Here is a 55,656-nt window from a genome sequence, read left to right on the forward strand (position 1 = left end):
GTCGTGACCAACTGGAAGCAGGCCCTGGGCCAGCTCGCGATCGCCTACCCCGACCGCATCAACCCCTACCTGTAAGCGAAATCAACAACAAGGGATCGATCACTTACACAGAAATCTTGACAAGCTCTGGCCCTGCTCAGTCAGTTCCTTGCGCATCCGCAGGACCAACTCGACGGTCGCGGCCGCGGTGGCGTTCGGCGAGGAATGCGGACGTCGCGACCGGGGCTCGAACGCGGCTTCGCCCTCCACCTTGTAGCGGGCCACCAGCCGGCTTATCCAGCCCTGGGAGACGTTGTAGGTGCGGGCGACCTCGCTTTGTGAGGCCCCAGCGAGCACGGCGGTGATGACAAGGCGGCGTTTCGACACCGATCAGGGTCGAACCACGCACCGCCCCGTCAGGTCCGCCATGCCGATGACCCGACACATCCCATTCCGATGTCGCGAGACACCCCATTCCGATGTCCTGCGCCAGGACACTACCCGGGGAGCTCACCGCGGCTACCATCCAGGCGTGCGCCTTCCCACGGGTCTCCGTCACGGCCGCCGATGACGAAGCTGGTGATGGGGGCCAGCGGCTTCCTCGGATCGCACGTGACCAGGAAGTTGGTGGGACGCGGCGACGATGTTCGCGTGTGGATCCGGCAGTCGAGCTCGACCGTGGCGTTCGACGACCTCGACGTCGAGCGGAGGTACGGCGACCTCGGCGACCGTGAGGCGCTCCGGGAGGCGATGCGGGACGTCGAGGCTGTCTTCTACTGCATCGTCGACACCCGGGCATGGCTGCGCGACCCGACGCCGCTCTTCGCGACCAACGTCGAGGCGTTGGGAGGGGTGCTCGACGTCGCGGTCGAGGTCGGCGTCCGGAGGTTCGTCTTCTGCAGCACCGTCGGCACGATCGGGATCGCCGAGCACGGCCTCGCCGACGAGGACCTGCCGCACAACTGGCGGCATCTCGGCGGGCCCTACATCGAGTCGCGGCTCCAGGCCGAGGACCTCGTGCTGGCCTACCACCGCGACCGCGGGCTGCCGGCGGTCGTTCTCAACGTGGGCACCACCTACGGGCCTCGGGACCACGGACCGACCCCGCACGGCAAGCTCGTCCGGGCAGCCGCGCAGGGCACGATGCCGGCGTACGTGCGGGGCACGGCGATGGAGGTCGTCGGGGTCGAGGACGCGGCGGAGGCATTCCTCCTTGCCGAGACGCGGGGTCGGGTCGGCGAGCGCTACATCGTCTCCGAGTCCCACCTGCCCATCAAGGACCTCTTCGACATCGCGGCCGACGAGGGTGGCGTGCGGCCACCTCGGATCGGCATCCCGCTGCCGGTGATGCGGGTGATCGGCGCGGTCGGCGGCGCCGTCTCCCGGTTGCGCGGGACCGACTCAGTCGTCACGTCCACCAGCGTGCGGCTGATGCACCTGCAATCGGCACTCGACCACACCAAGGCCACCCGCGAGCTCGGCTGGCGGCCCGAGCCGACGGAGGCAGCGATCCGCGCGGGCGTGCGGTGGTTCCTCACCGAGCCTCGCCGTACGACGACCTAGTCACTCGCGCCTTGTTCGTTTCGTGGACGGCAACCTGTGGAGGCCTTACGGTGAGCTGGCCACTCGGGAGAAGTGTTTGCTCGTCCTGCTCCAGGGGTGCTCATGTCTCACCGATTCCTCCGGGTCGTCCTCGGCCTCACCCTGGCCGTCCTGCTGCTCGGCGCGGGAGCCGTCCCAGCCGGCGCCGCCGCAGGAGTCGGTGCCGTCGCGAACCAGTCGCTCGACGACCCGCCGGTCGACTCCGACGGTGACGGAATCCCCGACGACACGGACCAGTGTCCGGGCGAGCCGGGCTCGCCCGCCTACATCGGCTGCCCGGTGCCGGATTCCGACGGTGACGGTCTCACCGACGACATCGACGCGTGCCCGGACCTGCCGGGTCCCTACGACGGCTGTCCGTTGCCCGACCTGGACGGCGACGGCGTGTACGACGACGGCAGCGACCTGTGCCCCAACGAGTACGGCGTGCCGGAGTACGGCGGCTGCCCGGCCCCGGACAGCGACGGGGACGGGATCACGGACGACGTGGACTCCTGCCCCGGTGAGTACGGCGTGCCGGAGTACAACGGATGTCCCTACACCGACCCCGTCGACTCCGACGGTGACGGCATCGCCGACGACGTGGACCAGTGTCCGTTCGAGCCGGGTGTCCCGGAGAACTACGGGTGCCCCTATCTCGGGCCGATCGACTCCGACGGCGACGGCGTCTACGACGACACCGACCAGTGCCCGAACGAGCCGGGCTCGCCGGACTACAACGGCTGCCCGGTGCCGGACTCCGACGGCGACGGCCTGACCGACGACGTCGGCCAGTGCGACGACACCCCGCCAGGCACGCCGATCGACGGCAACGGCTGCTCGCTGCAGGAGGTGACGGCAACGGCGCCCACCTTCACCGACCGCTGCGGCAAGGGCCAGGACACCGTCCTGGTGCCGACGAGCACCGGCGTGGTCTACCGCCTCGGCGGGAACGTCGTCGCGGCGGGCACCTTTCGCGTCAGGGGCACCGTGACGGTCGTCGCCGAGGCCGCGGACGGCTACGTCCTGTCCGGTGGCACCGAGTGGACCTCGGTGATGACGAACAAGGTCTGCCCCCATGGCCGGGTGAAGGTGCACAGCCCCGCCCGCGGCACGCTGCGGATCGTGAACCGCGAAGACGTCGCGATGACGATCCGGCTCGGGTCCAACGTCCGGAGGCTCGACCCGGGTGAAGCACGCACCTTCCTGAGGCGCAGCGGCACCACGATCGAGTGGGGTGCCCGGTGGAAGAGCCCGCTGCTCACGGCCCGATCGGGCTCGGTGCAGGTGCTCTGACGAACGACGCGGGCAGTCCAGCAGCTCGCGCGTCCGACTACCCCCCGAGGATCTCCCGCACCTCGGGGGAGGCGTAGAACGGCTCGAGCGCCGCGCGGACGACCTTCTCGAGCTCGCCGGACTCGTGGGCGGCGGCGATCAGCTGTGGTGCGAGGGCGGTGGCGTGGGCGATCGCGTCGTCCCGGGTGACGCCGAGGTCGTCCAGCAGGACCCCGATCGGGTGGTCGCCGTACACCCCGAGGAAGCGGTCGACGAGCCGGTCGGCCAGGGCCAGCACGGGCTCGCTCGCCACGACCTGGATCGCGACGTCCTGGGCGAGACCGGCGACCCGTACGGCGTCGTCGCGGCTGCCGAGGCCACCCGCGCTGATCGGCTGGTCGGCGTAGAGGTCGAAGATCTCGATCAGAGCAGCCCGGGCGGCCGGATCCCGCAGCGTGTCGACGAGGACCTTGTTGAGGCGGCGCATCGCGAAGACCGCGCCCTTGCCGGCGGTGCCGCCGACGAGCGCTCCGAGCTGCTTGTCGGCCGCGCCCATGGCCAGGCCGGCCGCGCCGGCGCCCAGCGAGACCAGCGACCCCATGCCGGGGATCTTCTCCGCCACCGCGCGGTTGGTCTGGAGCACGTCCTGCACGATCCGGCTGAGGAATCGCGAGGCGAGGGTGGCCACCTCGGGGCTGCGGGTGAGGTCGTCGAGGGTCGCCTCCAGCAGCTCGGTGTTGCTCAGCAGCTCGTCGACGATCCGCTCGACCTGGGTCCGGTCGATCACCTCGCCCAGCGAGAACGGCCGGTCGGGCCCGTCGTGGATCGTCTCGGCGACCACCTCGGCGAGGGTGCTGGCGGCTGCGCTCGGCGGCAGCTGGCGGGCGAGCTGATGGATCAGCGCCTTCAGCTCTTCGGCGGCGACGGCAGAGCCGAGCTGGGTGCGCGACGCGGCGCCGAGGATGCGGTCGACGTGGTCGGGGATGATCTCGGTGAGCTCGGGTCCGGTCAGCCTCCGGATCGTCCACCCGACCTGGGCGTCGAGGAGGCGGCGGGCGAGGTCGTCGGCGGTCACCGCCGCAGACTACGGGCTCCGGCGAGCCGTAGGCTCGGGGCCATGGCTGATCAACTGACTGTCATCGTCCTCGCCGCCGGTGGCGGCACCCGGATGAAGTCCAAGACGATGAAGGTGCTGCACCGCATCGGCGGGCGCAGCATGATCGGCCACGTCCTCGGCGCCGTCGGTGTCCTCGAGCCGACCCGGGTCTGCGCCGTCATCGGCCACCAGCGCGACCAGGTCGGCCCGCACATCCTCGAGTGCCTGCCGGAGGCCGTGCTCGCGGTCCAGGAGGAGCAGCTGGGCACCGCTCACGCCGTCCGCGTCGCGCTGGAGGCCCTCGCCGAGCAGCAGGCCGCCCCGGAGGGCGGCACCGTCCTGATCGCGTACGGCGACACGCCCCTCCTCGAGGGCGGCACGTTGCGGTGGTTCGCCGCCGAGCACGAGGCGGCTCAGGCGGCGGTCAGCATCCTCTCCGGCGTCGTCGAGGCCCCGCAGGGCTACGGCCGGATCGTCCGCGACGCCGACGGTGACGTGCTCGCGATCGTCGAGGAGAAGGAAGCGAGCGACGAGCAGCGCGCCATCAAGGAGATCAACTCCGGCATCCTCGCCTTCGACTCAGGCTTCCTCCTGGACGCGATCGGTCGGGTCGGCAACGACAACGCCAAGGGTGAGTACTACCTGACCGACACCGTCCAGCTCGCCCGCGACGCCGGCCTGACCGTGACCGCCTTCCCCGTCGACGACGTGTGGCAGACCGAGGGCGCCAACGATCGCGCCCAGCTCGCGGACCTCGGCCGCGAGCTCAACCGCCGGATCGTCACCCGGTGGATGAGGGACGGCGTCACCGTCATGGACCCCGCGACGACCTGGATCGACGCCGACGTGGTGCTCGCCGAGGACGTGACGATCCTCCCAGGCACCCAGCTGCTGGGCACGACCGTCGTCGCCGAGGACGCCGTGATCGGGCCGGACACCACGCTGGAGGACTGCGAGATCGGCGCGGGCGCGCGCGTCGTACGGACCCATGGCCAGCTCGCCGTGATCGGCGACGGTGCCACCGTCGGCCCGTTCTCCTACCTCCGCCCCGGCACGAAGCTCGGTGCCCACGGCAAGATCGGGGCGTTCGTGGAGACCAAGAACGCCCAGATCGGCGACGGCGCGAAGGTGCCGCACCTGTCGTACGTCGGCGACGCGGAGATCGGCGAGGGCACCAACATCGGCGCCGGCACGATCTTCGCCAACTATGACGGGGTCAACAAGCACCGCACGAAGGTCGGGAAGCACGCCCGTACGTCGTCCAACAACACCTTCGTCGCCCCGGTCACCATCGGCGACGGTGCCGCGACCGGCGCCGGCACCGTCGTCCGCAAGGACGTCCCGCCCGGCGCGCTCGCGGTCAGCGCCGGGCAGCAGCGGAACCTGCCGGGCTGGGCGCAGACCAAGCGCGCCGGGACGCCACAGGCGGACGCCGCTGCCGCGGCAAGCCCAGCCGGGAAGGACCCTGACGACGCCTAGCGTCGGCGGCGGGGGTGGGAGCCGTCTCATGAACAGTCCGAAAACACGCGGCGACTTGGGGCTGGCCGTCGGTAAGGGGCAGAATCAGGATTGCTCCACGCCGGCCGACCACAGGAGTCTTGCGTGACTGGAATCCAGCGGACCACCGAGAAGAACCTGATGGTCTTCAGTGGTCGGGCCCACCCGGAGCTCTCCGAGGAGGTCGCCGAGATCCTCGGGATCTCGCTGGTGCCGACCCAGGCCTACGAGTTCGCCAACGGCGAGATCTACGTCCGCTTCGAGGAGAGCGTCCGCGGCTGCGACGCCTTCGTGATCCAGAGCCACACGGCTCCGATCAACGAGTGGATCATGGAGCACCTGATCATGGTCGACGCGCTCAAGCGCGCGTCCGCCAAGCGGATCACCGTCGTCATGCCGTTCTGGGGCTACAGCCGTCAGGACAAGAAGCACCGCGGCAGGGAGCCGATCTCGGCCCGGCTGATCGCCGACATGTTCAAGACCGCTGGCGCCGACCGGATCATCACCGTCGACCTGCACGCCGACCAGCTCCAGGGCTTCTTCAACGGCCCGGTCGACCACCTGATGGCGCTGCCGATCCTCGCCGACTACATCAAGTCGAAGTACGGCGGCCAGCCGCTCGCGATGGTCTCCCCGGACGCCGGCCGGATCAAGGTCGCCGAGCGCTGGTCCGCCCGGCTCGGCGGGGTCCCGCTGGCGTTCATCCACAAGACCCGGCGTGCCGACCGGCCCAACGAGACCGTCGCCAACCGGGTGGTCGGTGACGTCAAGGGCCGGATCTGCGTCCTGACCGACGACATGATCGACACCGGCGGCACGATCGTGCAGGCGGCCGAGGCGCTCGCCGCCGAGGGGGCCGCAGGCGTCGTCATCGCCGCCACCCACGCGATCCTCTCCGATCCCGCCGTCGACCGGCTCAAGAACTGCAGCGCGGTCGAGATCGTCGTCACCAACACGCTCCCGGTCGGCCCGGAGAAGCAGTTCGACAAGCTGACGACGCTGTCGATCGCCCCGATGGTCGCTCGCGCGATCCGCGAGGTGTTCGAGGACGGCTCCGTCACGAGCATGTTCGACGGGCACGCGTAGAGCACAAATGAGCGGCGCCGCGCGTCGCTGATCGCCTAGCCTCGGGCGGGTGACCGCCGTCGAGGCTCGGGACCTCCGCCGTACCTTCCGAACGCGCACGGGTGTCCTTCGCCGTACGGCGACCGAGGTCGAAGCCGTTCGCGGCGTCAGCTTCGACATCCAGCGGGGCGAGCTGTTCGGCCTGCTCGGCCCCAACGGCGCCGGCAAGACGACGACGATCAAGATGCTGATCACGCTGCTGCTGCCGACGTCCGGGACGGCGCGGGTGCTCGGCCACGACGTCGTGGCCGACGTGCGCGAGGTCCGGCGCCGGATCGGCTACGTCTTCGGCGGGGACCGGGGCCTCTACGAGCGGCTCTCGGCGCTCGACAACCTCCGCTACTTCTCCGAGCTCTACGGGGTACCGCCGCGCGAGCAGAAGGCGCGGATCGGCGAGCTGCTCGAGATGGTCGGGCTGACCGGTCGCGAGCGGGAGCGGGTCGAGGGCTTCTCCCGCGGCATGCGGCAGCGGCTCCACATCGCGCGCGGGCTGCTGCACGACCCCGAGGTGCTCTTCCTCGACGAGCCGTCGATCGGCATCGACCCGGTCGGCGCCCGCGAGCTGCGCGCGACGATCGCGTCGCTGATCGACGTGGGCAAGACGGTGCTGCTCACCACCCACTACATGTTCGAGGCCGACGAGCTCTGCGACCGGATCGCGGTGATCCGCGCCGGCGAGATCGTCGCCGAGGGCACGCCCGGCGACCTCAAGCGACTCGTGACCGTGGGGAGCGTCGTGGAGATCGAGACGTACGGCGTCGGGGAGGCCGCCGTCGCCGACCTCGGTGCGATCACCGGCGTCCAGTCCGTCGCCGTCGAGGAACGCGGGCAGATGCAGGTCCTGATCCTGCACTGCGCCCGGGACGCCGAGGTCACCCAGGCTGCGCTGTCGCGGCTCGACGGCGTCCGCGTCGGGCGGGTCGGGACCCGCGAGCCGACGCTCGAGGACGCATACGTCGAGCTGGTGAGCCGGACGTGAAGCAGCTGCTGCGGCAGCAGCTCGTCTGCTACCGGCTCCAGCTGAAGGTCATCACGACGTCGTGGTTCGACGGTGCGCTGGCCGTGTTCTTCCCGCTCATGTTCGCCACCGCGACCCTGCTGATCTACGGGGTCCGGGACGACCCGGAGGCGATGCAGTTCGCCGGGCTGGGCGCGGCGATCATGGGGATGTGGACCTGCCAGGGCGTGATCGCCTCGTCGCTGCTGACCCGTGAGCGCTGGGCCGGGACCCTGGAGCTGGTCGTCGCCGCTCCGACGTCGATGGGCCGGGTGCTCGTCCCGACGACCCTGGCCCTGTCGACCATCGGCCTCTACACCGTGGTCGCCACGATCCTCTGGGAGCGCTGGGTCTTCGGCCTCGAGCTCCGGATCGAGAGCTGGCCGCTGTTCGTGACGAGCGTCCTCGCCTCCGCGCTCACCCTCGCCCAGTTCGGCTTCTTCCTCGCCGTCACCGCCGTGCGGTACCGCGCGTCGTGGTCGCTCGGCGCCGCGCTGGAGTACCCGGGCTGGCTGCTGTGCGGCTTCGTCATCCCGGTCGCCACGCTGCCGGACTGGCTGCACCCGCTGTCGTGGTCGATCCCGACTACCTGGGCGATGGAGGCGGTGCGCGAGTCGGCCGGCGGCGGGAGTCCGTGGCGCGATCTGCTGGTGTGCCTGGTCCTCGGGTCGGCGTACGCCGTGCTCGCCTCGTTCCTCGGCCGGCAGCTGGTCGACTCCGCCCGCCGGCACGCGACCCTGGCGCTGACGTGAGGCACCGCCGATGACGACGCTGCGGATCCTGCTCGTGGGTGGGCTGATGAGCTATCGGGCGATGTTCAACTGGCTCAGCCCGTGGATCCTCATCCCGTCGATGATCGTGTCGCCCATCTGCCAGATCCTGCTGTTCGCCTACATCGGGCGCAGTGCGGGCGTCGGCAACGACGAGTTCTACGTGATGGGCAACGCCCTCAACTACGCGGCGATCCCGTGCCTGTTCGCGATGAGCGCCACCATCGAGGGGGAGCGCGAGGGCCGCACCCTCAGTGTGGTGCTGACGACCCCCGCCGCCCGGATCCCGCTGTTCCTGGGCCGCGCGCTCCCGGTGATCGTCAACGGCTGGGCGGTCGCGATGGTGGGTGTCGTCTTCGGGCTCCTCGTGCTCGACGTGCACATCCCGGGCAGCTCCTGGCCCGCCCTGCTGCTCGTCATCACCGTCGCCTCGGCGTCCTGCACGGGGCTCGGGCTGGCGATGGGAGCGGTCGCGCTGCGGGTCCGCGAGGGGGCGGTCCTCGGCAACGTGCTCTTCTGCCTGCTGCTGGTGTTCTCGGGGGTGAGCGTCGCGGTCGACGACCTCCCGGGGTGGATGGCCGCCGTCTCGCCGTGGTTCCCGCTGACGCACGCGATCGAGGCTGCGCGGGAGGTCGCGGACGGTGCGGCGCTGGCCGACGTGATCGGACTGGTCGTCCGGGAGATCGGCGTGGGCGCGCTCTACGCCGCCGCCGGGCTGCTGCTGCTCCGCTGGCTGGAGGACCAGAGCCGGCGGCACGCCACCCTCGAGCGGGTCTGACGACTACTTCAGCTCCACCAATCCCTCCCCGGTGAGGAGGGAGCGGTCGGGCTGCCGGCCGGAGGACAGCATCAGCAGCTCCTGGATCGGACCCTCGATGGTCGGTCCGCGGCCGCGGGTCCAGTCGACGTCCGTCGCCACCATCCGGACCGAGCGCAGCAGGCGCCGGGTGCCCATGAGGAACGACAGCCGTCGTACCCGGTCGGCGGCTATGGCGGCTGCCTCCGGCGGCATGGCTCGGGTCAGGCCGAGTGGCCGGACGATGTCCTGATGGTGGAGGAGTGCGTCGATGAGCGGCTCGACCGAAGTCGTGGTCGGGACGTGGTGAGTGCTGGCGGCGTACCTCTCGTAGTCCGCGAGGATGCTCTCGCGGGTCTCCTGCGCGGAGAGGCGCTTCACCTCGCGGAAGATGATGGTGTTGTAGCCGCGCCCGAGGTTGCGGACCGACATGGCGGCGATCTCGCCCCAGCCGATCTGCGGCGTCGAGATGACATGGGCCGCGACGTCGTGCACCGTCCAGCCGGCGCAGAGCGTGTCGTGGGACCAGTCCTCCTCAGGGAGCGCGGCGAGCGTCGCGGCGAGGGCGGCGCGCTCGGCGTGGATGTGCCGCCAGACCTCTGCCTTGTCCATCGCGGCGCCTCCGGAGCGGGTGTCGAATCAGTCAGGATGACTGACTGATATAGTCAGTTCTGCTGACCAATCTGTCAAGGGGGAGTCGATGGCCGACCTCAACTCGGCGCTGCTCATGTTCATCAGCGCGCGGAGCGCGGAGACCCGGATCCACGAGGCGGTCAGCGCTGCCGGGTACGACGACCTCAGCCCGGCCATGGGTCGGATCGCGGCGCAGATCGCCGAGGAGGGGAGCCGGGTGACCGAGCTCGCCGACCGAGCGCGGATCACCAAGCAGAGCGCGAGCGTTCTGGTCGACCAGCTCGAGCGGGCGGGCTACGTGGCGCGCGTCCCGGATCCGGCGGACGCCCGCGCGAAGCGCGTCACGCTGGCCCCGCGCGGCCGCGAGGTCCAGCAGGTCGCCCGCCGGGTGGAGCGCGCGATCGAGCGCGACTGGACCCGTCATCTCGGCGCCGAGCGGATGCGCGTCCTCCGCGAGACGCTCACGGACCTCCGGGCGATCACCGATCCCTACGCCGACTGAGATCCCCCGTGGATTTCGTCCTCCGTCCTGCGACCGGGTAATCTCGTCCGGTTGCCTCGGCGAAGGAGCACACCCGCTTCTGTGACTCCGTGATCGACTGGGCCGGTTCGTCTCGTACGACGCCGCGCGCCCACCGGTCACCGGGTGAGGGAAGCGTGGCGTTCTTCGTCTCCGGGGTCCCCGACCACCACCACGAGGAGAATCCCGAATGAGCGAGAAGATCACCGCCGAGCTGCGCACCGAGTTCGGCAAGGGCGCGGCCCGTCGCATCCGTCGCGAGGACAAGGTTCCTGCGGTCGTCTACGGCCACGGCAACGACACGATCCACCTGACCCTGCCGGGCCACGAGACGATGATGGCGATCAAGCACGGCGGCGCCAACGCGCTGATCGAGCTCGAGATCGAGGGCAAGACCCAGCTCGCCCTGACCAAGCAGGTCCAGATCGACCCGGTCCGCCGGCTGCTCGAGCACGTCGACCTCGTCGCGGTGCGCCGCGGCGAGAAGGTCACCGTGGACGTTCCCGTCCTCATCGTCGGCGACGCCGCCTCGGAGACCCTGGTCGTCACCGAGAACACGACCGTCCAGGTCGAGGCCGAGGCCACGCACATCCCCGAGTCCTTCGAGGTCGACATCACCGACGCCGAGGCCGGCACCCAGTTCCTGGCCGGCTCGCTGACGCTGCCGTCGGGCACCACGCTGCTGACCGACCCCGAGACCCTCGTGGTCAACGTGACCGCCGCGCAGACCGCCGAGGCGCTCGAGGCCGAGCTGGAGGAGGCCGAGGCCGAGGCCGGCATCGAGCGCGACGAGGCCGAGGTCCCCGAGGAGGCTGCCGACGAGGCGCCCGCCGAGGGTGGCGACGAGGAGTGACCGTCACTCGGCTCAGGTGGTTCCTGGGCCGACTGATCTCCCCGGCACGCAGTGTCGTGGCGGGGAGCATCCACTCCTTCGACAGGGGTACGACGACCGGCGCCGATGCCGGGGAGGACACGATGAGCGACCGCGCCGAGGGGGCCGACGGGCCCGGTGTGTGGTTGGTTGTCGGCCTGGGCAACCCCGGTCCGTCGTACTCCGGGCACCGGCACAACATCGGCTACCTCGTGGCCGAGGAGCTCGCGAGCCGGATGGGGAGCGGGTTCCGCGCCCACAAGTCCGGCCGTGCGGACGTGGTCGAGGGCCGGCTGGGCGCGCCCGGCACGCCTGGCCCGCGGGTCGTGATCGCCAAGGCGCGGTGCTACATGAACGAGTCCGGTGGCGCGATCAAGGCGCTGACGACGTTCTACAAGGTCCCGCCGACCCGGGTGATCGCGATCCACGACGAGCTCGACATCCCGTTCGGGACGATGCGCATCAAGCTCGGCGGCGGCGACAACGGCCACAACGGGCTCAAGTCGCTGCGCTCGTCGTTCGGCACCGGTGACTTCAACCGGGTCCGTGTCGGCATCGGTCGCCCGCCGGGTCGGCAGGAGGTCGCCGACTTCGTGCTGTCGAACTACTCGGCGACCGAGCGCAAGGAGATCCCGTTCCAGGTCGACGCCGCGGCCGACGCGGTCGAGACGCTGATCGCGGAGGGTCTCGAGCGGACCCAACAGAAGTTCAACTCCTGAGCGCCACTACCCTGACCGCGTGACTTTCGACGCTGGTACCCCCGCTCCTGAGGTCGTCGCCGACGACCACCTGCTCGCCGCCTGGCTGGCCGAGGCCGCCGGTCGCCGCCTGCTCGAGGTGCGGGCCGAGGGCCTGGAGGGCAAGGAGCTCAAGGACGCCGGCGACCGTGCCGCGCACGAGCTGTTGATGGGCCTGCTGGCGACGTACCGACCTGAGGACGCGGTCCTGTCCGAGGAGGCACTCGAGACGGCCGACGACAAGGACGCCAGGCTCCGCGCGGAGAAGGTCTGGATCGTCGACCCGCTCGACGGCACCCGGGAGTACAGCGAGGTGCCCCGCGACGACTGGGCCGTGCACGTGGCGCTCTGGGAGGGCGGCACCCTCACGGCCGGAGCCGTCGCGCAGCCGGTCATCGGCGAGACGTTCAACACCGGCACCCCTCCCGTGGTGCCGGCGCGGACGTCGGTCAAGCCGCGGATCGCGGTCAGCCGCAGCCGCCCGCCTGCCTTCGTCTCGGCGCTGGCGGAGAAGCTCGACGCCGAGCTGGTGCCCATGGGTTCGGCCGGCGTGAAGATGATGTCCGTCGTGCGCGACGTGGCCGACGCCTACGTGCACGCCGGCGGCCAGTACGAGTGGGACTCCGCGGCGCCGGTCGCTGTCGCGCGGGCGGCGGGTCTGTTCACCAGCCGGGTCGACGGCAGTGAGCTCGTCTACAACCAGCCCGACGTCTACCTCCCCGACGTGATCGTCTGCCGGCCGGAGCTGGCCGACGACATCCTCGCGTTCATCGCCGAGCACGGCACCGACTGACCGGCTGAGCGCCTGAGCCCAGGCGGCCGCCACAACGGCGGCAACTAGGCCGAACGGATGGTTTGCGCGCCTCGTCATGCCCATCGGGGCCCGCCTACCCCTAGCCTGACCGGCATGAAGCGCCTCATCGCGTCGGCGTTCGCCTTCGCCCTCATGGTGGGCATCCTCTGCATCCCCGCCCTGTTCTACGACGTCGACTTCGAGTCGACCGACACGCTCAGCGAGACGACCACGATCACGTCGTACAAGGCCGACTTCACGGTCGACGAGGACGGCGGCCTCGACGTCGTCGAGACGCTCACGGTCTCCTTCCCGACGTCGGACAAGCACGGCATCTTCCGGTTCTTCGACCGCCAGGACCCGTCCGACCCGGACCTCCGCCACGTCGTCGAGGACTTCGAGGTCACGGCCGACGGCGAGGAGACCGACGTCGAGCACACGGTCGAGAAAGGCCGCTACGACAACTACCGGATCGGCGATGCCGACACGACCCTGTCGGTCGGGGAGCACGTCTACGTCTTGACGTACCACCTCGACCACGCCCTGACACCGGGCGGGAAGTACGTCGACACGGACACGCAGCTCTACTGGAACCTCATCCCGTCGGGATGGGCGCAGGACATCGAACGGTCCGAGCTGAGGGTGCACCTCCCGGAGCCGGCCGAGGAGGTCACCTGCTGGATCGGGCTGGGTGAGGTCGAGGACGGCGCGAGGGAGTGCGACGTCGAGGGCGTCGGCAGCAACGACCTGACGATCCGGACCAACCGGTTGAGCTCGCACACGCCGGTGTCCCTGGTCGCCGGCCAGGACCTGCCCACGCCGGAGCAGGCGACGCTGCCCTGGACGCCGCGGTTCGACAACGTGTTCGGCACCAGCATCCCGGTGCTCGGTGTCGTCATCGGGATCGCTGTGCTGCTGGGCGGGCTGGGGCTGTTCCTGAGCTGGCTGGCCTTCGAGCGGGAGCCGCGGTTCCCGCTGATGTACGGCCCGCCGGACGGCGTCGGACCTGCCCAGGCCCAGTTCATCCTGAAGGAGGGCGTCGACCGGCGCGCGTTCGTCGCCAGCCTCATGCACGCGGCCGAGCACGGCGCCATCGACCTCCAACGCGGTGCCGACCAGAGCTGGACGATGACGGACAAGGCCGGTGCCCAGGGCTGGGCGGGCCTCGACCCGGTCACCACGAGCGTGGCCGGGCTGCTGCCGGGGCCTGGCACCCAGTTCGTGGCGCGCCGCAGCGACGTCCTGGGGGGCCAGGCGCTGCAGAGCCAGGTCGCCTCCTTCACCAGCGGCACCAAGATCTGGGCGACCAGCAACGGCTTCCTCACCCGGGCGGGCATCGGCGGACTCGGTGGACTGCTGGTCCTGGGCGGTTTCGCCGCGGTCGTCGCGCTGACCTTCTGGCGCCCGTTCAACATGTCGATGGTGGCGCTGCCGATCGCGGCCTTCGCGGCGGGAGCCGTCTCGCTGCTGCAGCCGGGCTCGGCGACGAAGCGGACGCCGACCGGCCGTGAGCTGTGGTCCCGGGTCGGCGGCTTCAAGCGGGTGCTGTCGACCCCGTCGAGCAAGGACCGGTTCGACTTCTCCGGCCGCCAGGAGCTCTACACCGCCTACCTGCCGTACGCCGTCGCGTTCGACTGCGCGAAGGAGTGGGCGGAGAAGTACCACGTCGAGACCGGGCAGGAGCCGCCGACGCCGTCGTACTTCTACGGCTACGGGGCCGGGGTCGGCGCCGGCTACCACGTCGACTCCATGGTCGGCGACTTCGACAGCACGCTCAGCAGCGCCATCTCGTCGTACGAAGCAACCCAGAGCTCGTCGTCCAGCGGCGGTGGCGGCGGGGGCGGAGGCGGAGGCGGCGGTGGGGGTGGTGGCGGCTCCTGGTGAGCCCCGCGCCTGGTCCCGGCCGCGCGAGGCTCGCGCTGGCGCCGTACCTCACCTAGATTTCCAGCAACTCCGAGAGAGGGTTCCTACCCCATGATCTACGTCATCATCGCCGTCGTCGTCCTCGTCCTGCTCGTGCTGTTCTTCGTCGTCGGCTTCAACAAGCTGCGCAAGCTCGACGTCGGCGCCGAGGAGGCATTGGGCGGCATCGACGTCCAGCTCACCCGGCGGTCGGACCTGATCCCCAACCTCGTGCAGACGGTCAAGGGGTACGCCGCGCACGAGTCGGGCGTCTTCGAGGAGGTCACCCAGGCCCGGGCCGGCGTCGCAGCCGCGGCCGCCGGCGACGACGTACCGGCGAAGGCTGCGGCCGACGCCGCCCTCCAGCAGGCGCTGGTCAAGGTCAACGCGGTCGCCGAGGCCTACCCGGACCTGAAGGCCGACGCGAACTTCCGCGACCTGCAGGACCAGCTCGCGAAGACCGAGGACCAGATCGCGTTCGCGCGCCAGTACTACAACGACGCGACCGCGCAGCTCAACGAGTCGGTGCGCACGATCCCGTGGATGTTCTTCTCCGGCGTCGCGGGCGTCAAGGAGCGGGAGTTCTACGACGCCCCGGCCGAGCACACCGCCGCGCCGGGCGTGGAGTTCTGACGCTCGTCGCAGGACGCCAAGCAGCCGCAATCACTGACCGCGTCAACTGCGACACGCTCGGGCAATTAGGTCAGAAGACGTTCAAGGGCCGGAACTGGACCGAGATCCTCGGCCCGGCCGACGCCACCTTCGGCACGGCGTGCTCCCAGGTGCGCTGGCAGCTGCCGCCCATCACCAGCAGGTCGCCGTGTCCGAGCTCGAAGGAGATCGACTCCGCGCCGTCACCCCGCTCGCGCGGCCGCAGTGCCAGCCGGCGCGGGTCGCCGACCGAGACGATCGCGACCATGGTGTCGGTCGTGGCGCCGCGACCGATCGTGTCGCCGTGCCAGGCGACGCTGTCGCGACCGTCGCGGTAGTAGCAGCAGCCGGCGGTGCGGAACGGCTCGCCGAGCTCGGGCAGGTAGCGGGTCGTCAGCGCCTCGCGCGCCGCAGTGAGCACCGGGTGGGGGAGGTCCTCGCCGATCATGTAGGTGTAGACGAGGCGCGGTACGTCGACCATCCGGTCGTACATCCGGCGCCGCTCGGCCCGCCACGGCACCTGCTCGACCAGCGTGGTGAACACGTCGTCAGGGTCGGTCAGCCACCCGCGGGCGACGTCCACCCAGGCGCCGGCGCCGAGGTCGTGGCGCTCGAGGCCGTCGAGACCGAGCCCCGCAGCCGGCTCGCTGGCGAAGAGGGTGCTCTGGAAGTCCACCTCCCCGAGGCTACCCCAACGTTCGAACAGATGTGCGATCTGTACGGCGCGTCGCCTGCGGGCAGGGGGCAGTTTCGTTGTTCTCGGGACGTGCGTCCGGCCCGGGCCTAACCTTCGAATGTGGAGACAGTCGACCGGGGGACGGCTGACCGTCGCGCACTCAAGCACGTGGCGATTCGGGAGTACGTGCGGGACCTGGTCTCCGGGTGCGCAGCCGGTACGGCCGCCCCATCAGAGCGTGACCTCGTCGAGCGCTTCGGCGTGGCACGAATGACCGTCCGGCAGGCGCTGGACGCGCTCGTCGCCGAGGGCGTCCTGCAGCGCTTCCCTGGCCGCGGGACGTTCGTGGCGCCACCGCGTCGTCAGCCGAGCCGGATCGCGAGCTTCACCGAGGACATGGCCGGCCGGGGCACCGTCGCCGAGAGTCGCACGATCCTCGCCGAGCGGGTCAAGGCCCCCGCCGGCGTCGCCCGCGCGCTCGGCCTCACGCCTCGCGAGCCGGTGCTGCGCTGGCGCCGGCTGCGGCTCGCCGACGGCAGCCCGGTCTGCCTGTCGGACGCCTACCTGAGCGCGTCGCTCCTCCCGGGCCTGCTCGACGGCGCCGACCTGCCGGCCAGCCTGTACGACGAGCTGAGCTCCCGCGGCCGACGCCCCACCTGGGCGGAGGACTCGTTGTCGGCCGGCGTCGCCACGCCCGAGGAGGCGGCGTTGCTCGAGTGCCAGGAAGGCTCGGTCGTCATCCGGCTCACCCGGCGCGCCCTGTGGGAGGACCGGCCGATCGAGATCTCGCGCAGCGTCTACCGCGCCGACCAGCACACGATCTCCTTCCAGCTCGGCAGCTGACCACCCCCCTGGTTCAGCTGCCGCTGGAAGGCTCCAGCCGGCCGAGCTCGGCGACGACGGTGCCGGACTCGTCGCAGACCCACGCCGGGTCGGGGCCGCCGAGGTCCGGTTCGATGTGCAGCGCGTGCAGCGGTGCCTCCCCGCACCGCTCGCACAGCGGCCACAGGCCCGTGGGCCCGTTGCGTCCGTGCTCGTCGATCAGCGCGTCCTGCACGTCCTGCGCGATCAACCCGGCGATGTAGGCCGCGCCCTCCGGCCACTGCTCCACCCACCACCGGCGCTGCGAGCAGGCCTCGTCCAGCACGGAGACGGTGCCGGCGTTGGCGACGCCGCGGGCAGTGAGGTCGGCCAGCACCGACGCTCGGGCATCGAAGATCACGCGGTCGTCCACAGGCTCATTGTGCTGCGGTTTGGCAAACCCTCCGGTCCGGGCACCGAACCCGCCGAGCCGCCGTGCCATCGAAGGGGTCGCGGCGTCGTACGGAAGGAGCTGCCATGACCGACCATCCGCGCACCGCCGACGACACGGAAGCCGACAGCACGGCCGGGGCCGTCGTCGACGACCTGCTCGACGACGGCGACATCGACATCACGTCGTGGACCGACCTCGACGGGTTGCCGGACCACATCGACGTGCTCGCCACACAGGCGCACGAGATCTTCGAGCACGCGCGCACCTGGGTGTGCCAGCGCAGCGGCTTCGAGCCGAGCCCGGTCTGCCTGCTGGCACCGATGGCCGACCTGATGGACGTCTTCGCTGCGGGCTTCTCCGAGGTGGAGCGGTTCGCCGTCGGTGACTGGGCGTCGATCCGCGAGGCAGTGGTCGCCACCACCGCCGACCTGAAGGCGATCGACCAGCTGGTCGCCGACTGGCTGCCGGTGGTGGCCTGAGATGGGCACGTCCTTCCTCGAGGAGGTCACCGGCCGCACCGGCCTGCTCGATGCGACCCCGCTCGACCTGACGGCCCCGGAGCTCGGCGGGCACACCCGCAGGCACGACGCGGAGTTCGAGGCGCTCGACGGCACGCTCTGCCGGATCCGGGACACGATCAACCTCGGGATCGACGCCCTCAACCAGGCCGGACTCGGCCTGCGGAAGCTCCCCGACGGCAGCCTCGAGGAGCTGCTCGTGATGCCGCTGACCGGCGACTACCGGCGGATCAGGCAGAACGCGCTCGCCACCTCGCAGCTCCGCGACGCCCTGCGCATCTACTCCGAGAACGCAGTGCTCCTCTCGGTCGCCGCCGAGCCCCGGTGGGGAGGGCAGGCGGCCGCGTCGTTCCTGCTGCGGGTCAACGGTCACGCGCTCGCGGCGCGCGGCCTCGGGGTGCTCGTCGCCGAGGCCGCGCCGCTCTTCGAGACCGTGGCCGACTGGAGCGAGCGGCTCGCGATCGAGGTCGAGGAGCTGGTGATGGAGCTCGTCGAGCGAGGGGAGAGAGTGGTCCGGAAGCTGCTGTCCCGGGTGTCCGGCCCGGCCGGCTGGGCGATGTGGGCGGCCGAGCTCGCGGTCAAGGGCCTCGACGCCGTGACCGACATCGTCGAGGACATCCAACGGCTCCTCTGGATCATCGACCGGCTGCTGGAGCTGAAGGGCGAGGTGACCGACTGGGTCGAGGAGCAGCGCGAACGGCTCTCGATCCTGCTCGACCTCGTCGACCTGGCCCGTCGGGAGCTGCCCGGCGGCGGCTCGTGGTGAGGCCGTGCGGGCCGTCGCTACGCTCGCCGGATGATCCTGATCGACCCGCCGAACGTCTCGGGCCATGGCCGGATGTGGTCGCACGTGGCGAGCGACGCGTCGTACGACGAGCTCCACGCCTTCGCCCGGCTGGCCGGGATCCCGGAGCGTGGCTTCGACCGGGACCACTACGACGTCCCGGCCGAGAGGTACGACGACGTGGTCGCCCTCGGTGCCCACCCGGTCACGTCGCGGGAGCTCGTCGGGCGCCTCCGCGAGGCCGGGCTGCGACGGCGGAAGCCGGCCTCACGCCGCCAGGACTGAGAGCTCCCGCTCGACGTTGCGCCGTGCCGGCTCCTCCCACTCCGACAGCCCGTGGGCGGTGTGGAACAGGCGTGGCTTGGCGACCAGGTCGCGCAGCACGTCGGCGCGGCCGGCGGTGAACACCGCGTCGCTGAGGTGGCTGTACTCGGCCCGCACCGCCGCGGCGTACTCGTCGTAGCGGGAGCGCGGTGCCGCCAGGATGCCGAGGTCGGCATCGGACAGCGCGCAGCCGTTCGCGTCGCCGTCGTCGGGGCGGTGCGACTCCGTCAGCCGCACCAACCGCGCGACCTCGGCCACGGTCGCGGCGTCGAGGAGATCCGGCAGCGCCTCCTCGGCCCAGGCGGCCGAGCGCTCCTCGGCGTCGCGCTCACCGTCGTAGATCGCGTCGTGGAACCACGCGGCGAGCAGCACCGGCGTCCGGTCGTACGTCGCGCCGGCGGTCGCGAGCTCGTCCAGGCGTGCGAGCACCTCGGCCAGGTGCCGCACGTCGTGGTAGCCGCGGGCCGGGTCGGCGTACGCCGCGAGCAGGGCGTCGCGCAGGTCGAGCGCGTCGGCGAGGGGCCACGGCAACGCGGTCTGGTCGGTAGGTCTGCCGTCCATCGTCCCTGATTGTGACCCATGCCGCCGCCGAAAGGGAGGGGTCGGAGAGGATGGACCTGTGACACCAGACGAGGCACACCAGGAACTGCTGAGACTGCGGACGAGCATCGACAACCTCGACGCCGCGCTCGTGCACCTGCTCGCCGAGCGGTTCAAGTGCACCGAGCAGGTCGGGCGGCTCAAGGCGCATGCCGGGATGCCGCCCGCCGACCCCGAGCGCGAGGCGGTGCAGATCGCCCGGCTGCGGGCGCTGTCGGAGACCTCGGGCCTCGATCCGATGTTCGCGGAGAAGTTCCTCAACGTGATCATCGCCGAGGTGATCCAGAACCATCGGCAGTTCCTCGACGAGTGACGGGTCCGTGATGGCCCAGCCCGATGCCGACCCGGCACGTGAAGCGCCGGTCCCAGTGCCGGGGGTGCAGGAATCACCGGTCCACCGGTGATTCCTGCACTTGTCGGCCAATGCAACGCCCGATAAGTGCCAGTTCTGCCTGGGTGAGGTGACGGACGAGGCCGATGTGACCGGCCGTCCGCGTGATGGGGAGCAGGAGCGGCGGGGACGTCGCTACCCGGACGCCCACGACGTCGCCCTCGACGTGGGGACGGGCGTCGTCGTGCGGCTGTACCCGGTGGGCGGCGAGCGCGACGCTCCCTGGATCGAGGTCGACATCCTCGAGGTCGACACCGACCTCGACGCGCAGTTCGGCTGATGCGGGAGCCGCCTCAGATCGCCGTACCGAGCGCGTCGGCGTCCACGATCCGGTAGGCGTAGCCCTGCTCGGCGAGGAACCGCTGCCGGTTCTGGGCGAACTCGGCGTCGACGGTGTCGCGCGAGACCAGGGTGTAGAACCGAGCGACCTTGCGCTCGCCGTCGGGGCCCGGCTCCCCGGGACGGAGCAGGCGGCCGAGCCGCTGCGCCTCCTCCTGGCGGGAGCCGAACGACCCCGACACCTGGATCGCGACCTCGGCCGAGGGCAGGTCGATCGAGAAGTTCGCGACCTTGGAGACGACGAGCAGGTCGATCTCGCCGTGGCGGAAGGCCTCGTAGAGCCGCTGGCGCTCGCGCACCGTCGTGGCGCCGGTGATCACCGGCGCGTCGAGGGTGGTGCCGAGCTCCTCGAGCTGGTCGAGGTACTGACCGATCACAAGCGTCGGCTGTCCTCGATGGCGGGTGACCAGCTCGCGGGTGACGGCGACCTTCTCGCGGGTGCACGACGCCAGCCGGTAGCGCTCCTCGGGCTCGGCAGTCGCGTAGGCCAGCCGTACGGCGTCCGGCAGCGTCACCCGCACCTCGACGCAGTCGGCCGGCGCGATCCAGCCCTGCGCCTCGATGTCCTTCCAGGGCGCGTCGTAGCGCTTGGGCCCGATCAGGGAGAACACGTCACCCTCCCGGCCGTCCTCGCGCACCAGGGTGGCGGTCAGCCCGATCCGGTGCCGGGCCTGCAGGTCTGCGGTCATCCGGAAGATCGGCGCGGGCAGCAGGTGCACCTCGTCGTAGACGATGAGCCCCCAGTCGCGGGCGTCGAAGAGCTCCAGGTGCGGATAGACGCCCTTCCGGCGGGTCGTCATCACCTGGTACGTCGCGATCGTGACCGGCCGGATCTCCTTGACGGCGCCGGAGTACTCACCGATCTCGTCGGCCGTGAGGGACGTCCGTCGTACCAGCTCGTCCTTCCACTGCCGCGCGCTCACCGTGTTGGTGACCAGGATCAGCGTCGTCGCCTGGGCCTGCGCCATCGCGGCCGCGCCGACGATGGTCTTGCCGGCGCCGCAGGGGAGTACGACGACGCCGGACCCGCCGTGCCAGAACGACTCGGCCGCCTCCTCCTGGTAGGCGCGCAGCTCCCACCCGTCCGGTGTGAGGGCGATCGCGTGCGCCTCCCCGTCGACGTAGCCCGCGAAGTCCTCCGCCGGCCAGCCCAGCTTGAGCAGCGCCTGCTTGAGGTTGCCGCGCTCGGACGGGTGCACGGCGACCGTGTCGTCGTCGATCCGGTCGCCGAGCATGCCGGCGATCTTCTTGGCGCGCAGCACCTCCTCGAGGACCGGGCGGTCGGTGCTCGCCAGCACCAGCCCGTGCACGGGGTGCTTCTCCAGCCGGAGCCGGCCGTAGCGGGCCATCGTCTCCGCCACGTCGACCAGCAGGTTGTGGGGGACCGCGTAGCGGCTGTAGGTGAGCAGCGTGTCGACCACCTGCTCCGCGTCGTGTCCGGCCGCCCGCGCGTTCCACAGCCCCAGGGGCGTGAGCCGGTAGGTGTGGATGTGCTCCGGGCTCCGCTCCAGCTCCGCGAACGGCGCGATCGCCCTCCGGCACTCGGCTGCCTGCTCGTGATCGACCTCCAGCAGCAGCGACTTGTCCGACTGCACGATGAGAGGTCCGTTGGTCACTTGCCGAGTTTACGGGGGTGGCGGTGCTGCACCCCAGTCACCGGACGGGCGTCACCCGCTGGATCCGGTGCACAGCGAACGTCCGTACGTCGTCCGCGGTGTGGTCGTGCGCGGTGAGCTGGCCGCCCTCGACCGAGATCGGGTCGATCACCCGCTCGCCGACCACCCCCTGGTTGTCGGTGAAGCCGATGACGACCGACGCGCGGCGCTCGATCGCGTCCCGGAGCGCGGAGAGGGCGCCGGCCGGTGACACGGCCGCGGCCGGTCGGACCCGGGCCGCGGCGTCGCCGGCACGCAGCGAGCGGACCGCGGCCGCGACCTGCACCGCGTGGCGGGCATCGTGGTGCGCGGGTCCGCGTGCCCTCGGTGTGCGCGCCCGGACCTCGTCGGGGCGGCCGACCCGCACGGTGCCGTCGGGACCTTCCACGACCGGCGCCGCCCCGAGGTCGCGCAGCCGGATGAGGAGCAGGTCGACGGGCGTGGTGCTCACGACGACGGTCGGCGCGATCCGGCGCAGCCCCAGGGTCGCGGCCTTGGGGTGGTGGAGCAGGGCGGCCAGCGCGGCTTCGTCGTCGGACCGGATGAACGACTCGGCGGCACCCACCCGCACCTGACCGAACGTCCGCACCGCGTCGTCGACGAGGTACGTCAACGGCTGCGGGACCGGCGTGCGTGAGGCCGATGCCAGGAAGGCGTGGACCTCGGCGGCGGTCCAACCGGCATCGAGCGCGCGTCGTACCGAACGGGCCGTGAAGCGGTAGACCGTCGCCGCGCCCCGGGACTCGACGTCGGCCAGCAGCTGCAGAGACCGCGCAATGCCCGACTCCAGCGGTCCCGGCGCCACCGCGGTGAGGTCGGCCTGGATCAGCACGTGGTCGACGGGCTCCGGGAGCAAGGGTGCGAGGACGGGGGCCGGGTCGTTGCCGGCGACCAGCGCCCGGCCGTACGGCGACAACGCGTCCAGCCCGGTCACCCCCAGCGCCGCCGCCTCGGCCACCGTCCAGGACACCTGGTCGGTGCGCGACCGCGGCCGTCGCGGGCGCAGCCAGGCCAGCCGGGCGACGAGCGACGGCAGGCCGGTGCCCGAGGCCAGGGCGTGACCGGCGGGGACCTCGGCAAGGGCGGTGAGCGTCATCAGCCGGGTCTCGGGCATCAGCGTCGACGACAGCTCGGGGGTCAGGGCGTTCCACGGCTTGTCGTCGGCGGCGCGACCGCCGACGAGCCCGGGCAGCCGGGTGCTCGCGAGCCACGCGCGGGCGAGGATCGCCCAGCGATCGGCCACCTCGGCGTCCAGCCAGCGGTCGAACTCGTCCGTCGGCACCCACACCGGGTTGCCGTCGGCGTCGGCCCGGGTCGCGATCAGGCCCGCGGTGGCAGCGGTCTCGATCACCAGGGCGGCGTCGGGCTCGGACAGCTGCAGGTGGGCCGCGGCCGCCTTCAGCTCGCGTACGCCGAGCCCGCCGGTCCGGAGAGCGGCCGCCGGCCGGGTGCTCCACCACTCGAGGAGGAGGTCCGTCCGGCGGCAGAACTCCGCCGCGCCGCCCGCCGCCGCGCCGTCCGTGAGCCGGGCCGGCCGCTCGGCGCTCGCGACCTCCGGTGGTTGGTCGACCGGCTCGGTCGTCGTCCGGCCGCCGCGCAGCGCCAGCCCGACCTCGCCGGGGACCACGAGCAGGTCGTCCCGGCTCGGCACCAGCAGGTCGCGGGACAGGAGCTCCTCCGCCGGGCTGGCGGCGTCCTCGGGGCGCACCGTCCGGCGGGCGGCGCCTGCCGTGGCCTCGCCGCCGTGCGCGAACACGTGGTCGAGCATCGCCCTCGCCGGGTCCGACAGCTCCGCGATCCGGCGCGCGACGACGTCGGGCGGCGGCGCGTCCGGCGTACGTGGCCGGAGTCCGCTCACGCCGGCCTCGGGACCGCCGACCAGGCAGTCGGCCACGCCGGTGAGGGCCCGGAGCCCCTCGGGGGAGTCCCACGCGAGGGCCAGCGCGCGGAGCCGGGCCAGCGCCGCGACGACGTACTCCTCCTCGGCGTGGACGATCGATACGATCTCGGCGTCGGTGGTTTGTCCGGCAACGACCAGGGCATCAAGCACCGAGAGCTCGCCCCGGGTGAGCGAGTCCAGAGCGCGGGCGAGGGAACTCCGGATCGCGGCGCGCGAGGCCAGCTGAGAGAAGTCGTGAGGGGCGGGAGTGGTCAGGTCCGGACGCGACGTGAGCAGCTGGCTCACCTGTTCGTCGGTCCACGACCGCAGCTGGTCGGCCAACGACCGGTGCCCCACCGCGACTGACGCTCCACTGCCCACCCGCCCCACGCTACCGACGGACGGTGCGTGGTGACCCAGGTCGACCTGAAGTACGGCGCCGCCACGCACGTCGGCCTGGTGCGCGTCGGCAACGAGGACGCCCACCTGGTCGCACCGCCGGTTTTCGTCGTCGCCGACGGCATGGGCGGACACGACCACGGCGACGTGGCGAGCGCGTTCGCCGTCGAGGAGTTCGCCCGGCTGGCGGACGAGGGGATCGACGCGGCCACCGTGGCCGACGCGGTGTCCGCGGCCCTGACCGCGGTCCACGCCCGGATCGACGAGTACGACGCCGTCCACCACGCCGCGGGCGAGCTGCTCTTCGGCGCCGGGACCACCGCGGTGGCCGCGGTGCTGGTGACCGACGTCGCGGAGCCGTACTGGCTGGTCGCCAACCTCGGAGACTCGCGGGCCTACCTCTTCGCCGACGGCGAGCTGGTGCAGCTCACCGTCGACCACAGCCTGGTGCAGGAGCTGGTCGACGCCGGGACCATCGCCGCCGCGGATGCCGCGGGCCACCCGGACCGCCACATCGTGACCCGTGCCCTGGGCGGTCCGGTGCGCCACGAACCCGATCTCTTCCACGTCCCGGTCGAGGTTTCCGGGCGACTGCTGTTGTGCTCCGACGGGGTGAGCGAGATGCTCGCGCACGACGACATCGGTCGGATCCTCGCCGAGCGAGGGGAACCGACCGCCGCCGCGGAGCAGGTGGTCGCGGCAGCGGTCGAGGCCGGGGGCCGTGACAACGCCACCGCCGTCGTCGTGGATGTGGTGGGATTGACCAGGGAGAGGCCGCACGACAACGACGTGCGGCAGCCGAGTACGGAGCAGGAGACAGGGGCACACCCATGAGTGCGATGAGCTCAACCGGCGCAGCAGGCGCGTGGTCCTACCGCACCGGCCCGTGGTTCGCGGCGTTCGGGCCGCGCGTCACGGTGCTGTTGCCCGAGTCGCAGCGCGACCAGGTCGTGGGGGTCTGGTCCCTCGTCGACGGCGGCGCCGCGTTCGACGAGGTGCTCGACGCGCTCCTCGCCTCCGGGTTGAGCCGGCTGCCGGGCTTCGTCCTGGTGAGCACCGACGAGGGTCCCACCCGGGTGCTGCTGCGCGGCTCCGGGGTGAGCGCGACCCTCGCCACCGACGGTGAGGACGTGACGATCGACGGCGCCGCGGGCGGCACCTGGGTCGAGCGCAGCGTCGAGGGCGTCACCTCGCTCACCGTGGCGCTGGCCGATGCCGACGTCGACGCCGAGCACGCCGAGACCGACTTCGGCGTCGTCACCGGCCTGGTCCGGGTCTCCCGGATCGACCGCCCGCCGTACGTCGAGCAGGCCGAGGCCGACGTGGCCGACGTGGCCGACGACGCCGAGGCGGCGCCGGTCATGGCCGGCGCGGAGGCTGTCGACGAGCCCGCCGAAGAGGCTGCCCAGGCCCAGGCTCCGGAGGAATCCGCAGACGACCAGATGCCTGACCTGGACGCCGGCGGTGTGGTCGTGGCCGCCCCGTTCGGCGGTGCCTTGGCGGCGGACGCGGCTGCCGGCGACGACGTCGAGGCCGCAGACGGTGCGATGGCAGACGGCGCGGCGGCGAGCGACGACGCGATGGCCGCCGAGGCGGAGGTCGCGGCCGACGAGCCGTCGCCACTCGACGAGCCCGCGCCGTTCGACGAGCCGTCCGCGGAGGGCGAGTCGATGACGTCGGGCGAGCCCGAGATGGTGATGCCGCCGGGCGGCGACCCGCTCACCGACCCGATGCCCCACGCGCCCGCGCCGAGCGACTGGGTGACGCCCTGGGACACCCCGCCGCCCCCCGCAGCGCCCGCTGCGCCCGCTGCGCCCGAGCCCGAGCCCGCCGACGAGCTGGCGATGACCGAGGAGATGCCGGCCGCAGCCGACGAGTCCGCGATGGCCGACGAGGCTGCGCCGATGACCGACGACGCGCCCGCCACGCCCTCGGCGGAGGAGCCGGTGACCGAGTTCGCGCCGCCGTCGTACGCCCCGCCCCCGCCTGCCGCCGACGCACCGCCGGTCGACCTCCCGCCCCCGCCGCTGCCGGTGGGCTCCTGGGAGCCGATCGGTGCGTTCCCGCCCCCGCCGCCGGCCGCGCCCGAGCCCGTGGCGACGCCCCCAGCTGCGGGTGCACCGGAGGGTGACGCGGTCGCCAAGCTGATGATCAGCGACGGCCAGCAGGTGCTCGTCGACCGGGTGATCCTGATCGGCCGGGCCCCGGAGGCGCGACGCTTCACCTCGACCGAGCAGCCGCACCTGGTGACGGTGCCGAGCCGCCTGCACGAGATCTCATCGACCCACGTCGAGGTGCGTCCAGGCACCGGAGCCGATCAGGGCAGCGCGGTCGTCACCGACATGGGCTCGACCAACGGCACCGTGCTGGTGCAGCCCGGCCTCGGTCCTGAGGACCTCAAGCCCGGCATCGCCGTCCAGCTGGTGCCGGGGGCGATCATCAACCTCGGCGACGGGATCACGATCCAGGTCACCCGCGCCTGACCTCGGGCGTCAGCCGCGCGCCCACTCCTCGCGCAGCAGGCCGTAGACAGCGCTGTCGCTCCAGGTTCCGTCGGCCTCCGGCCAGTCCTGACGCAGGTGCGCCTCGAGGGTCATCCCGAGGCGCTTGCACAACGCCGCCGACCGCTCGTTGCGAGGGTCCAGGTTCGCGTAGAGCCGGTGCAGCGGGTAGTGGTCGAAGGCCAGCGCGATGAGGGCGCGGGCGGCCTCGGTGGCGAAGCCGCGACCGGCGTACGCCGGCGCGAACGCCCAGCCGACCTCGGCCACCGACGGCGGGCTCTGGTCGTCGGTACGGGTGCGAAGTCGCAGCATGACGTCGCCGACGAGCACGCCGTCGTGGACGACGGCCAGCGCAAGCACGTCGTCGGGCTCCGACGGCGCGAGCCGCTCGGCCATCCGTGCGACCCGGTCCGCCAACGCCGCCTCGTCGGCGGGCGGGAACGGCAGGTAGCGGCAGACCTCCGGATCCATGTAGTAGCGCAGGGCATCGAGGTCGGCTGCGGTGATGTAGCGCAGCAGCAGGCGCTCGGTGCGGACCGGCAAGGGAGGCGGCGCCAGCCTCGGCGCCGTGGCGACCTCGGCGTGGGTCATCGGGTGATCACCACGGCCAGGCGGGTCTCGTCTCCGTGCGCACTGTTCCAGGCGACCGTGCCCTTGTCGGTCGCGCGGGGAGCGGCCGGCAGGCTGATCGTGAAGGTCATCGTCCGGCCCGGACGGACCAGCCCGGCCGACGGGGTGATGTGCACCGGGCTGTCGAACCCGACGAGGTGGGTGGTCAGCCACAGCGGCCGGGGGCCGGTGTTGGTGATGGTGCGTCGCACGACCAGGCGTCCGGTGCGCATCAGCGCCTGCGGCAGGTCGAGGTCGGCGCGCCGGCCCACCAGCCAGCCCCGGTAGTGGCGCGGGTCGACGAGGTAGGCGATCGGGGGCACCCGGCTGATCCGGACCTGTCCGGTGCCGCCGCGGAGCCCCGACTGGCGCCCGATCGGGGTGGTCGACGTGAGGAGCGCGGAACGGACCTCGGCGGGGGTGTTCCGCCGGTGGGAGAGGAGCAGCGCGGCGACGCCGCTCACGTGGGCGGTCGCTGTCGACGTACCGCTGACGACGTCCCAGCCGTCGGTCGTCGCCGCCAGGACGCCGGTGCCCGGGGCGACCAGGTCCGGCTTGATCACCGACCAGGTCGGGTCGCCGCCGCTGCTGAACCGGGCGACCCGCAGGGGAGCACGCTCGCGCCCGACGGACACCAGGCGGACCTCGGGGCGGCGGCGGTCGCTCGCCCACGCGCGCAGCGCGCGGCCGTCGCGGGCGGAGAGGTGGACGGTCGGTACGGCGTGGAGGTCGGCGTCGGTCGAGCCGGCAGCCGTGTTGACCAGCACCATGCCGGCGCCGTCGGCGAGCCGCACGGTCATCGACTTCTCGACCCTCGCCACGTCCCCGCGCTCACAGAGGACGACCGCTTCGTGGACCTTCCGGGCGTCGAGGCTGCCGGGAGCGCAGATGGCCGCGTCGGCGCGGCTGACGCCGGGCGCGGCCGCGTCCTCGCCGAGGACGAGGGGAGCGGGGCGCACCGGGGCTGTCGCCGCCATGGCGCCCTCGAGCCGGGGACCGTTGGCGGCCACCACGGCACCGACCCGTCGCGCGGACATCGACGCGCCGACGGTGATCACCCAGGGTGACGGGTGCGCGGCGTACGCCGCCGACCCGCTGTTCCCCGCGGCGGCGGTCACGACGATGCCGGCCTCGGTCGCGCCCAGCAGGGCTCGCTCGACGGTGTCGATGGTGCCGGAGGGACCGCCGACGGACAGGTTGAGTACGTCGACGCGGTCGCTCGTGGCGCGGTCGATCGCCGCGACCAGATCGGCGGTGGCGCAGCCGTCGTCGTCCGGGTCCGGCGCCGACCAGCAGGCCTTGTAGACGGCGATCCGGGCGCGCGGCGCCACGCCGGAGAACCGGCCGAGCCGGTGCTGCCCGGAACGGACCGCGACGTCGCTGGTGCCGGCGGCGATCGACGCGCTCGCGGTGCCATGTCCGTCGGTGTCGCGGGGCGAGAGCGCGGAGGCCGACCGCAGCGCGTCGGCCCCGAACCCGTCGACGTAGAACTGCGCGCCGACGACCTTCGCCGAGCAGTCGGTCTCGGCCCAGCCGCCGTCGTCGGGGGCGTCGGTGCAGCTGCCGGCGAACCGTCGCGGCGTGCGGCCGAGCGCCGCCACCTCGGAGAAGGCCGCGCTCGCAGGATCGATGCCGGTGTCGACGAAGCCGATCACGGTGCCCGCGCCGCCCGTCCGGTCCGCACGCCGATCCGGCCGGGTGGCCGACCCCGCCGGCGCGCTGGCGACCCTGGCCAGCGGACGGACGGCGTTCTCCTCGACCAGAGCGACCCGGTCGTCACCGACGAGCGCTTCGTGCTGCGCCTCGGTCAGCTCGACGGCGAACCCGTTGAGCGCGGTCGTCCACTGGTAGACGGGATCACCAGCCCCGATGTCGTCGAGGAGGTCGGCCTGGAGCGCGAGCATGCGCTGGGCGACCACGTCGGGAGCCGCTGCTCCCTGGCGGCCGGCGGTGCCCGGCCCGCGGAGCGTGACGAGGTGCAGGCTGGTGGAGTCGTCGTCCTCGGCGTGGCTGGGGACGGCGACGAGCGTCGATGCAGCGACGATCGCGGCGATCGCGGCGGCGCGCATGCGTCCCCTCCTCCTGTGCCGGCCCGCCCTCACGGCGCCGGAACGGTCCATTGTGTCCCAGCGCACCAGGCCTGAGAAGTCCTGACGGAGAAAGCCGTTCGTGGTCCGTCGGCCCGATGTCCTACGCTTTCAGGTCGCGCCCCGGACCGACCGGGGCCCCGCTGCGAGAGAAGGGTCGAGACCGTGCCGACTGGCAAGGTGAAGTGGTACGACGCGGAGAAGGGCTTCGGCTTCCTCTCCCAGCCCGAGGGCGCGGACGTCTACGTCCGCTCCGACGCGCTGCCCGAGGGCGTCACGACCCTGAAGGCCGGGACCCGCGTGGAGTTCGGCATCGCGCAGGGCCGCCGAGGCGACCAGGCGCTCCAGGTCAAGGTGCTCGACGCTCCGGCCTCGGTCGCGCGCAACCAGTCCCAGGCGAAGCGGAAGAAGCCCGAGGAGATGGTTCCGATCGTGGAGGACCTGATCCGTCTCCTCGACGGCGTCGGCGAGGCCTACCGCCACGGCCGCCACCCGGACCGTCGTACGTCGCAGCCCGTGGCCAAGCTGCTGCGCGCGCTGGCCGACGAGCTCGAGGCCTGAGCGAAGGCGTCACGCCCGCCCGGCCTGTCGAGGCGCCTCGACAGGCTCGGCGTGCGGACCCTCCGGCCGCTTCGGGGTGACCCGTAGCGCGAAGACGGCCCAGCCGACGACGATGAGCGCTGCCGTCGGCAGCCCGAGCGTCGGGAACCACGACATGATGACGCCGAGGAACCCGCCGATCACCCACGCCATCTGCAGCGTGGTGTCGCCACGGGCGAACGCGCTCGCGTGCGCCCGGACCGGGACCTCGGTCTGGATGGTCGAGTCGAGGGACACCTTGGCCAGGTACTGCATGAGACCGGCCGTCAGGCCGAGCGCCACCAAGGTGAGCAGCTCGTAGAACACCGCCGCGACGACGAGGATCGCGACGTCGGCGAGCAACGCGACGATCACCATGATCGACGGGTTGATCTTCTTCGCCAGCGAGGCGACGAGGATGCCGAGGGTGTTGCCGAGGCCGGCTGCGCCGATCACCAGGCCGAGGAGGAGCGTCGTCTTGTCCTCCCACCCGTCGATCGGGTCGGTGCGGAGCACGAACGCCATGTACATCGTCAGGAACCCCGACAGCAGGCGTGGCCCGCAGTTGGCGCGGAGCGCGAACGCGACCTTCGGTGGGAGGCCTCGCCGGCGCGGGCCGCCGGTCTTCCCGGCGGGGATCGGCACCTCTCCCTCGGTCTCGTCGACCTTCGCCGGCAGCAGGATCGCCGCGACGGTGCCCAGCACGAAGACCAGGAACGCGAAGCGCAGCGCCCACTCGGGACCGAAGTAGGCGGCGCCGCCGGCCAACGGCGCGGAGACGGCGGCGCCGACGACACCGGCCAGGGAGACCCGGCCGTTGGCCTTGACCAGGGTGATCTCCGGCGGCAGGAGTCGGGGCACTGCGGCGGCCTTGGCGACGCCGTACCCCTTCGACGAGATGAGGACGCCGAGCGCGGCCGGGTAGAACCACAGCGAGTCGGTGGTGACGGCGCCGGCGATGACCCAGCACAGGAACGCTCGCACGGCGAACGTGGCACCGATGGCCCATCTGCGGCCATGGCTGAACCGGTCGAGGAACGGGCCGAGCAGCGGGGCGACCACGGCGAACGGCAGCATCGTCAGGCCGAGGAAGAGCAGGACCGGGCCGCGCTGCTCGCTCGTCGCCCCCGCGAAGAAGATGGTGCCGGCGAGGGCGATCGCGAACGCGGCGTCGCCGGCCGCGTTGCACGCGTGCAGCTCGATCAGCCGGTTGAGACCGGAGCGGTCGGCGCCCTGCGCGCCGGCGGCCCTGCGCGCATGCCGGAAGGTGGCGCGGCTGAATCGCCCGGTGCCCCGCGCGACACCGCGCAGCCCCCGCGCGGTCGCCAGCGCCCCGGTGCCGACGCTCTGCCCCACGGTGCGTGCCGGGACCTCGTCGGCCGGGACCATCGTGGGCGGCGTCTCGTCCGACGGGGGCGGCGGGTACGCCGACGGCGGTGGCGGGGGAGGAGGGGGGTACGACGACCCGCCGGCCCCGCTCGGGGGCGGGTGCTCGGGCGGCTGGGACGTCACGTGCCTATCTTGCCTGCTGGGGCCGACGTGACGAGCACCTCCCCGATGGGGGAAACTCCTCGGGTGACGACTATCGAGCGCAAGACGACGGACGCTGTGGCCGTTGCCGCCGTCGACGAGGCTCGCGCTGCGCTGCTCGACGACGTCGACGCCGCCGATGTCGGCGACTACCTCGGTCACCAGATCGAGGGCCCGCGCGTCGTCACCCACCTGTTCAGCTGCGCCCGCCGTGGCTACGTCGGCTGGCAGTGGGCCGTCACCCTCACCCGCGCCTCCCGGCAGAAGCGGGTCACCGTCGCCGAGGTCGTGCTGCTGCCCGGCCCCGAGGCGATCGTCGCGCCGCCGTGGGTGCCCTACCGCGAGCGGATCCAGCCGGGCGACCTGTCGCCGGGCGACCTGCTGCCGGTCGCCGACGACGACCCGCGACTGGTGCCGACGTACTCCTTCGGCGACGACCCGCTCGACTCCGACGCCAAGGCCCAGGTGCGCCAGGTGGCCAAGGACCTCGGCCTCGGCCGGGTCCGCACCCTGTCACCGGAGGGCCGCGACCTCGCGGCCGAGCGGTGGTACGACGGCGACGGCGGCCCCGACTCGCCGGTGGCCAAGTCCGCGCCCGAGACCTGCACGTCGTGCGGCTTCCTCGTCCGGATCGCCGGCCCGCTGTCCGAGCTCTTCGGCGTCTGCGCCAACGGCGACGCCAACGACGACGGCCGCGTGGTCTCGTTCGACCACGGGTGCGGTGCGCACTCCGAGGTCCGCCTGAGCAAGCGGCACGCGCCGGTCCCGCCCGCGCCCCCCGTCGTCGACAACCTGAGTCACGACAACCTCGAGACCTTCTGAGCGGCTACGTAGCGGCGCGCAGGATCCACACGGCGTACTGGTCGTCGACCGGCCGCAGGTCGTAGCCGCCGAACCGGTGGTCGACGAGCAGCCCCGCCTGCGCGACCTCAGCAGCGAACTGCTCGGGCGTCACCCGGCGGGCGGTCTCCGGGCCGCCCTGCAGGTGGAAGCCGACCAGGATCCGCCCGTCCGGCCTCAGCAGCTCTCCGAGCCGGCGCAGCACAGCGACCTCGGTGCCGTCCGCCACGAACGTGACCACGTTGCCGACGCACACGACCAGGTCGAACGCGTTGGGCGCACCGGCCGCGGCGAGGACGTCGTCGGTGAGGCCGAGGATGTCGTGGGGGAGTACGGCGAGGTCCGGGTACATCTGTCGGGACTGCTCGACCAGGCGGTGGTCCGGCTCCGCCGCGACGACCCGGTGGCCGCGGGACTGGAGATAGGCGGCCACCCGCCCCATGCCCGAGCCGGCGTCGAGGATCCGCGCGTGGCGCGGGACCAGGGTGTCGGCCAGCCTGGCCTCGCCGTCCACGTCCGCGCCGGACTCGACCAGCTCGGCGAACCTCCGGGCGTACCCGGTGTTCTTCTCGCCGCCCTGCTCCCAGCGTGAGAGCGGAGCGTCACTCATCGGCAGCGGCGAGCTCGGTGCGGTAGCGGCGCCGGCGCTTGCAGTACTCCATGCCGAGCAGGCCCAGGCCGACGCCGGTGAGGCACATCCACAGCAGCCAGGTGTGTCCGGACTCCTCGAGCCGGCCGTAGAACGGCAGCAGTCCGAGGAAGCCGAGGAAGAACAGCGCGGTGCCGACCTGGACCGTTCGCACCCCGTCGACGTCGAGTGGTTCGACCGGGGCGATCAGGTAGGTCCGGTTGCCGATCTCGTGGTGCGTCGGCTGTTCGTCACGCAGGTCCACATAGCCACGTTACCGCTCTGGCGCTCGACAGGGAATGATTAGCAAGGGTAATGACTTATGCTAGTGACATGCCGACCCCCGAGAAAGCACTGCGCACCGACGGTGGGCTCGCCAGCGAGCTCCGCCTCTCGGTGATGCGGCTGCGCCGCCGACTGGCCGCGGAGCGCCATCCGGACAACCCGTTGAGCATGGGCCAGATGGCGGTCCTCGGCGCGCTCTACCGCAACGGCGACCAGACGGTCGGGGAGCTCGCGTCCCACGAGCGGGTGCAGCCCCCGAGCATAACCAGGACGGTCAACTGCCTGGCCGAGGACGGGTACGTCACCCGGGGGCCGCACCCCACCGACGGCCGCCAGGTCGTGGTGACCCTGACCGACGAGGGGCGGGCCGTGCTGCTCGCCGACCGGGGAAGGCGCGACGAGTGGCTGTCCCGGCGCCTGGCCGGCCTCACTGCCGAGGAGCGGGACGTGCTGCGCCGCGCGACGCCGATCCTGCAGCGCCTGGCCCAGACCGACTGACAACGAGACCGACGAGGAGCCCACGACGAGTCCCACCTTCCGATCCCTGTCCCACCAGAACTACCGCCGCTACTTCGCCGGCAGCATCGTGTCGAACGTCGGCACCTGGATGCAGCGCGTCGCGCAGGACTGGCTGGTGCTGACCATCCCGGGCAACGGCGGCGCCGCCCTCGGCATCGCCACCGGGTTGCAGTTCCTGCCGATCCTGCTGCTGTCGCCGTACGCCGGTGTCGTCGCGGACCGCTTCCCCAAGCGTCGGGTGCTGCAGCTCACCCAGGCGACGATGGCGCTCGCCGCGCTCCTGCTCGGCGTGATCGCGGCACTCGGCGTCGCCGAGACCTGGCACGTGTACGTGATCGCGTTCGCGTTCGGCGTCGGTGCCGCGTTCGACGGGCCCGCGCGGCAGGCCTTCGTCTCCGAGATGGTCGGTCCCGACGACGTGACCAACGCCGTCGGGCTCAACTCGGCGGCGTTCAACACCGCCCGGATCGTCGGGCCGGCCATCGCCGGGCTGCTGATCGGCCTGCTCGGCGGGGGCATGAAGGCGACCGGCTGGGTGATCCTGGTCAACGCGGTCTCCTACCTTGCCGTGATCTGGCAGCTGGAGCGGATGGACACCCATGCCCTCCACTCGCCGGCACGCGTCGCCCGTCGCCCGGGCATGCTCCTCGAGGGCGTGCGCTACCTGCGCGGCCAGCCGAAGATGCTGATGATCCTGGTGCTGGTGTTCTTCGCGGGCACCTTCGGCATGAACTTCCAGATGACGTCGGCGCTGATGGCGACCGAGGTCTACGGCAAGGGCGCCAGCGAGTTCGGGCTGCTGGGTTCGGCACTGGCGGTGGGGTCGTTGGGCGGGGCGCTGCTCGCCGCGCGGCGTCCCCGGGTGCGGCTGCGGCTGCTGGTCGGTGCGGCGATCGGCTTCGGCATCGCCGAGATCGTGGCGGGCTCGCTGCCGTCGTACCTCGCCTTCATGCTGTTCTGCCCGCTGATCGGGCTGGCCACCATCACGCTCCTCAACTCGGCCAACGCCACGCTGCAGGTCGAGTCCGACCCCGAGCTCCGGGGCCGGGTGATGGCGATCTACATGACGATCGTGATGGGAGGCACCCCGCTGGGCGCCCCGGTGATCGGCTGGATCGGCGAGACGTACGGCGCCCGCTGGACGCTGTTCGTCGGCGGCACCCTGGTCCTGGTGGGCGTCGTGCTGGCGCTCCTCGTGCACCGCGCCGCTGATCCCGGCCGCCGGCCGCCGCCGCGCGTTGCCTCACCGGTCGGCCGGTCCAGGTCTGACATGCTGCCCTCATGAGCAGTCCGGTGACCGCGGGCACGTCCGTGCTCGACCGCTACTTCCACATCACCGAGCGGGGCTCCACGACCGCTCGCGAGATCCGGGGAGGCATCGTCACGTTCCTGACGATGGCCTACATCATCGTGCTCAACCCGATCATCCTGCTCGGTGGCACGGACATCGACGGCGAGCTGCTCGCCGGTGGCGACGGGGCGCAGATCGCGGCCGCCACGGCGCTGGTCGCCGGCGTGCTGACGATCCTGATGGGGGTCGTCGCCAACTTCCCGCTGGCACTGGCGACAGGCCTCGGTCTCAACGCCTTCGTGACCTACTCGGTCGCGAGCCAGATGACCTGGGCCGACGCGATGGGCCTGGTGGTGATCGAGGGCCTCATCATCTTCGCGCTGGTGCTCACCGGCTTCCGCAAGGCCGTCTTCAACGCCGTGCCGCCACAGCTGAAGGTGGCGATCGCCGTCGGCATCGGGCTCTTCCTCACCATCATCGGGCTCGTCGACGCCGGATTCGTGCGGAGCACCTCCATCGCCGTGCCCCCGATCCAGATCGGCATCGGCAACCAGCTGCAGGGCTGGCCGGTCGCCGTGTTCTGCTTCGGCCTCGCGCTGATGGTCGCGCTGTACGCCCGCCGGGTGCCAGGCGCGATCCTCATCTCGATCCTGGTGACGACGGTGGTCGCGATCGTCGTCGAGGCCGTCGCCGACATCGGTCCGACGTTCGTCGACCCGGCGACGACCAACCCGACCGGGTGGAACCTCAACGTCCCCGCCCTCCCGGACGAGGTCGTTGCGGTCCCGGACCTCGGGTTGCTCGGGGAGTTCAGCCTGCTCGGCTCGTGGGAGCACGCGAGCGTCGTCACGGTGTGCCTGCTGATCTTCACGCTGCTCATCTCGGACTTCTTCGACACGATGGGCACGATGACCGCCATCGGCGAGGAGGCCGGACTCCTCGACGAGGACGGCAGACCGCCCCACACCCAGCGCATCCTGCTCGTCGACTCGGTCGCCGCGGCCGCGGGAGGCGCGGCGGGAGTCTCCTCGAACACGTCCTACATCGAGTCCGCCGCGGGTGTCGCCGAGGGCGCGCGCACCGGGCTGGCGAGCGTGGTCACCGGGCTGCTCTTCCTGGCGGCGACCTTCGTGGCGCCGGTCGTCACGGTGATCCCGAACGAGGCCGCCGTACCGGCCCTGGTGCTGGTCGGCTTCCTGATGATGCAGCAGGTCAAGGGCATCGACTGGGACGACCTGGAGATCGCCCTCCCCGCCTTCCTGACGATCGTGCTGATGCCCTTCACGTACTCGATCTCGGTCGGCATCGGCGCCGGTTTCGTCAGCTATGCGTTCCTCAAGCTGGTGCGCGGCAAGGTCGCCGAGGTGCACCCGCTGCTGTGGGTCGTCGCCGCCCTGTTCGTCGTGTACTTCGCGATCAACCCGCTGACCGACTGGCTCACCTGAACCGGCCCGGACCACGCCTGCGGCCGCAGTTTTGCGTCCGTCTGGGGCGGCCGGTAGCCTCGTTCCTTGTGTCTGGGTGCCCCAGGCACGTTATGCGCGCCCTCAGTCTGGGGTTCTAGGCCGGCGCAATCCACGGCACAAGCAACAACGCAGTACTCCCGTGCCCGGCAAGGTGCCGGGCCGTGATCAGCAAACAGGAAAGGGAACCACCAGGTGCCCACCATCAACCAGTTGGTCCGCAAGGGCCGCCAGGACAAGGTGTCGAAGAACAAGACGCCTGCCCTGAAGGGTTCGCCCCAGCGACGCGGTGTGTGCACCCGCGTCTACACCACCACCCCGAAGAAGCCGAACTCCGCCCTCCGCAAGGTCGCCCGTGTGCGTCTGAGCAGCGGCGTCGAGGTCACCGCCTACATCCCGGGTGAGGGTCACAACCTCCAGGAGCACTCGATCGTGCTCGTGCGCGGCGGTCGTGTGAAGGACCTGCCGGGTGTTCGTTACAAGGTCATCCGCGGCGCTCTGGACACCCAGGCCGTGAAGAACCGTAAGCAGGCGCGCAGCCGCTACGGCGCGAAGAAGGAGAAGAGCTGATGCCGCGCAAGGGCCCCGCTCCGAAGCGACCGCTCGACGTCGACCCGGTCTACGGGTCTCAGCTGGTCACCCAGCTCGTCTCCAAGGTCCTCATGGACGGCAAGAAGCAGGTTGCGCAGCGCATCGTCTACGGCGCGCTCGAGGGCACCCGTGAGAAGACCGGCACCGACCCGGTCATCACCCTGAAGCGTGCGCTCGACAACGTTCGCCCCGCGATCGAGGTCAAGTCCCGCCGTGTCGGTGGTGCGACGTACCAGGTCCCGATCGAGGTCAAGGGCACCCGCGGCACCACGCTCGCGCTCCGCTGGCTCGTGGGCTACGCCGCCGAGCGCCGCGAGAAGACCATGAGCGAGCGCCTCATGAACGAGATCCTCGACGCCTCCAACGGCCTCGGTGCCGCGGTGAAGAAGCGCGAGGACACCCACAAGATGGCCGAGTCCAACAAGGCCTTCGCCCACTACCGCTGGTGACGGAGCCGGCGGGCGCCGTACGACGGTGCCCGCCCGGCACCCACCTGCCCACTACTTCTAAGGAACGCTGACTCACGTGGCAGTCGACATCACGACGGACCTCAACGTCGTCCGCAACATCGGCATCATGGCGCACATCGACGCCGGCAAGACCACCACCACCGAGCGCATCCTCTTCTACACCGGCATCACCTACAAGATCGGTGAGGTCCACGAGGGTGCCGCAACGATGGACTGGATGGAGCAGGAGCAGGAGCGCGGCATCACGATCACGTCGGCCGCGACGACCTGCTGGTGGAAGAACCACCAGATCAACATCATCGACACCCCCGGCCACGTCGACTTCACCGCTGAGGTGGAGCGCTCGCTGCGCGTGCTCGACGGCGCGGTCGCGGTGTTCGACGGCGTCGCCGGCGTCGAGCCGCAGACGATGACGGTGTGGCGTCAGGCCAACAAGTACTCCGTGCCCCGGATGTGCTTCGTCAACAAGCTCGACCGCACCGGTGCCGACTTCTTCCGCTGCGTCGACATGATGGTCGACCGCCTCAACTCCACGCCGCTGGTCCTGCAGCTCCCGATCGGCGCCGAGTCCGACTTCATCGGTGTCGTCGACCTGGTGGGCATGCGGGCGCTCGTCTGGCGCGGCGAGACCACGATGGGCGAGGACTACGCCGTCGAGGAGATCCCGGCCGAGCTGGCCGACCAGGCCGCCGAGTACCGCGAGAAGCTGCTCGAGACGCTCGCCGAGGCCGACGACGAGATCATGGAGAAGTACCTCGAGGAGGGTGAGTTCACCGTCGAGGAGCTCGAGGCCGCGATCCGTCGCGCCACGCTCGCCGACAAGCTGAACCCCGTCCTGTGCGGCACCGCGTTCAAGAACAAGGGCGTCCAGCCCCTGCTCGACGCCGTCGTCAAGTACCTCCCGTCGCCGCTCGACATCGACGCGATCATCGGTCACTCGGTCAAGGACGAGAACGAGGAGATCAAGCGGCTCCCGTCCGACGACGAGCCGTTCTCCGGTCTCGCCTACAAGATCGCGACCGACCCGCACCTCGGCAAGCTGATCTACGTCCGGGTCTACTCCGGCAAGCTCGAGGCCGGCTCGACCGTGGTCAACTCGGTGAACGGCCGCAAGGAGCGGATCGGCAAGGTCTACCAGATGCACGCCAACAAGCGTGAGGAGATCGCGTCGGTCGGCGCCGGCCAGATCGTGGCCGTGATGGGCCTCAAGGACACCAAGACCGGACACACCCTGTCCGACCCGCAGAACCAGGTGATCCTCGAGTCGATGACGTTCCCGGCCCCGGTGATCGAGGTCGCGATCGAGCCGAAGACCAAGAGCGACCAGGAGAAGCTCGGTACGGCGATCCAGCGCCTGTCCGACGAGGACCCGACCTTCACGGTCAAGTCCGACGAGGAGACCGGCCAGACCATCATCGCCGGCATGGGCGAGCTCCACCTCGAGATCCTCGTCGACCGGATGAAGCGCGAGTTCCGCGTCGAGGCGACGGTCGGCAAGCCGCAGGTCGCCTACCGCGAGACCATCCGCAAGGAGGTCGCGAAGCACAGCTACACCCACAAGAAGCAGACCGGTGGGTCGGGCCAGTTCGCGAAGATCCTCGTCACCCTCGGGCCGAACGTCGACCCGGAGACCGGCCAGGGCGCCGGCTACGAGTTCGTCAACAACGTGTCCGGTGGTCGCGTGCCGAAGGAGTACATCCCCTCGGTCGACCAGGGCGGCCAGGAGGCCATGGAGTTCGGCGTGCTCGCCGGCTACCCCATGGTCGACGTCAAGTACACGCTCGAGGACGGCGCCTACCACGACGTCGACTCCTCGGAGCTGGCGTTCAAGATCGCCGGTCTGCAGGCCTTCAAGGAGGCCGCCCGGATGGCCAAGCCCGTGCTGCTGGAGCCGATGTTCGCCGTCGAGGTCGTCACGCCCGAGAGCTTCCTCGGCACGGTGATCGGTGACATCAACAGCCGTCGCGGCCAGATCCGCGCGCAGGAGGAGCGTCACGGCGACATCGCCGTGGCGGCCCTCGTGCCGCTGTCCGAGATGTTCGGGTACGTTGGCGACCTGAGGTCCAAGACCTCCGGCCAGGCTTCGTACTCGATGGAGTTCGACTCGTACGCCGAGGTTCCTGCGAACATCGCCGACGAGATCATCAAGAAGGCACGCGGCGAGTAGTCGTAGGCCCTCGGCACCACCCCTTTAGTACGAGTCAAGTAACACACCAAACCAGGAGGAGCCCCCAGTGGCTAAGGCGAAGTTCGAGCGGACCAAGCCGCACGTGAACATCGGGACCATCGGTCACATCGACCACGGCAAGACGACGCTGACCGCGGCGATCTCGAAGGTGCTGCACGACAAGTACCCGGACCTCAACGAGGCCTCGCCGTTCGACGCGATCGACAAGGCTCCCGAGGAGCGGCAGCGCGGCATCACGATCTCGATCGCTCACATCGAGTACCAGACCGAGGCGCGCCACTACGCGCACGTCGACTGCCCGGGTCACGCCGACTACATCAAGAACATGATCACCGGCGCGGCTCAGATGGACGGCGCGATCCTCGTGGTCGCCGCCACCGACGGCCCGATGCCGCAGACCCGTGAGCACGTGCTGCTCGCGCGCCAGGTCGGCGTGCCGGCCCTGGTGGTCGCGCTCAACAAGTGCGACATGGTCGACGACGAGGAGCTCATCGAGCTCGTCGAGATGGAGGTGCGCGAGCTCCTCTCCGAGTACGAGTTCCCGGGCGACGACGTCCCGGTCGTGCGCGTGGCTGCCTTCCCGGCGCTGAACGGCGACGCGAAGTGGGCCGAGTCGGTTGCCGAGCTGATGTCGGCGGTCGACGAGTACATCCCGACCCCCGAGCGCGACACCGAGAAGCCCTTCCTCATGCCCGTCGAGGACGTCTTCACGATCACCGGTCGTGGCACCGTGATCACGGGCCGCATCGAGCGGGGCATCGTGAAGGTCAACGAGGAGGTCGAGATCATCGGCATCCGCGAGGGCTCGCAGAAGTCCACCGTCACCGGTGTCGAGATGTTCCGCAAGCTGCTCGACGAGGGCCAGGCCGGTGAGAACGTCGGTCTGCTCCTCCGTGGCACCAAGCGCGAGGACGTCGAGCGCGGCATGGTCGTGATCAAGCCGGGCACGACCACCCCGCACACCAACTTCGACGCGTCGGTCTACATCCTGTCGAAGGAGGAGGGCGGCCGTCACACGCCGTTCTTCAACAACTACCGTCCGCAGTTCTACTTCCGGACGACCGACGTGACCGGCGTCGTGACCCTCCCCGAGGGCACCGAGATGGTCATGCCGGGCGACAACACCGAGATGGCCGTGGAGCTCATCCAGCCCATCGCGATGGAAGAGGGCCTGCGGTTCGCCATCCGTGAGGGTGGCCGCACCGTTGGTGCTGGTCGCGTCACCAAGATCACCAAGTGATCGACTGATCGTCTGATCGAACGCAGAGCCCCCCGAGCCGCCAGGCTCGGGGGGCTCTGCCGTTCGATGAGCCGTCCGGGCTCTTCTTGGGAGCCGAGTCGGCGCACCTTGTGCGCCGGCGCAGCGCCCCCTTCCGGAAGCTGCGCCGACTCGGCGAGCCCGCCAGCGGCGCGCATCCAGAGCGAACCTCGCGCGCCGTACAAGATGAGCCGACTCGGCGTTGTTCGGAGCCGGAGATGAGCCGACTCGGCGTCCTGTTTGTTTCCCCGGAAGCTCCGGATGGGAGGATTCGGGCATGAGCGAGCAGCCGCCGCAGGACCCCGACCCGGCGCCCCAGAACCAGGGGCTGGCGAACCAGCCGCCGCCGAACCCGTACCAGCCGTACGCGCCCGGCTACGGTCCGACCGGCTTGCCGATGTGGGCGCCCGACCACCCGCAGGCGACCACGGTGCTCCTGCTGGGGATCCTCGGGATGGCGGTCTGCCAGGTGGTGGCGCCGTTCGCGTGGGTGATGGGCTCGCGGGTGCGCAAGGAGATCGACGCGTCCGGCGGTCAGATCGGCGGCCGCAGCCAGGTTCAGATCGGCTACGTCCTCGGCATCGTCGGCAGCTGCCTGCTGGCCTTCTACGTCCTGGGCGGTCTCGCCTACATCGGCTTCGTGGTCGTCGTGATCGCCGCCGGCGCGTGACCGACGACCGGCGGGGAGTCACCCCGGCGCGCCCGCACCAGAAGCTGACCGAGGACGGTCGGCGGATGCGGGAGGTGCTCACCTACAGCAGGCGCGGCAGCCGGTTCACGCCGACGCAGGCCGCCGCCTGGGAGGCGTACCACGAGCAGTGGGTGATCCCGGACGAGGCGGTCGACGCCGAGGACTTCTCGCTGGACGCCTGGTTCGGGCGCGGCCCGGAGGACCGGGACGGGCTGATCGTCGAGATCGGCTCCGGCGTCGGTGAGGCGACCGCGGCGCTGGCGGCAGCGCGGCCGTCGTACGACGTGCTCGCCATCGAGGTCTGGCGTCCGGGGGTCGCGGCGACGCTCGGCCGGCTCGGGGAGGCCGGCGCCGCCAACGTGCGGCTGTGCAGCGTCGACGCGGTCTGGTCGCTGGAGCACCTGCTCGGACCGGAGAGCGTCGCCGAGCTGTGGACGTTCTTCCCCGACCCGTGGCACAAGAAGCGGCACCACAAGCGCCGGTTGGTGACGCCGGCGTTCGCGGCGCTGGCCGCGAGCCGACTCCGGCCGGGCGGGGTCTGGCGCCTGGCGACGGACTGGCAGGACTACGCCGAGCAGATGCTCGAGGTCCTGGACACCGAGCCCGCGCTCGACGGAGGCGTGGTCGAGCGGTGGGACGAGCGGCCGGTCACGAAGTTCGAGCGCAAGGGCGTCGCGGCCGGCCGGGCGATCACGGACCTGCGGTACCGCCGCCGCTGACGTCCTGGAGGAGCGCGATCTCCTCGTCGACGTACGGATCCTCCTCGCCGAGCGCGACCAGCTCGGCCTTGAGCGCCTGCTGGAGTGCGAGCGCCTCCTCGTGCCGGCCGAGGTTGCGCAGTGCCCAGGCGACCATCCAGCGGGCGACCCGGGTGCGACCGGTGTCGCCGATCCGCTCGCGAGCGGCCAGGGCGTCCTCGAACACGACCAGTGCGCGGCGGAAGTCACCATTGTCGGCGTGCGTCATGCCGAGGTTGTTGAGCAGGGAGGCGTCCCAGTCGCGGGCTCGGGGATCGGCGGACGCGGCGGCAACGGCGAGCGCGCGTTCGATGACCGCTTCCTGCTCGGCCGGGTCGCTCACCAGGGCCAGCATGTGCAGGGCGTCGACGCGCAGCTCGTCGAGCCCCGCGCGCTCGGCGACCTGCGCCGCCTCGACGAAGAACCGCCTAGCGTGGTCGGGATCCCCGGACGAGCGGTAGACCCGCCCCTGCTCGAGCAGCAGCCGGCACTCCACCTCCGCCGACCCGTCGGGCGGGAGGTCGTCGAGCACGGCGTGCGCGTCGTCGTACCGCTCCTGGAGGCCGAGCGCGCGTGCGAGCTGGGTCAGCAGGATCCCGCGCTGCTCGCCCTCGGCGGCCGCCGAGGCCGCGCGGAAGCGTTGCTCGGAGCCGGCCGGGTCGTCGAAGTCCCACAGGTCGCCTGGGTGCATGACGCCAGTGTGTCCTGCGCGCGGCCGATCCTTCGGAAGATTTCGGCCGCGTGACGTTCATCCGCCGTTGGGGCGTGTCGCAGAATCGACCGGCCGCAGCGGGGTAGTTTCACAGGCACTGGCGGGTGGGGAAGCCCGCTAGATCGGGAGGCCCGTTCGTGACCAACGACTGCATCACCCGTCGCGGGTGCCAGGGTCCTCCCTGCCGCGCGCACCGGGTGATCGGGCGCCGGCACTCCGGCGTTCGGGCCCGTGCGACTGCTCCGGCAACCGCTTCCTGGTCCGACTGCGAGGATTAGGACCGGGCGGGAGTGCGCGCGCGGTCTGATGAGGTGCGAAGTGCCCAACACAAAGTCCCGCGCCGCTGTCAGCCCTGACGCCACGCAAGCCGACCAGTCCACAGCTCCGGCCTCGGGTCGCCGGACCTACGTGCTCGACACCAGCGTGCTGCTCGCCGACCCCGGCGCGCTCCGCAGGTTCGCCGAGCACGAGGTGGTGCTGCCGGTGGTGGTGATCACCGAGCTGGAGGGCAAGCGGCATCACCCCGAGCTGGGGTACTTCGCCCGCAGCGCGCTGCGGATGCTCGACGAGATGCGGATCAGCCACGGCCGCCTCGACACGCCCGTCCCTGTGGGCGACGAGGGCGGCTCCTTGCGGGTCGAGCTCAACCACACCGACGCGGCGTCGCTGCCCTCCGGCTTCCGGTTGGGCGACAACGACACCCGGATCCTCGCGGTCGCCCGCAACCTCGCCGACGAGGGCTACGACGTCACCTTGGTCTCCAAGGACCTGCCGTTGCGGATCAAGGCGTCTGCGGTCGGGCTCGAGGCCCAGGAGTACCGCGGCGAGGCGATCAGCGACTCGGACACCGGCTACACGGGGATGGCCGAGCTCGACGTGGCGGCCGAGGAGCTCGACGAGCTGTACGACGACGGCTCCCTCGACCTGGAGGCGGTGCGCGACCTGCCCTGTCACCAGGGCCTGGTGCTGCTGTCCGACCGCGGTACGGCGCTCGGCCGGGTCGGTCCGGACAAGCAGGTCCACCTGGTGCGGGGTGACCGCGAGGCGTTCGGCATCCACGGCCGCTCCGCCGAGCAGCGGATCGCGCTGGAGATGCTGCTCGACCCGGAGGTCGGCATCGTGTCGCTCGGTGGCCGGGCGGGCACCGGCAAGTCGGCGCTCGCGCTGTGCGCGGGCCTGGAGGCGGTGATGGAGCGTCGCCAGCACAAGAAGGTCGTGGTGTTCCGTCCGCTCTTCGCGGTCGGCGGCCAGGAGCTCGGCTACCTGCCGGGGTCGGAGTCGGAGAAGATGTCGCCCTGGGCACAGGCGGTGTTCGACACGCTCGGTGCGCTCACCTCGCGCGACGTCATCGAGGAGGTCCTCGACCGCGGCATGCTCGAGGTGCTCCCGCTGACCCACATCCGGGGCCGGTCGCTGCACGACTCGTTCGTGATCGTCGACGAGGCCCAGTCGTTGGAGCGCAACGTCCTGCTGACCGTGCTCTCGCGGATCGGCGCCAACTCGAAGGTCGTGCTCACCCACGACGTCGCCCAGCGCGACAACCTGCGCGTCGGCCGCCACGACGGTGTGGTGGCGGTGGTCGAGAAGCTCAAGGGCCACCCGCTCTTCGCCCATGTCACGTTGACCCGGTCCGAGCGGTCGCCGATCGCGGCTCTTGTCACGGAGATGCTGGAGAACGTCGTCGTCTGAGCCGGCCGTTCCGCAACGTCATACGTCTCGCACCGCTGGCGGTGCGAGACGTATGACGTCCCGGGTGCGGGGCGGACCGATTCAAGCGGCGTTGCGGGCGGCGGAAGCGGAATCAAGCGCATCCGCGATCTGCTGGAAGAACTCGTCCGGCTGAAGTCGGAGGCCGAGGAGAGGCACTCCAAGGACGACGTCGCCCGCCATCGCGAGGGAGTTCTGACGCAGCGCATCGGCGACGACGTTCTCGGCCCAGGTGTGGTGGATCCCGTCGATCTCGACCACCACACCGAGCTCGGGCCAGTACAGATCGAGGTAGTTGCGCCCGCGACGGTCCTTGCGGAGCACCTGCCGGGCCGGCGGTGGGAGCCCGCGGCGGCGCAGCTCGCGAACGACATCGGCCTCGCTGAGTGTTCGAGCGCCACTGAGAAGGTCGTTGACAAGCGTGTGCAATAGGAGCCGCCGCTTGTCGCGATTGATGCGCAGGAGCTGTTCGCCGAGCTGCGCTGGCGTCGCCATGCCCTGCTGGACGGTCAGGGTCATCACGTAGCCGGCCTGCTTGTCCGTCTTCGCCCACAATGCGGCCCGGACGGCGGCGACCGCTGGTCGGGTGCGCGGGATGCCGGTCGGCGCAATATCGTCGGCGTGCCAGCGACGGGTCTGACGGATGTCGTAGCGACGGGTACGGCGCACCCGTGCTCCTCGGGGGACGGACACCCGGATCCGGTCGATGGTGAACCGCTCCAAACCGGATGCGAGGAGGGCCGCCGTACCGTCGAGCATTGCCCGCGGGCCAGCATGGAGGACGGCCGCCCAGCGGTGTCCTTCGGCTGTCAACGGACCGTTGTGCAGTGCCACCACCTGGCCGGTGACCTTGCGCCATCGTCGGGCTCGTAGATGACCGGTGATCTCCCAGCGGGGCACGCCTGCATCGATCAACTGGGCGCGGGACATCACCCCACCCTGCTCGCGGGCAAGCGCGAACACCGGCGCCCAGCACTCGTCGGCGAAGATTCTGGAGGGTCCGTTGTTGGGCATGGCGCAGAGACTGTGGCCCCTCACACGACGATGCGACCTCGCTCGTCGGCGCTTGTGGAGAGCTCGCGGCGAGACCGACGCTGTGGATGCCAACTGGCGCACCGCGGACGTCATACGTCTCGCACCGCCGGCGGTGCGAGACGTATGACGTTGCGCGTCGGGATGTGACGGGGGTGCAAGATTTGTGGTGGGTGTGACCCGTGTGACGAACGGGGTCACCTGCGCGGCCTATCCGGCGCGGGTCGGTTTGCGACTGCGAGTGAAGTCAGGCAGTGTGTCCCGCGTTGCCATCGCTCAGGTCTGTCGACCTGATCATCTCGGGGGGCAACCGTTCTCTGTCGTCGACCACGGATTGTGCCCTTGTCGAATCACGCGAAGCCTGCCCCCAAGCACCGCGGCAACCCCAAGCACGCACACCTGAAGGAAGCGCCGAAGAAGGCCGCACGCAACACCGTCGTCCTCTCCGGAGTGGCGCTCGCCGTCACCGGCATCACGATCGGCGGTGGCCTGCTCGGCAAGGGTGAGGCCAAGGCGCCGAGCGTCTCGGCGGACCTCGACGCCGCCGTCGGTGACCTCCGCTCCGAGGTCAACCCCGCTGACACCGGCGAGCGCCTGCCGGTGGTGTCCCGCAACGACCGCCGCGGCGCGGCGGACCCGAGCAAGCAGGCCGGCCTGGTCCAGAGCGAGGCGGCGGCGGTCACCGAGTCGGAGCAGCTCTCGCAGTCCGACCCGAGGGACATCGCCCGCGCCCTGATGGGCGACTTCGGCTTCGGCCAGGACCAGTTCGGCTGCCTCGACCTGCTCTGGACCCGCGAGTCCAACTGGAACGTCTACGCCGACAACCCGACCTCCTCGGCCTACGGCATCCCGCAGTCCCTGCCCGGCTCGAAGATGGCGTCGGCCGGCAGCGACTGGGCGACGAACCCGGTCACGCAGATCACCTGGGGCCTCGGCTACATCCAGGACCGCTACGGCAGCCCGTGCTCCGCCTGGGGCCACTCCCAGTCGGTTGGCTGGTACTGAGCCGGCGTGCGTCACCGGCCGCAGCAAGGCATCCTGAGCCGGTGAGCACCGAGGTCACCGACTTCCGTGCCGACCGGGTCGGCTCGGCTCTCGCGGGCACCAACCCGACCGTGCTCCGCCGGCTCCGCGCCGGCTTCGCCGTCATCGGCGACGTGCAGCACCTGCCGGGCTACTGCGTGCTGATCACGGACACGCCGGGCGTCGACCAGCTGATCGACCTGCCGGCGGACCAGCAGCTGCTGTTCCTCGAGGACATGGCGATCCTGGGCCGGGCCGTGGCGGAGGTGTGTGCCAGTCGCGACCCGCAGTTCCGGCGGATCAACCTGGAGATCCAGGGCAACACCGACGCCTTCCTGCACGCGCACGTCACGCCGCGCTACCACTGGGAGCCGCCGGAGATCGTGGGCTGGCCGCAGGCGCTGCACCACTGGACCAAGGCGATGACCGACCCGGCCACCCAGCAGCTCGGCCCGGAGCACGACGAGCTGCGGCACGAGCTCGGCGACGAGATCGACCGACAGCTGGCCCAGGCCCGCCTGCGATAGACCGCTCAGCGAATTAGCCAATATGGCGGATGCCGTCGCGGCCGCCCGGCCCTAGCGTCACCGGTAGCCCCGAGCCGTTCGGGGCCCGGTGCCTGGGGACGCCGGAGCTCCCGAAAGAAGCCCGCCATGAGAACGCACTCGCTCAACCGGACGGGGCGACGGCTGGTCGGAATGGTCGCGGTGGCATCGCTCGCCGCGGCCCTGCTGACCGGTACGCCGAACGCCCACGCCGTACCCACCCCGGATCCGGACCGCACCAGCACGACACCGACCTCGTGGGGGTGGCACACCAACGCGTCGACGAGCACGATCTCGTCGTACGTCGGCCAGGGCAACCGGATCATCGACCTGGAGCCGACCTCCGGGACGCCGACGTTCACGGTCTCGTACGCGAAGAACTCCGGCAGCTATGCGCGCACGTGGTGGTGGTACTACAACCTCACGGCGGCCCAGATCGGCAGCAAGGTCACCGAGCACAACGGCCGGATCATCGACATCGAGCAGTACTCCACGCCGAGCGGCGTGCGCTACGCCGTCGTCCTGGTGCACAACGTCGACCCTGCCAACAAGGCCTGGGGCTACCACATCAACGCCTCGCCGACGACCATCAGCTCGTACATCTCGTCGAACAACATGCGGATCATCGACATCGACCGCACGTCGGCCGGCGGGTTCAACGTCGTCTACATCTCCAACACGGGCGCCGACGCCAAGTCGTGGTGGTACTACTACGGCCGGACCTCCGCCCAGGTCAGCAGCCTGCTCCAGGCCAACCAGGCGCGGCTCATCGACATCGAGCGCAACAGCAACGGCACGTTCGACGTCGTCATGCAGCGGACCTCCGGTGAGGCCTGGTGGTGGTTGGTCGGCGTCACCCAGAAACAGGTGAGCGACTTCGCCGCGCAGACCGGGTCGCGGATCTACAAGGTCTCGTCCTTCGTCTCGGGCGGCACCCGCTACTACGACGCGCTCTTCATCGACAACGCCAACCCGGAGACCCGCCGCATCCGCAACGCGGTGTCCTCGGGCGCGATCGGGCAGTGGGGCTTCTACGCCAAGCGGGTCGGTGGCTCGCAGCTCGTCGGCCTCAACCACAGCACGAAGTTCGAGCCGGCCAGCATGATCAAGATCCTGCACGCCGTGCACATGATGCGGGACGTCCAGCTCAACTCCCCGACGATCAGCTCGAGCGTCACCTGGTACGCACACCCGAACTACCCCGCTCGCTACCAGGGCGACACCAACTACCTCCGCGACAAGAACGTGTGCGCCTATTCGGACACTGGGACGCTCCTCACCAGCAGGACGTACTCCGACTCGATGGGACTCATCATCGAGCAGATGCTGGAGTCGTCGGACAACCGGACCACGGACGCCGTCGTACGCCGCTACGGGTTCACCGCGCTCAACCAGACCAGGGTGCTCGCCGGTATGACCAACAGCGACCTCAACCACCGGATCGGGTGCCCGGGCGCGGCATCACCGCAGCCGCAGGAGCCCAACGTGCTGACACTCGTCGACGCCGGCAGGATCTGGGAGGGCATCGAGAGCCGGACTCTCCTGGACACCACGCACCGCACGCTGCTCTACAACCGGACGGGCGGATGGACAGGCGCGGGCGGTGCCCTGCGAACCATGATCCTTCAGGAGGCGGCCAACGCCGGCCTCACGAACGCGGAGGCGAATGCGTTCGCCGACGGCATCCGCCGGAAGGCGAAGGGCGGCGGCTACGGGTTCTGCCGCAACGGCGCCGTCTGCACCCAGCTGCGGATCATCAGCACCGACGGCGGGATCCTCTGGGTGCCGGTGAAGGGCCGAGGCGGCCTGATCGTCCCCAGGGCCTACGTCCACGGTCGGTTCATGGACACGCACGACACCTACGACTGCACGTCGTCCGACTACAACGAGGTCTGCCAGCCGGCGCTCAGCGACTTCACCTCGGAGATCGACCTCGAGGTGGTACGGACGATCGTCCGCGACGCCTTGAAGACCTACTGAGCAGGTTCGCGCGACCGTCCAGCCCCCGGCCTCGGCCGGGGGCTGGACGGCCTGCGGCTAGGGATGCGTCATGTCCTCGACGTCGAGCGCGGCGTCCAGCTGGTCGAGCGTGAGGTCGCCGCGGTCGACGTACCCCATCGCCAGGACGGTCTCGCGGATCGTCGCGCCGTCCGCCAGCGCCTGCTTGGCGATCTTCGCGGCGGCCTCGTAGCCGAGGTAGCGGTTCAGCGGGGTGACGACCGAGGGCGATGACTCGGCGTAGCGGCGCATCCGGTCGGCGTCGGCGGTGATCCCGTCGACGCAGCGGGTCGCGAGGGTCCGGGTGGAGGTCGACAGCAGCCGGATCGACTCCAGCACGTTGCGCGCCAGCACCGGCATCGCGACGTTGAGCTCGAAGCTGCCGCTCGCGCCGGCGACGGTCACCGCGGTGTCGTTGCCGATCACCTGCATGCAGACCATCAACGTGGCCTCCGGCAGCACCGGGTTGACCTTGCCCGGCATGATCGAGGACCCCGGCTGCAGGTCGGGGAGGTGGATCTCCGCGAGCCCGGTCGTCGGGCCGGAGCCCATCCAGCGCAGGTCGTTGCACACCTTGGTGAGGCCGACGGCGATCGTACGGAGCACCCCGCTGAGCTCCACGAGCGAGTCGCGGGTGCCCTGGGCCTCGAAGTGGTTGCGCGCCTCGGTGAAGGGCTCGCCGGTCTGCTCCGCGAGCGCCTCGATCGCCGCGGCCGCGAAGCCGGCGGGGGTGTTGATGCCGGTGCCGACGGCGGTGCCGCCGAGGGGGAGCTCCCGCACCCGGGGGAGTACGGCGTCGAGCCGCTCGACGCCGTACCGGATCGTCGCGGCGTAGCCCCCGAACTCCTGGCCCAGCGTGACCGGGGTGGCGTCCATCAGGTGGGTGCGGCCGGACTTCACCAGGTCGGCGAACTCGACCGCCTTGGCCTCCAGGGAGGTGGCCAGTACGTCGAGCGCCGGACGCAGGTCCTGGGTCACGCCGAGCGTGGCCGCCACGTGGATCGCCGTCGGGAAGGTGTCGTTGCTGGACTGACTGGCGTTGACGTGGTCGTTGGGGTGCACCTCGACGCCGGCGGCGGTGCTGAGGGACGCGATCACCTCGTTGGCGTTCATGTTCGAGCTGGTGCCGGAGCCGGTCTGGAAGACGTCGATCGGGAACTGGTCGTCGTGCCGGCCGTCGGCCACCTCGAGGGCGGCCGCCGCGATCGCTTCGGCGGTCGCGGTGGGCAGGACGTCGAGCCGCCCGTTCGCGGTGGCGGCAGCCGCCTTGACCGCTCCGAGCGCATGGACGAGCGCCGGCTCGATCGGCGTGCCGCTGATCGGGAAGTTCTCGATCGCGCGCTGGGTCTGCGCCTTCCACAGGGCGGTGGCGGGGACCCGCACCTCGCCCATCGAGTCGTGCTCCACACGATAGCCATCGGAATCACTCACGCCTCCGACGCTACCGGCTTCCGGTTGACAAAATGGTAACTAATCAGTTACCAATGACCCATGGATGCCTTCGCCGCGCTGGCCGACCCGATCCGTCGGGCGCTGCTGGTGCGGCTCGCTGCCGGACCGACTCGCGTGGTCGACCTGGCCGCAGAGCACGAGGTCAGCCGCCCGGCGATCAGCAAGCACCTGCGGCTGCTGACCGATGCGGGACTGGTCGAGGTCGAGGACCGCGGGCGCGAACGGCACTACCGGCTCGAACGGTCCGGCCTCCGCCCGGTGCGCGACCTCGTCGACGCTCTGGCGACGCCACCGCCGTTCTCGGAGCACGACCTCGACGCCCTCGAGCTGGAGGTCCGTCGAGCTGGCCGCGACCGTCGCGCCGGCCGCCACCAACAGGAGGAGACCGCATGATCATCCCGACCGCGACCGGCCGCAAGGAGATGCGGCACGGACGCCCCTACCTCGTGATGACCCGCCAGTTCCGGGCGCCCATCGAGGACGTCTGGGCGGCCGTCACGGAGTCGGACCGGCTCGCCCGGTGGATCGGCACCTGGTCCGGCGATCCCGCGGACGGCACGGTGCAGTTCCAGATGCGCTACGAGGGTGACGAGGCCTCCGCCGAGGAGTTCGTCATCGACGAGTGCGAGCCGCCGGCGCGCCTCGCGATCACGACCGAGGCGCCGTACGAGGAGGAGTCGGTGACCTGGCAGCTCGAGCTCGACCTCGCCGAGTCCGACGGTGTCACCACCCTGACCTTCGCCCAGTCCGTGCCCGACCCGGCGATGGCGCTGAGTGTCGGGCCGGGTTGGGAGTACTACCTCGACCGGATGGTGGCTGCCGAGAGCGGTGGCGACCCCGCCGAGATCGTCTTCGACGACTACTACCCGGCGCAGTCCGGCCACTACGAGGGCGAGTTCACCCCCTGACCCGCCGCGGTCAGGAGCCGCCCTGGACGGCGCAGCCCTGGCCGCCGTTGACGCTGCAGGTCCGGCCGTCGGGGACGTGGACGGTGATCGGGGCCGGCCGGTTCGCGTCCCACGCGTCGTGCCACGTGCCGGTCAGGTAGAACACCGTGTGGCCCGGCACCAGCGAGGTGTTGCTGACGGCCGTCCCGCTGAGGCCGCCCGGTGCCGTCCAGGTGATGTCGTCGTAGGTGCCGTCCACGAAGCCGTCGACCTTGAAGGTCGCCGTCGATCCGGGCTCGGCCCAAGGGTCACGGAAGCCGCCGGTCACCAGGAAGTCGCCGTCCTCGGCACCGGGCTGCCAAGCCCAGTGGTGCCGGTAGAGCTTTCCGTCGCGCTGGTAACCGCTCATCACGACGTCGACCATGGCGCCTTCGCCGGTCGTCGGGTCGGTGCCGCGGATGCGGACCGGGTAGAAGAGCTCGCGGCCGCCCCGCGGCAGCGCACCGATCACCCAGGGCTCGCCCGTGAGCTCGGCCCTCTCCACAGCCTGGGGCTCGTCGTCCCACAGGCAGATGATGACCCCGCACTCGTCCGGCGGCTGTACCGGGTTCCTGCCCTCCTGGCACTTCCAGTCGCAGCGCGGCGCCGCGGACGTCGCGGTGGATGGCGAGGCCGCCGGCGGTGCGTCGGTCCCGGAGTCGCCGGCACCGCCCGTCAGCAGCACGGTCGGTACGACGATGGCGGCCGCCGCCGCGAGCGCCGTACCGCCGATCAGCGAACGGCGTCGGGCGAGGCTCTGCCGGCCGGAGCCGATGAGCGCAGGAAGGTCGGGCGATCCCGCGTGGGCAGGATCGGCATCGACGATCCGGCGAAGCTCGAGGGTGTCGTGGTCGGTCATCGCGTCTCTCCCTGGGTGGTGGTGGACGAACGCAACCGGGCCAGTGCGCGGGACGCCGTGCTCTTCACGGTCCCGACCGAGATGCCGAGCCGCTCGGCGACCTCGGCCTCGGGGGCGTCGAAGTAGTAGCGCCACACGATGATCGTGCGTTCACGGGGAGACAGCGGGGCGAGCAGCTCGGTCAGCTCGCTGCGGTCGTCGATCGAGTCGTCGGCCGCGACCGCCCGGTCGGGATCGCGCTCGACCGGCACCGGTCGCCGTCGCCGCGTCCCGTCGATGTAGGCGTTGACCACGGCCCGGTGCACGTACGAGTACGCGTCGTCCTTGCGGACCCGGTGCCAGCGTGCGTAGGTCGCCGCGAGCGCCGTCTGGACCAGGTCGTCCGCCTCGTGCGCGTCGTGGCTGAGGAGGTAGGCCGCCCGGCGCAGCCGTGGCCACGCCGCGACGACGAACTCCTCGAACTCCTGGTCCCGCTGGCCTCGCCGCACCCGTCGCGTCCCTTCGTCCGCCCTGCTGTCTCACCCGTCCCTACGCAGCAAGGGGACGCGGGGTTGAGTGCGTCCGGCACCCGCGCTCGTCGGAACGCCGGTCAGCCGTCGCCGGGGCACGGGGCGTCGATGCCGAAGGGGATCAGCATCTCCTCGTCGATCTGCACCTCGCCGTACTCGCCGTAGCCCTCGGTGCCGTTGTTCTGCCAGCCCCAGAAGAGCTGCCGGCCGCCCTGGTCCTGGATGACGGCGTCGTAGGCCGTGTCGAGGAAGGGACAGCTGGTCGGCGTGCGGTCGACCTCCGTGTAGTCGCCCTCGTGCTCGGCGAGGAGCACGAGGAAGGCCTCGGTGTCGTCGCGGACCAGCTGCACACGCACCGTCTTGCCGGCCTCGGACATCTCGATCTCGTCGAGCAGGTCCTCGCTGCCCGGGGCGCCCGAGTCGCCGCCATCGCTGGTGGCCTGGTCGTCGGCCGTGTTGTCAGGGGAGTCGTCGTCGCGCAGGAAGAGGAGTGCGACGGCGACGATCGCGACCACGGCCAGCACCGCGACCGCGCCGAGCAGCAGCGGATTGGTACGCCGACCGCCGGGCCGGCCGGGCTCCGGCGCGGCTGCCGTCGGACGGTGCGGGTCTGGTGACGGCTCCTTGCCGGCCACCCGGGTGGCGTCGCCGAAGGCCGTCGGCGACGGACCGGCCCGGTCGACGGTGGGCCGGTGGGTCGGACCCGGATCGACGACGTCGGAGCCGGAACCGGTCGGCCGGTCGGGTGTGCTCAGCGAGTCCGGGACGGCGGGACGGGTGAGCACCAGGTCGGCGGGGATCGCGCCGGATGCGTGGGCGAGGACGGAGAGCGCCCACCGGGCGCCGTCGGACTCGCTCGTCCCGCGGTCCCGCGCCAGCAGGTCACCCTGCGCTGCGATGGAGGTCGCGGGGTCGGCGCCCAGCGCGAGCTGGTCCTTCAGGCGCTGCAGCGCGCCGGTGGCGATGGCGCCGACCAGCAGGCTCACCTCGCCGGTCGACGCGGAGCCTTCGGAGACGAAGTCGTCGAACGCGGCGCGGAAGGCGACCGGGTCGTCGAAGATCTGCGGACCGACCTGGGCGCGGAGGTCGGCGAGCTCGTCGTGCAGGGCCACGCCCACAGCATGTCAGAGCGGGAGGCCGCCGGTGTCCGCATAGGCCATCAGCCGCTCGGCCAGGTAGCCGCCGTCGTCGTCGGCCGACGTGGCCGTCCGGCCCTGGTCACCGGCGTTCGTGACGCCGTCTCCCGCGGCGTCGCACGGACAGGTCGTGTTGTGCCGGCCGCCGTCCACCCCGAAGACGATGCCCATCGCGCCGGCGTCACGCAGCGCGACGAGGTTGGCGAAGTCGTCGCCGGCGAGGATCCACTCGGCCCAGCTGTCCTGGAAGTGGAACTCGGAGTTGTCGAGGGTCCGGTAGACGGAGTTGCCGACCGGCACGTTGTCGAGGATGACCCGGGTGTCGGTGGCCGTGCTGATGCCCTCCACCCACGTCAGCAGCCGGTCGAAGAAGCGGTCGTCCGGGATGTACTGCTCGCCGCGGGAGCCGCCCTCGTCGTACACCATGATGTTGTCGAGGTAGTCGAACCGCGCGCCGAGCGTCGCGTAGGACTCGCCGAACGACGCGGCCCACTCCGCCGCCTGCGCCTCCGTGGGCAGGTCAGGGATGAAGTCGTTGTTGATCTGCCACGGCGAGACGGTCAGCCCGATCCGGACCTGCGGTGCCAGCTCGTCGCGGAGGGTGATCCAGGCCTGCGCCCAGCCGGCGAACGTGTCCGGGAGGCCGGCCAGCCCCTCGACGCCCGTCTCAGCGACCGCGAACGGGATGGTGGTGGCGTCCGGCGAGCCGGAGAGCAGCTCGCCGGCCACGTCCTGCTCGATGAGCAGCTCGACCGGCGCGCCGGCGCTGCCGAGCTCCCTCAGCAGGTCGCGGACGTTCGTCCAGTAGGTCGCCATCTCGTCGGTGTCCTGCACCAGGTCGAGCAGGTCACCGCCGCCGGCCTCCCCGCCGTCCTGGCCGGTCAGGCGGAGCGCGTAGTACTGCACCCGTGCGGGGATGCCGGCCGCGACCAGGTCACGAACCCGCGCGCCGGTCGGCTGCGGACCGGACTCGGCCTGGGCGTGGGGTGACTGCGGGTCGCCACCCGCGAAGACCTCGGTGGCCACCCCCTGGCCGAACCGCGCCGCGATCGACGACGTCAGCTCCGCAGGGAGCCGGACGGTGAACTCGAACGTCTGCGGGAACCCGGATGGCAGCGCGGGCAGGCCGCTCGGTGGGGCGGGCATGCTGGTTCCGCCGCTGCCCGCATCCTGTCCGGACTCGGTGCGTCCTGCCTCGTCCCGGGCCTCCTCCGGCTGGTCGCCGTCACCGAGCAGCACGACGCCGACGACCACGCCGACGGCGAGGGCCAGGAGGACGGCGATGATCGCGACGAGGCGGCCGCGGCCCTTGCCGCCGGACGGTGTCGTCGGGGGACCGGCCGGGGGCCGGGTCACGGTCGCGTCGGTCGCGGGCAGGGGCGCCGGTGTGGACGGGGACGCGGGCGGAGCCGGTACGTCGGCGCTCGGGCTGATGAACGTGCTCTCG

The 55,656-nt window shown here is 71.2% G+C and carries 59 protein-coding genes (1 of these 59 only partly in view); 39 read left to right on the plus strand and 20 right to left on the minus strand.

Annotation, left to right across the window (positions count from 1 at the left end):
- Window positions 1–99: 99 nt before the first annotated feature.
- On the minus strand, window positions 100–366 hold the full coding sequence (locus D0Z08_RS25170; RefSeq protein WP_118928041.1) for a helix-turn-helix domain-containing protein: 267 nt from the start codon (window positions 364–366) through the stop codon (window positions 100–102).
- 195 nt (window positions 367–561) lie between these two features.
- Here D0Z08_RS25170 and D0Z08_RS25175 point away from each other — a divergent pair, with 195 nt between their 5' ends.
- Together D0Z08_RS25175 and D0Z08_RS25180 are read left to right on the plus strand one after the other, a co-directional pair.
- On the plus strand, window positions 562–1,542 hold the full coding sequence (locus D0Z08_RS25175) for an NAD-dependent epimerase/dehydratase family protein (RefSeq protein ID WP_281271774.1): 981 nt from the start codon (window positions 562–564) through the stop codon (window positions 1,540–1,542).
- 102 nt (window positions 1,543–1,644) lie between these two features.
- Window positions 1,645–2,856, plus strand: a complete 1,212-nt coding sequence (locus tag D0Z08_RS25180) for a thrombospondin type 3 repeat-containing protein (protein WP_118928043.1) — start codon at window positions 1,645–1,647, stop codon at window positions 2,854–2,856.
- A 37-nt stretch (window positions 2,857–2,893) separates the two neighbouring features.
- Here D0Z08_RS25180 and D0Z08_RS25185 read toward each other — a convergent pair whose 3' ends face one another.
- Window positions 2,894–3,910: a hypothetical protein gene (locus D0Z08_RS25185; protein ID WP_118928044.1), complete on the minus strand. Its 1,017-nt coding sequence runs from the start codon at window positions 3,908–3,910 to the stop codon at window positions 2,894–2,896.
- Between the two features lie 42 nt (window positions 3,911–3,952).
- Between D0Z08_RS25185 and glmU the strand changes: the two genes are divergently transcribed.
- The 5 genes from glmU to D0Z08_RS25210 all read left to right on the plus strand — a co-directional run bounded on the left by glmU (window position 3,953) and on the right by D0Z08_RS25210 (window position 9,098).
- On the plus strand, window positions 3,953–5,410 hold the full coding sequence (gene glmU, locus D0Z08_RS25190) for a bifunctional UDP-N-acetylglucosamine diphosphorylase/glucosamine-1-phosphate N-acetyltransferase GlmU (protein WP_118928045.1): 1,458 nt from the start codon (window positions 3,953–3,955) through the stop codon (window positions 5,408–5,410).
- A 123-nt stretch (window positions 5,411–5,533) separates the two neighbouring features.
- Window positions 5,534–6,514, plus strand: coding sequence for a ribose-phosphate diphosphokinase (locus D0Z08_RS25195; RefSeq protein ID WP_118928046.1), 981 nt, complete (start codon window positions 5,534–5,536; stop codon window positions 6,512–6,514).
- Window positions 6,515–6,563: 49 nt separating this feature from the next.
- A complete protein-coding gene (locus D0Z08_RS25200) occupies window positions 6,564–7,532 on the plus strand; it encodes an ABC transporter ATP-binding protein (RefSeq protein ID WP_118928047.1) in 969 nt (322 codons plus the stop codon).
- Window positions 7,529–8,302 carry an ABC transporter permease gene (locus tag D0Z08_RS25205; protein WP_182481482.1) on the plus strand — a complete coding sequence of 258 codons (774 nt, stop codon included), beginning with the start codon at window positions 7,529–7,531 and terminating at the stop codon, window positions 8,300–8,302. The genes D0Z08_RS25200 and D0Z08_RS25205 overlap by 4 nt, the downstream gene beginning before the upstream one ends.
- Window positions 8,303–8,312: 10 nt before the next feature.
- Window positions 8,313–9,098, plus strand: a complete 786-nt coding sequence (locus D0Z08_RS25210; RefSeq protein WP_118928049.1) for an ABC transporter permease — start codon at window positions 8,313–8,315, stop codon at window positions 9,096–9,098.
- A gap of 3 nt (window positions 9,099–9,101) precedes the next feature.
- Here D0Z08_RS25210 and D0Z08_RS25215 read toward each other — a convergent pair whose 3' ends face one another.
- On the minus strand, window positions 9,102–9,728 hold the full coding sequence (locus D0Z08_RS25215) for a maleylpyruvate isomerase family mycothiol-dependent enzyme (protein ID WP_118928050.1): 627 nt from the start codon (window positions 9,726–9,728) through the stop codon (window positions 9,102–9,104).
- 88 nt (window positions 9,729–9,816) lie between these two features.
- On the opposite strand from D0Z08_RS25215, the gene D0Z08_RS25220 reads away from it, so the two are divergent.
- The 7 genes from D0Z08_RS25220 to D0Z08_RS25245 all read left to right on the plus strand — a co-directional run bounded on the left by D0Z08_RS25220 (window position 9,817) and on the right by D0Z08_RS25245 (window position 15,205).
- Window positions 9,817–10,251, plus strand: a complete 435-nt coding sequence (locus D0Z08_RS25220) for a MarR family winged helix-turn-helix transcriptional regulator (RefSeq protein WP_118928051.1) — start codon at window positions 9,817–9,819, stop codon at window positions 10,249–10,251.
- 89 nt (window positions 10,252–10,340) lie between these two features.
- On the plus strand, window positions 10,341–10,463 hold the full coding sequence (locus D0Z08_RS33500; protein ID WP_281271772.1) for a hypothetical protein: 123 nt from the start codon (window positions 10,341–10,343) through the stop codon (window positions 10,461–10,463).
- On the plus strand, window positions 10,460–11,122 hold the full coding sequence (locus D0Z08_RS25225) for a 50S ribosomal protein L25/general stress protein Ctc (protein ID WP_118928052.1): 663 nt from the start codon (window positions 10,460–10,462) through the stop codon (window positions 11,120–11,122). Before D0Z08_RS33500 ends, D0Z08_RS25225 begins: the two co-directional genes overlap by 4 nt.
- Window positions 11,123–11,244: 122 nt before the next feature.
- Complete coding sequence (gene pth, locus D0Z08_RS25230) at window positions 11,245–11,859, plus strand: aminoacyl-tRNA hydrolase (RefSeq protein WP_118928128.1); 615 nt, start codon at window positions 11,245–11,247, stop codon at window positions 11,857–11,859.
- 19 nt (window positions 11,860–11,878) lie between these two features.
- The gene (locus D0Z08_RS25235) at window positions 11,879–12,670 is read left to right on the plus strand and encodes a 3'(2'),5'-bisphosphate nucleotidase CysQ (protein WP_118928053.1); all 792 of its coding nucleotides are present in this window, start codon (window positions 11,879–11,881) and stop codon (window positions 12,668–12,670) included.
- A gap of 114 nt (window positions 12,671–12,784) precedes the next feature.
- Window positions 12,785–14,554 (plus strand): DUF2207 domain-containing protein, encoded by a 1,770-nt coding sequence (locus tag D0Z08_RS32355; protein WP_182481483.1) that lies wholly within the window; start codon window positions 12,785–12,787, stop codon window positions 14,552–14,554.
- A 90-nt stretch (window positions 14,555–14,644) separates the two neighbouring features.
- Window positions 14,645–15,205 carry a LemA family protein gene (locus D0Z08_RS25245; protein WP_118928054.1) on the plus strand — a complete coding sequence of 187 codons (561 nt, stop codon included), beginning with the start codon at window positions 14,645–14,647 and terminating at the stop codon, window positions 15,203–15,205.
- Window positions 15,206–15,275: 70 nt separating this feature from the next.
- On the opposite strand, the gene D0Z08_RS25250 is transcribed toward D0Z08_RS25245, so the two are convergent.
- The gene (locus D0Z08_RS25250; RefSeq protein WP_118928055.1) at window positions 15,276–15,899 is read right to left on the minus strand and encodes an alpha-ketoglutarate-dependent dioxygenase AlkB; all 624 of its coding nucleotides are present in this window, start codon (window positions 15,897–15,899) and stop codon (window positions 15,276–15,278) included.
- 120 nt (window positions 15,900–16,019) lie between these two features.
- Between D0Z08_RS25250 and D0Z08_RS25255 the strand changes: the two genes are divergently transcribed.
- Window positions 16,020–16,742: a GntR family transcriptional regulator gene (locus tag D0Z08_RS25255; protein ID WP_245994458.1), complete on the plus strand. Its 723-nt coding sequence runs from the start codon at window positions 16,020–16,022 to the stop codon at window positions 16,740–16,742.
- A 13-nt stretch (window positions 16,743–16,755) separates the two neighbouring features.
- On the opposite strand, the gene D0Z08_RS25260 is transcribed toward D0Z08_RS25255, so the two are convergent.
- Complete coding sequence (locus D0Z08_RS25260; RefSeq protein ID WP_118928056.1) at window positions 16,756–17,133, minus strand: hypothetical protein; 378 nt, start codon at window positions 17,131–17,133, stop codon at window positions 16,756–16,758.
- Window positions 17,134–17,237: 104 nt separating this feature from the next.
- Between D0Z08_RS25260 and D0Z08_RS25265 the strand changes: the two genes are divergently transcribed.
- The 3 genes from D0Z08_RS25265 to D0Z08_RS25275 are packed head-to-tail and all read left to right on the plus strand — an operon-like array spanning window position 17,238 to window position 18,741.
- Window positions 17,238–17,633, plus strand: a complete 396-nt coding sequence (locus D0Z08_RS25265; RefSeq protein WP_118928057.1) for a hypothetical protein — start codon at window positions 17,238–17,240, stop codon at window positions 17,631–17,633.
- Window position 17,634: 1 nt separating this feature from the next.
- Complete coding sequence (locus D0Z08_RS25270) at window positions 17,635–18,438, plus strand: hypothetical protein (protein ID WP_118928058.1); 804 nt, start codon at window positions 17,635–17,637, stop codon at window positions 18,436–18,438.
- Between the two features lie 30 nt (window positions 18,439–18,468).
- A complete protein-coding gene (locus D0Z08_RS25275; protein ID WP_118928059.1) occupies window positions 18,469–18,741 on the plus strand; it encodes a DUF4031 domain-containing protein in 273 nt (90 codons plus the stop codon).
- On the opposite strand, the gene D0Z08_RS25280 is transcribed toward D0Z08_RS25275, so the two are convergent.
- Window positions 18,724–19,341 carry an HD domain-containing protein gene (locus D0Z08_RS25280; protein WP_118928060.1) on the minus strand — a complete coding sequence of 206 codons (618 nt, stop codon included), beginning with the start codon at window positions 19,339–19,341 and terminating at the stop codon, window positions 18,724–18,726. The two genes, D0Z08_RS25275 and D0Z08_RS25280, sit on opposite strands and share 18 nt — an antisense overlap.
- A gap of 58 nt (window positions 19,342–19,399) precedes the next feature.
- On the opposite strand from D0Z08_RS25280, the gene D0Z08_RS25285 reads away from it, so the two are divergent.
- Window positions 19,400–19,693: a chorismate mutase gene (locus tag D0Z08_RS25285; protein WP_118928061.1), complete on the plus strand. Its 294-nt coding sequence runs from the start codon at window positions 19,400–19,402 to the stop codon at window positions 19,691–19,693.
- A gap of 148 nt (window positions 19,694–19,841) precedes the next feature.
- Entirely contained in the window at window positions 19,842–20,051 is a 210-nt protein-coding gene (locus D0Z08_RS25290) for a hypothetical protein (RefSeq protein ID WP_118928062.1), read from the plus strand.
- A 13-nt stretch (window positions 20,052–20,064) separates the two neighbouring features.
- On the opposite strand, the gene D0Z08_RS25295 is transcribed toward D0Z08_RS25290, so the two are convergent.
- Together D0Z08_RS25295 and D0Z08_RS25300 are read right to left on the minus strand one after the other, a co-directional pair.
- Window positions 20,065–21,726 carry a DNA repair helicase XPB gene (locus D0Z08_RS25295; RefSeq protein WP_118928063.1) on the minus strand — a complete coding sequence of 554 codons (1,662 nt, stop codon included), beginning with the start codon at window positions 21,724–21,726 and terminating at the stop codon, window positions 20,065–20,067.
- A 37-nt stretch (window positions 21,727–21,763) separates the two neighbouring features.
- Entirely contained in the window at window positions 21,764–24,025 is a 2,262-nt protein-coding gene (locus D0Z08_RS25300; protein WP_245994462.1) for a helicase-associated domain-containing protein, read from the minus strand.
- A 27-nt stretch (window positions 24,026–24,052) separates the two neighbouring features.
- On the opposite strand from D0Z08_RS25300, the gene D0Z08_RS25305 reads away from it, so the two are divergent.
- Together D0Z08_RS25305 and D0Z08_RS25310 are read left to right on the plus strand one after the other, a co-directional pair.
- Entirely contained in the window at window positions 24,053–24,877 is an 825-nt protein-coding gene (locus D0Z08_RS25305) for a PP2C family protein-serine/threonine phosphatase (RefSeq protein ID WP_245994464.1), read from the plus strand.
- Window positions 24,874–26,526 carry an FHA domain-containing protein gene (locus D0Z08_RS25310; protein WP_147381536.1) on the plus strand — a complete coding sequence of 551 codons (1,653 nt, stop codon included), beginning with the start codon at window positions 24,874–24,876 and terminating at the stop codon, window positions 26,524–26,526. The genes D0Z08_RS25305 and D0Z08_RS25310 overlap by 4 nt, the downstream gene beginning before the upstream one ends.
- A 9-nt stretch (window positions 26,527–26,535) precedes the next feature.
- Here D0Z08_RS25310 and D0Z08_RS25315 read toward each other — a convergent pair whose 3' ends face one another.
- Together D0Z08_RS25315 and D0Z08_RS25320 are read right to left on the minus strand one after the other, a co-directional pair.
- Entirely contained in the window at window positions 26,536–27,135 is a 600-nt protein-coding gene (locus D0Z08_RS25315; RefSeq protein ID WP_118928066.1) for a GNAT family N-acetyltransferase, read from the minus strand.
- Window positions 27,132–29,222, minus strand: coding sequence for a S8 family serine peptidase (locus D0Z08_RS25320; RefSeq protein WP_182481484.1), 2,091 nt, complete (start codon window positions 29,220–29,222; stop codon window positions 27,132–27,134). The genes D0Z08_RS25315 and D0Z08_RS25320 overlap by 4 nt, the downstream gene beginning before the upstream one ends.
- 183 nt (window positions 29,223–29,405) lie before the next feature.
- Between D0Z08_RS25320 and D0Z08_RS25325 the strand changes: the two genes are divergently transcribed.
- On the plus strand, window positions 29,406–29,801 hold the full coding sequence (locus D0Z08_RS25325) for a cold-shock protein (protein WP_118928068.1): 396 nt from the start codon (window positions 29,406–29,408) through the stop codon (window positions 29,799–29,801).
- A gap of 9 nt (window positions 29,802–29,810) precedes the next feature.
- On the opposite strand, the gene D0Z08_RS25330 is transcribed toward D0Z08_RS25325, so the two are convergent.
- Window positions 29,811–31,331: an MFS transporter gene (locus D0Z08_RS25330; RefSeq protein ID WP_245994467.1), complete on the minus strand. Its 1,521-nt coding sequence runs from the start codon at window positions 31,329–31,331 to the stop codon at window positions 29,811–29,813.
- Window positions 31,332–31,394: 63 nt separating this feature from the next.
- Between D0Z08_RS25330 and D0Z08_RS25335 the strand changes: the two genes are divergently transcribed.
- Complete coding sequence (locus D0Z08_RS25335) at window positions 31,395–32,171, plus strand: DUF3027 domain-containing protein (RefSeq protein WP_245994469.1); 777 nt, start codon at window positions 31,395–31,397, stop codon at window positions 32,169–32,171.
- Window positions 32,172–32,175: 4 nt separating this feature from the next.
- Here the strand turns inward: D0Z08_RS25335 and D0Z08_RS25340 are convergent, their stop codons facing one another.
- Together D0Z08_RS25340 and D0Z08_RS25345 are read right to left on the minus strand one after the other, a co-directional pair.
- Window positions 32,176–32,799: a class I SAM-dependent methyltransferase gene (locus D0Z08_RS25340; RefSeq protein WP_118928071.1), complete on the minus strand. Its 624-nt coding sequence runs from the start codon at window positions 32,797–32,799 to the stop codon at window positions 32,176–32,178.
- On the minus strand, window positions 32,792–33,082 hold the full coding sequence (locus D0Z08_RS25345; protein ID WP_245994471.1) for a DUF2530 domain-containing protein: 291 nt from the start codon (window positions 33,080–33,082) through the stop codon (window positions 32,792–32,794). The genes D0Z08_RS25340 and D0Z08_RS25345 overlap by 8 nt, the downstream gene beginning before the upstream one ends.
- 68 nt (window positions 33,083–33,150) lie before the next feature.
- On the opposite strand from D0Z08_RS25345, the gene D0Z08_RS25350 reads away from it, so the two are divergent.
- The 9 genes from D0Z08_RS25350 (at window position 33,151) to trmB (ending at window position 42,292) form a co-directional block, all read left to right on the plus strand.
- Complete coding sequence (locus D0Z08_RS25350; protein WP_245994475.1) at window positions 33,151–33,600, plus strand: MarR family winged helix-turn-helix transcriptional regulator; 450 nt, start codon at window positions 33,151–33,153, stop codon at window positions 33,598–33,600.
- A 46-nt stretch (window positions 33,601–33,646) separates the two neighbouring features.
- Window positions 33,647–34,906: an MFS transporter gene (locus tag D0Z08_RS25355; RefSeq protein WP_118928073.1), complete on the plus strand. Its 1,260-nt coding sequence runs from the start codon at window positions 33,647–33,649 to the stop codon at window positions 34,904–34,906.
- Window positions 34,903–36,357, plus strand: a complete 1,455-nt coding sequence (locus D0Z08_RS25360) for an NCS2 family permease (RefSeq protein WP_118928074.1) — start codon at window positions 34,903–34,905, stop codon at window positions 36,355–36,357. The genes D0Z08_RS25355 and D0Z08_RS25360 overlap by 4 nt, the downstream gene beginning before the upstream one ends.
- Before the next feature lie 213 nt (window positions 36,358–36,570).
- Window positions 36,571–36,945 carry a 30S ribosomal protein S12 gene (gene rpsL, locus D0Z08_RS25365; RefSeq protein WP_109692297.1) on the plus strand — a complete coding sequence of 125 codons (375 nt, stop codon included), beginning with the start codon at window positions 36,571–36,573 and terminating at the stop codon, window positions 36,943–36,945.
- Window positions 36,945–37,415, plus strand: coding sequence for a 30S ribosomal protein S7 (rpsG, locus tag D0Z08_RS25370; RefSeq protein WP_118928075.1), 471 nt, complete (start codon window positions 36,945–36,947; stop codon window positions 37,413–37,415). Before rpsL ends, rpsG begins: the two co-directional genes overlap by 1 nt.
- A 76-nt stretch (window positions 37,416–37,491) precedes the next feature.
- Window positions 37,492–39,603: an elongation factor G gene (fusA, locus tag D0Z08_RS25375; protein WP_118928076.1), complete on the plus strand. Its 2,112-nt coding sequence runs from the start codon at window positions 37,492–37,494 to the stop codon at window positions 39,601–39,603.
- Window positions 39,604–39,670: 67 nt separating this feature from the next.
- Complete coding sequence (gene tuf / locus D0Z08_RS25380) at window positions 39,671–40,864, plus strand: elongation factor Tu (RefSeq protein WP_118928077.1); 1,194 nt, start codon at window positions 39,671–39,673, stop codon at window positions 40,862–40,864.
- Between the two features lie 295 nt (window positions 40,865–41,159).
- Entirely contained in the window at window positions 41,160–41,552 is a 393-nt protein-coding gene (locus D0Z08_RS25385; protein ID WP_220454343.1) for a hypothetical protein, read from the plus strand.
- A complete protein-coding gene (gene trmB / locus D0Z08_RS25390; protein WP_245994479.1) occupies window positions 41,549–42,292 on the plus strand; it encodes a tRNA (guanosine(46)-N7)-methyltransferase TrmB in 744 nt (247 codons plus the stop codon). The genes D0Z08_RS25385 and trmB overlap by 4 nt, the downstream gene beginning before the upstream one ends.
- On the opposite strand, the gene D0Z08_RS25395 is transcribed toward trmB, so the two are convergent.
- Window positions 42,264–43,001 carry a tetratricopeptide repeat protein gene (locus tag D0Z08_RS25395; protein WP_118928078.1) on the minus strand — a complete coding sequence of 246 codons (738 nt, stop codon included), beginning with the start codon at window positions 42,999–43,001 and terminating at the stop codon, window positions 42,264–42,266. The two genes, trmB and D0Z08_RS25395, sit on opposite strands and share 29 nt — an antisense overlap.
- Before the next feature lie 429 nt (window positions 43,002–43,430).
- Between D0Z08_RS25395 and phoH2 the strand changes: the two genes are divergently transcribed.
- Entirely contained in the window at window positions 43,431–44,711 is a 1,281-nt protein-coding gene (gene phoH2, locus D0Z08_RS25400) for an RNA 5'-3' helicase PhoH2 (protein ID WP_220454346.1), read from the plus strand.
- A gap of 81 nt (window positions 44,712–44,792) precedes the next feature.
- On the opposite strand, the gene D0Z08_RS25405 is transcribed toward phoH2, so the two are convergent.
- Complete coding sequence (locus tag D0Z08_RS25405) at window positions 44,793–45,743, minus strand: PDDEXK family nuclease (RefSeq protein WP_118928080.1); 951 nt, start codon at window positions 45,741–45,743, stop codon at window positions 44,793–44,795.
- Between the two features lie 354 nt (window positions 45,744–46,097).
- Between D0Z08_RS25405 and D0Z08_RS25410 the strand changes: the two genes are divergently transcribed.
- From D0Z08_RS25410 to D0Z08_RS25420, 3 genes are all read left to right on the plus strand, one after another.
- Window positions 46,098–46,766 (plus strand): aggregation-promoting factor C-terminal-like domain-containing protein, encoded by a 669-nt coding sequence (locus D0Z08_RS25410; RefSeq protein ID WP_245994481.1) that lies wholly within the window; start codon window positions 46,098–46,100, stop codon window positions 46,764–46,766.
- A gap of 41 nt (window positions 46,767–46,807) precedes the next feature.
- Window positions 46,808–47,311: an HIT family protein gene (locus tag D0Z08_RS25415; RefSeq protein WP_118928082.1), complete on the plus strand. Its 504-nt coding sequence runs from the start codon at window positions 46,808–46,810 to the stop codon at window positions 47,309–47,311.
- A gap of 126 nt (window positions 47,312–47,437) precedes the next feature.
- Window positions 47,438–49,309 carry a serine hydrolase gene (locus D0Z08_RS25420; protein ID WP_118928083.1) on the plus strand — a complete coding sequence of 624 codons (1,872 nt, stop codon included), beginning with the start codon at window positions 47,438–47,440 and terminating at the stop codon, window positions 49,307–49,309.
- Window positions 49,310–49,366: 57 nt separating this feature from the next.
- On the opposite strand, the gene D0Z08_RS25425 is transcribed toward D0Z08_RS25420, so the two are convergent.
- Complete coding sequence (locus D0Z08_RS25425) at window positions 49,367–50,758, minus strand: class II fumarate hydratase (protein WP_182481485.1); 1,392 nt, start codon at window positions 50,756–50,758, stop codon at window positions 49,367–49,369.
- Window positions 50,759–50,818: 60 nt separating this feature from the next.
- Here D0Z08_RS25425 and D0Z08_RS25430 point away from each other — a divergent pair, with 60 nt between their 5' ends.
- The gene (locus tag D0Z08_RS25430; RefSeq protein WP_118928084.1) at window positions 50,819–51,172 is read left to right on the plus strand and encodes an ArsR/SmtB family transcription factor; all 354 of its coding nucleotides are present in this window, start codon (window positions 50,819–50,821) and stop codon (window positions 51,170–51,172) included.
- The gene (locus D0Z08_RS25435; protein WP_118928085.1) at window positions 51,169–51,687 is read left to right on the plus strand and encodes an SRPBCC family protein; all 519 of its coding nucleotides are present in this window, start codon (window positions 51,169–51,171) and stop codon (window positions 51,685–51,687) included. Before D0Z08_RS25430 ends, D0Z08_RS25435 begins: the two co-directional genes overlap by 4 nt.
- Window positions 51,688–51,697: 10 nt before the next feature.
- On the opposite strand, the gene D0Z08_RS25440 is transcribed toward D0Z08_RS25435, so the two are convergent.
- The 4 genes from D0Z08_RS25440 to D0Z08_RS25455 all read right to left on the minus strand — a co-directional run.
- Window positions 51,698–52,564, minus strand: coding sequence for a hypothetical protein (locus D0Z08_RS25440; protein ID WP_118928086.1), 867 nt, complete (start codon window positions 52,562–52,564; stop codon window positions 51,698–51,700).
- Window positions 52,561–53,052 (minus strand): SigE family RNA polymerase sigma factor, encoded by a 492-nt coding sequence (locus D0Z08_RS25445; RefSeq protein WP_118928087.1) that lies wholly within the window; start codon window positions 53,050–53,052, stop codon window positions 52,561–52,563. Before D0Z08_RS25445 ends, D0Z08_RS25440 begins: the two co-directional genes overlap by 4 nt.
- 101 nt (window positions 53,053–53,153) lie before the next feature.
- Window positions 53,154–54,185, minus strand: a complete 1,032-nt coding sequence (locus tag D0Z08_RS25450; protein ID WP_147381538.1) for a hypothetical protein — start codon at window positions 54,183–54,185, stop codon at window positions 53,154–53,156.
- 12 nt (window positions 54,186–54,197) lie between these two features.
- Window positions 54,198–55,656 carry the 3' portion of a hypothetical protein gene (locus tag D0Z08_RS25455; RefSeq protein ID WP_118928089.1) on the minus strand. It continues 425 nt past the right edge of the window, so 1,459 of the gene's 1,884 nt are visible here — the last part of the coding sequence; the start codon falls outside the window, past its right edge — the gene reads right to left on this strand; the stop codon is at window positions 54,198–54,200.

The organism is Nocardioides immobilis, assembly GCF_003515065.1.
Taxonomy (GTDB): domain Bacteria; phylum Actinomycetota; class Actinomycetes; order Propionibacteriales; family Nocardioidaceae; genus Nocardioides; species Nocardioides immobilis.

Bases quoted from the DNA above. Each gene is read 5' to 3' on its own strand.
- rpsG (WP_118928075.1), top strand. From the start codon at position 36,945: ATGCCGCGCAAGGGCCCCGCTCCGAAGCGACCGCTCGACGTCGACCCG.
- D0Z08_RS25280 (WP_118928060.1), bottom strand. From the start codon at position 19,341: ATGGACGGCAGACCTACCGACCAGACCGCGTTGCCGTGGCCCCTCGCC.
- D0Z08_RS32355 (WP_182481483.1), top strand. From the start codon at position 12,785: ATGAAGCGCCTCATCGCGTCGGCGTTCGCCTTCGCCCTCATGGTGGGC.
- pth (WP_118928128.1), top strand. From the start codon at position 11,245: ATGAGCGACCGCGCCGAGGGGGCCGACGGGCCCGGTGTGTGGTTGGTT.
- D0Z08_RS25350 (WP_245994475.1), top strand. From the start codon at position 33,151: ATGCCGACCCCCGAGAAAGCACTGCGCACCGACGGTGGGCTCGCCAGC.
- D0Z08_RS25435 (WP_118928085.1), top strand. From the start codon at position 51,169: ATGATCATCCCGACCGCGACCGGCCGCAAGGAGATGCGGCACGGACGC.
- D0Z08_RS25270 (WP_118928058.1), top strand. From the start codon at position 17,635: ATGGGCACGTCCTTCCTCGAGGAGGTCACCGGCCGCACCGGCCTGCTC.
- D0Z08_RS25405 (WP_118928080.1), bottom strand. From the start codon at position 45,743: ATGCCCAACAACGGACCCTCCAGAATCTTCGCCGACGAGTGCTGGGCG.
- D0Z08_RS25275 (WP_118928059.1), top strand. From the start codon at position 18,469: ATGATCCTGATCGACCCGCCGAACGTCTCGGGCCATGGCCGGATGTGG.
- glmU (WP_118928045.1), top strand. From the start codon at position 3,953: ATGGCTGATCAACTGACTGTCATCGTCCTCGCCGCCGGTGGCGGCACC.
- D0Z08_RS25315 (WP_118928066.1), bottom strand. From the start codon at position 27,135: ATGACCCACGCCGAGGTCGCCACGGCGCCGAGGCTGGCGCCGCCTCCC.
- D0Z08_RS25385 (WP_220454343.1), top strand. From the start codon at position 41,160: ATGAGCGAGCAGCCGCCGCAGGACCCCGACCCGGCGCCCCAGAACCAG.
- D0Z08_RS25245 (WP_118928054.1), top strand. From the start codon at position 14,645: ATGATCTACGTCATCATCGCCGTCGTCGTCCTCGTCCTGCTCGTGCTG.
- D0Z08_RS25220 (WP_118928051.1), top strand. From the start codon at position 9,817: ATGGCCGACCTCAACTCGGCGCTGCTCATGTTCATCAGCGCGCGGAGC.
- D0Z08_RS25360 (WP_118928074.1), top strand. From the start codon at position 34,903: ATGAGCAGTCCGGTGACCGCGGGCACGTCCGTGCTCGACCGCTACTTC.
- D0Z08_RS25175 (WP_281271774.1), top strand. From the start codon at position 562: ATGGGGGCCAGCGGCTTCCTCGGATCGCACGTGACCAGGAAGTTGGTG.
- D0Z08_RS25225 (WP_118928052.1), top strand. From the start codon at position 10,460: ATGAGCGAGAAGATCACCGCCGAGCTGCGCACCGAGTTCGGCAAGGGC.
- D0Z08_RS25340 (WP_118928071.1), bottom strand. From the start codon at position 32,799: ATGAGTGACGCTCCGCTCTCACGCTGGGAGCAGGGCGGCGAGAAGAAC.
- D0Z08_RS25180 (WP_118928043.1), top strand. From the start codon at position 1,645: ATGTCTCACCGATTCCTCCGGGTCGTCCTCGGCCTCACCCTGGCCGTC.
- D0Z08_RS25320 (WP_182481484.1), bottom strand. From the start codon at position 29,222: ATGCGCGCCGCCGCGATCGCCGCGATCGTCGCTGCATCGACGCTCGTC.
- D0Z08_RS25310 (WP_147381536.1), top strand. From the start codon at position 24,874: ATGAGTGCGATGAGCTCAACCGGCGCAGCAGGCGCGTGGTCCTACCGC.
- D0Z08_RS25440 (WP_118928086.1), bottom strand. From the start codon at position 52,564: ATGACCGACCACGACACCCTCGAGCTTCGCCGGATCGTCGATGCCGAT.
- D0Z08_RS25215 (WP_118928050.1), bottom strand. From the start codon at position 9,728: ATGGACAAGGCAGAGGTCTGGCGGCACATCCACGCCGAGCGCGCCGCC.
- D0Z08_RS25395 (WP_118928078.1), bottom strand. From the start codon at position 43,001: ATGCACCCAGGCGACCTGTGGGACTTCGACGACCCGGCCGGCTCCGAG.
- D0Z08_RS25265 (WP_118928057.1), top strand. From the start codon at position 17,238: ATGACCGACCATCCGCGCACCGCCGACGACACGGAAGCCGACAGCACG.
- D0Z08_RS25420 (WP_118928083.1), top strand. From the start codon at position 47,438: ATGAGAACGCACTCGCTCAACCGGACGGGGCGACGGCTGGTCGGAATG.
- D0Z08_RS25430 (WP_118928084.1), top strand. From the start codon at position 50,819: ATGGATGCCTTCGCCGCGCTGGCCGACCCGATCCGTCGGGCGCTGCTG.
- D0Z08_RS25210 (WP_118928049.1), top strand. From the start codon at position 8,313: ATGACGACGCTGCGGATCCTGCTCGTGGGTGGGCTGATGAGCTATCGG.